The sequence below is a fragment of the Arthrobacter sp. ok909 genome, from assembly GCF_900104405.1.
In the GTDB taxonomy this organism is placed as follows: domain Bacteria; phylum Actinomycetota; class Actinomycetes; order Actinomycetales; family Micrococcaceae; genus Arthrobacter; species Arthrobacter humicola.
This window is the reverse complement of sequence record NZ_FNJS01000008.1, coordinates 111,236-168,906: the sequence shown is the minus strand read 5'-3', so window position 1 is coordinate 168,906 and position 57,671 is coordinate 111,236. Positions and strand designations below refer to the sequence as shown.

The 57,671-nt window shown below is 67.6% G+C and carries 48 protein-coding genes and 1 pseudogene; 38 read left to right on the top strand and 11 right to left on the bottom strand.

The genetic code is table 11. The features are described from left to right. The first annotated feature begins 53 nt into the window (after positions 1-53). From BLR03_RS09125 to BLR03_RS09115, 3 genes are read left to right on the top strand one after another with little or no spacing between them, the layout of a single operon-like run. A complete protein-coding gene (locus BLR03_RS09125; protein ID WP_091251859.1) occupies positions 54-1,331 on the top strand; it encodes a cytochrome P450 in 1,278 nt (425 codons plus the stop codon). Further along, a complete protein-coding gene (locus BLR03_RS09120; RefSeq protein ID WP_091251857.1) occupies positions 1,324-2,577 on the top strand; it encodes an NAD(P)/FAD-dependent oxidoreductase in 1,254 nt (417 codons plus the stop codon). Before BLR03_RS09125 ends, BLR03_RS09120 begins: the two co-directional genes overlap by 8 nt. 16 nt (positions 2,578-2,593) lie before the next feature. Beyond that, positions 2,594-2,917 carry a 2Fe-2S iron-sulfur cluster-binding protein gene (locus BLR03_RS09115; RefSeq protein WP_091251855.1) on the top strand — a complete coding sequence of 108 codons (324 nt, stop codon included), beginning with the start codon at positions 2,594-2,596 and terminating at the stop codon, positions 2,915-2,917. Between the two features lie 79 nt (positions 2,918-2,996). Here BLR03_RS09115 and BLR03_RS09110 read toward each other — a convergent pair whose 3' ends face one another. Further along, on the bottom strand, positions 2,997-3,644 hold the full coding sequence (locus tag BLR03_RS09110; RefSeq protein ID WP_091251853.1) for an acVLRF1 family peptidyl-tRNA hydrolase: 648 nt from the start codon (positions 3,642-3,644) through the stop codon (positions 2,997-2,999). 80 nt (positions 3,645-3,724) lie between these two features. On the opposite strand from BLR03_RS09110, the gene BLR03_RS09105 reads away from it, so the two are divergent. The 15 genes from BLR03_RS09105 to nusB all read left to right on the top strand — a co-directional run bounded on the left by BLR03_RS09105 (position 3,725) and on the right by nusB (position 18,193). Continuing rightward, positions 3,725-5,212: a replication-associated recombination protein A gene (locus tag BLR03_RS09105; protein ID WP_091251851.1), complete on the top strand. Its 1,488-nt coding sequence runs from the start codon at positions 3,725-3,727 to the stop codon at positions 5,210-5,212. A 247-nt stretch (positions 5,213-5,459) separates the two neighbouring features. After that, on the top strand, positions 5,460-5,858 hold the full coding sequence (locus BLR03_RS09100; RefSeq protein WP_091251849.1) for a cupin domain-containing protein: 399 nt from the start codon (positions 5,460-5,462) through the stop codon (positions 5,856-5,858). 199 nt (positions 5,859-6,057) lie between these two features. Next, positions 6,058-6,684: a 30S ribosomal protein S4 gene (gene rpsD, locus BLR03_RS09095; protein ID WP_091251848.1), complete on the top strand. Its 627-nt coding sequence runs from the start codon at positions 6,058-6,060 to the stop codon at positions 6,682-6,684. A 178-nt stretch (positions 6,685-6,862) separates the two neighbouring features. Beyond that, on the top strand, positions 6,863-7,237 hold the full coding sequence (locus BLR03_RS09090) for a DUF948 domain-containing protein (RefSeq protein ID WP_091251846.1): 375 nt from the start codon (positions 6,863-6,865) through the stop codon (positions 7,235-7,237). A gap of 20 nt (positions 7,238-7,257) precedes the next feature. Beyond that, the gene (locus BLR03_RS09085; protein WP_254788319.1) at positions 7,258-7,524 is read left to right on the top strand and encodes a hypothetical protein; all 267 of its coding nucleotides are present in this window, start codon (positions 7,258-7,260) and stop codon (positions 7,522-7,524) included. Between the two features lie 175 nt (positions 7,525-7,699). Next, complete coding sequence (alaS, locus tag BLR03_RS09080) at positions 7,700-10,378, top strand: alanine--tRNA ligase (protein ID WP_091251844.1); 2,679 nt, start codon at positions 7,700-7,702, stop codon at positions 10,376-10,378. 12 nt (positions 10,379-10,390) lie between these two features. Continuing rightward, positions 10,391-10,975: a Holliday junction resolvase RuvX gene (gene ruvX, locus BLR03_RS09075; RefSeq protein ID WP_091251842.1), complete on the top strand. Its 585-nt coding sequence runs from the start codon at positions 10,391-10,393 to the stop codon at positions 10,973-10,975. Beyond that, entirely contained in the window at positions 10,972-12,717 is a 1,746-nt protein-coding gene (mltG, locus tag BLR03_RS09070; protein ID WP_091251840.1) for an endolytic transglycosylase MltG, read from the top strand. The genes ruvX and mltG overlap by 4 nt, the downstream gene beginning before the upstream one ends. Further along, complete coding sequence (locus BLR03_RS09065; RefSeq protein ID WP_091251882.1) at positions 12,714-13,610, top strand: shikimate dehydrogenase; 897 nt, start codon at positions 12,714-12,716, stop codon at positions 13,608-13,610. The genes mltG and BLR03_RS09065 overlap by 4 nt, the downstream gene beginning before the upstream one ends. 26 nt (positions 13,611-13,636) lie before the next feature. Then, entirely contained in the window at positions 13,637-14,836 is a 1,200-nt protein-coding gene (aroC, locus tag BLR03_RS09060; protein ID WP_091251838.1) for a chorismate synthase, read from the top strand. A gap of 71 nt (positions 14,837-14,907) precedes the next feature. Beyond that, entirely contained in the window at positions 14,908-15,456 is a 549-nt protein-coding gene (locus BLR03_RS09055) for a shikimate kinase (protein WP_302846582.1), read from the top strand. Next, positions 15,456-16,547: a 3-dehydroquinate synthase gene (gene aroB / locus BLR03_RS09050; protein WP_091251835.1), complete on the top strand. Its 1,092-nt coding sequence runs from the start codon at positions 15,456-15,458 to the stop codon at positions 16,545-16,547. Before BLR03_RS09055 ends, aroB begins: the two co-directional genes overlap by 1 nt. Continuing rightward, on the top strand, positions 16,547-17,065 hold the full coding sequence (locus BLR03_RS09045) for a tetratricopeptide repeat protein (RefSeq protein ID WP_091251833.1): 519 nt from the start codon (positions 16,547-16,549) through the stop codon (positions 17,063-17,065). Before aroB ends, BLR03_RS09045 begins: the two co-directional genes overlap by 1 nt. Before the next feature lie 154 nt (positions 17,066-17,219). Beyond that, complete coding sequence (gene efp, locus BLR03_RS09040; RefSeq protein ID WP_056739180.1) at positions 17,220-17,783, top strand: elongation factor P; 564 nt, start codon at positions 17,220-17,222, stop codon at positions 17,781-17,783. Continuing rightward, positions 17,783-18,193 (top strand): transcription antitermination factor NusB, encoded by a 411-nt coding sequence (gene nusB, locus BLR03_RS09035; RefSeq protein WP_091251831.1) that lies wholly within the window; start codon positions 17,783-17,785, stop codon positions 18,191-18,193. The genes efp and nusB overlap by 1 nt, the downstream gene beginning before the upstream one ends. 70 nt (positions 18,194-18,263) lie before the next feature. Here nusB and BLR03_RS09030 read toward each other — a convergent pair whose 3' ends face one another. Further along, positions 18,264-19,499, bottom strand: a complete 1,236-nt coding sequence (locus BLR03_RS09030; protein WP_175460475.1) for a PrsW family intramembrane metalloprotease — start codon at positions 19,497-19,499, stop codon at positions 18,264-18,266. Between the two features lie 135 nt (positions 19,500-19,634). Here BLR03_RS09030 and pyrR point away from each other — a divergent pair, with 135 nt between their 5' ends. From pyrR to BLR03_RS08965, 13 genes are all read left to right on the top strand, one after another. Next, complete coding sequence (gene pyrR, locus BLR03_RS09025) at positions 19,635-20,234, top strand: bifunctional pyr operon transcriptional regulator/uracil phosphoribosyltransferase PyrR (protein WP_091251828.1); 600 nt, start codon at positions 19,635-19,637, stop codon at positions 20,232-20,234. After that, complete coding sequence (locus BLR03_RS09020) at positions 20,231-21,238, top strand: aspartate carbamoyltransferase catalytic subunit (RefSeq protein WP_091251826.1); 1,008 nt, start codon at positions 20,231-20,233, stop codon at positions 21,236-21,238. The genes pyrR and BLR03_RS09020 overlap by 4 nt, the downstream gene beginning before the upstream one ends. After that, complete coding sequence (locus BLR03_RS09015; protein WP_091251824.1) at positions 21,238-22,608, top strand: dihydroorotase; 1,371 nt, start codon at positions 21,238-21,240, stop codon at positions 22,606-22,608. The genes BLR03_RS09020 and BLR03_RS09015 overlap by 1 nt, the downstream gene beginning before the upstream one ends. Then, entirely contained in the window at positions 22,608-23,129 is a 522-nt protein-coding gene (locus BLR03_RS09010) for a PH-like domain-containing protein (protein ID WP_091251823.1), read from the top strand. Before BLR03_RS09015 ends, BLR03_RS09010 begins: the two co-directional genes overlap by 1 nt. Before the next feature lie 37 nt (positions 23,130-23,166). Further along, positions 23,167-24,405: a glutamine-hydrolyzing carbamoyl-phosphate synthase small subunit gene (gene carA / locus BLR03_RS09005; RefSeq protein ID WP_091251876.1), complete on the top strand. Its 1,239-nt coding sequence runs from the start codon at positions 23,167-23,169 to the stop codon at positions 24,403-24,405. Further along, positions 24,405-27,704, top strand: coding sequence for a carbamoyl-phosphate synthase large subunit (carB, locus tag BLR03_RS09000; RefSeq protein WP_091251821.1), 3,300 nt, complete (start codon positions 24,405-24,407; stop codon positions 27,702-27,704). The genes carA and carB overlap by 1 nt, the downstream gene beginning before the upstream one ends. Then, complete coding sequence (gene pyrF, locus BLR03_RS08995; RefSeq protein ID WP_091251819.1) at positions 27,697-28,563, top strand: orotidine-5'-phosphate decarboxylase; 867 nt, start codon at positions 27,697-27,699, stop codon at positions 28,561-28,563. The genes carB and pyrF overlap by 8 nt, the downstream gene beginning before the upstream one ends. A 225-nt stretch (positions 28,564-28,788) precedes the next feature. Then, the gene (gene mihF / locus BLR03_RS08990) at positions 28,789-29,106 is read left to right on the top strand and encodes an integration host factor, actinobacterial type (RefSeq protein ID WP_091251818.1); all 318 of its coding nucleotides are present in this window, start codon (positions 28,789-28,791) and stop codon (positions 29,104-29,106) included. A 41-nt stretch (positions 29,107-29,147) separates the two neighbouring features. Continuing rightward, positions 29,148-29,717 (top strand): guanylate kinase, encoded by a 570-nt coding sequence (gene gmk / locus BLR03_RS08985; RefSeq protein ID WP_091251817.1) that lies wholly within the window; start codon positions 29,148-29,150, stop codon positions 29,715-29,717. A 44-nt stretch (positions 29,718-29,761) separates the two neighbouring features. Then, positions 29,762-30,022 (top strand): DNA-directed RNA polymerase subunit omega, encoded by a 261-nt coding sequence (gene rpoZ, locus BLR03_RS08980; protein ID WP_091251816.1) that lies wholly within the window; start codon positions 29,762-29,764, stop codon positions 30,020-30,022. 52 nt (positions 30,023-30,074) lie between these two features. Beyond that, entirely contained in the window at positions 30,075-31,382 is a 1,308-nt protein-coding gene (locus tag BLR03_RS08975) for a bifunctional phosphopantothenoylcysteine decarboxylase/phosphopantothenate synthase (RefSeq protein WP_091251815.1), read from the top strand. A gap of 78 nt (positions 31,383-31,460) precedes the next feature. Continuing rightward, complete coding sequence (gene metK, locus BLR03_RS08970; protein ID WP_091251814.1) at positions 31,461-32,696, top strand: methionine adenosyltransferase; 1,236 nt, start codon at positions 31,461-31,463, stop codon at positions 32,694-32,696. Between the two features lie 180 nt (positions 32,697-32,876). Then, positions 32,877-35,042, top strand: a complete 2,166-nt coding sequence (locus BLR03_RS08965) for a primosomal protein N' (protein ID WP_091251874.1) — start codon at positions 32,877-32,879, stop codon at positions 35,040-35,042. 14 nt (positions 35,043-35,056) lie between these two features. Here the strand turns inward: BLR03_RS08965 and BLR03_RS08960 are convergent, their stop codons facing one another. The 4 genes from BLR03_RS08960 to BLR03_RS08945 all read right to left on the bottom strand — a co-directional run bounded on the left by BLR03_RS08960 (position 35,057) and on the right by BLR03_RS08945 (position 39,015). Next, a complete protein-coding gene (locus BLR03_RS08960; protein WP_091251813.1) occupies positions 35,057-36,142 on the bottom strand; it encodes a glycosyltransferase family 4 protein in 1,086 nt (361 codons plus the stop codon). Then, positions 36,139-37,065 carry an alpha/beta fold hydrolase gene (locus tag BLR03_RS08955; protein WP_091251812.1) on the bottom strand — a complete coding sequence of 309 codons (927 nt, stop codon included), beginning with the start codon at positions 37,063-37,065 and terminating at the stop codon, positions 36,139-36,141. The genes BLR03_RS08960 and BLR03_RS08955 overlap by 4 nt, the downstream gene beginning before the upstream one ends. A gap of 11 nt (positions 37,066-37,076) precedes the next feature. Beyond that, the gene (locus BLR03_RS08950) at positions 37,077-37,946 is read right to left on the bottom strand and encodes an aldo/keto reductase (RefSeq protein ID WP_091251811.1); all 870 of its coding nucleotides are present in this window, start codon (positions 37,944-37,946) and stop codon (positions 37,077-37,079) included. Positions 37,947-38,052: 106 nt separating this feature from the next. Next, positions 38,053-39,015 carry a sugar-binding transcriptional regulator gene (locus tag BLR03_RS08945; protein ID WP_091251872.1) on the bottom strand — a complete coding sequence of 321 codons (963 nt, stop codon included), beginning with the start codon at positions 39,013-39,015 and terminating at the stop codon, positions 38,053-38,055. Positions 39,016-39,187: 172 nt separating this feature from the next. Here BLR03_RS08945 and BLR03_RS08940 point away from each other — a divergent pair, with 172 nt between their 5' ends. From BLR03_RS08940 to glpK, 3 genes are all read left to right on the top strand, one after another. Beyond that, entirely contained in the window at positions 39,188-40,924 is a 1,737-nt protein-coding gene (locus tag BLR03_RS08940; RefSeq protein ID WP_254788324.1) for a glycerol-3-phosphate dehydrogenase/oxidase, read from the top strand. 156 nt (positions 40,925-41,080) lie between these two features. After that, positions 41,081-41,833: an MIP/aquaporin family protein gene (locus BLR03_RS08935; RefSeq protein WP_091251809.1), complete on the top strand. Its 753-nt coding sequence runs from the start codon at positions 41,081-41,083 to the stop codon at positions 41,831-41,833. Between the two features lie 42 nt (positions 41,834-41,875). Then, entirely contained in the window at positions 41,876-43,390 is a 1,515-nt protein-coding gene (gene glpK / locus BLR03_RS08930) for a glycerol kinase GlpK (RefSeq protein WP_091251808.1), read from the top strand. 97 nt (positions 43,391-43,487) lie between these two features. Here glpK and BLR03_RS08925 read toward each other — a convergent pair whose 3' ends face one another. The 4 genes from BLR03_RS08925 to BLR03_RS08910 are packed head-to-tail and all read right to left on the bottom strand — an operon-like array spanning position 43,488 to position 50,715. Next, positions 43,488-43,934: a hypothetical protein gene (locus tag BLR03_RS08925; protein ID WP_254788316.1), complete on the bottom strand. Its 447-nt coding sequence runs from the start codon at positions 43,932-43,934 to the stop codon at positions 43,488-43,490. A 31-nt stretch (positions 43,935-43,965) separates the two neighbouring features. Then, the gene (locus tag BLR03_RS08920; RefSeq protein ID WP_091251807.1) at positions 43,966-47,109 is read right to left on the bottom strand and encodes an efflux RND transporter permease subunit; all 3,144 of its coding nucleotides are present in this window, start codon (positions 47,107-47,109) and stop codon (positions 43,966-43,968) included. A 1-nt stretch (position 47,110) separates the two neighbouring features. Further along, entirely contained in the window at positions 47,111-47,569 is a 459-nt protein-coding gene (locus tag BLR03_RS08915; RefSeq protein ID WP_091251806.1) for a hypothetical protein, read from the bottom strand. Next, on the bottom strand, positions 47,566-50,715 hold the full coding sequence (locus BLR03_RS08910) for an efflux RND transporter permease subunit (RefSeq protein ID WP_254788313.1): 3,150 nt from the start codon (positions 50,713-50,715) through the stop codon (positions 47,566-47,568). The genes BLR03_RS08915 and BLR03_RS08910 overlap by 4 nt, the downstream gene beginning before the upstream one ends. An 894-nt stretch (positions 50,716-51,609) precedes the next feature. Here BLR03_RS08910 and leuS point away from each other — a divergent pair. From leuS to BLR03_RS08895, 3 genes are all read left to right on the top strand, one after another. Further along, complete coding sequence (leuS, locus tag BLR03_RS08905; protein WP_091251804.1) at positions 51,610-54,141, top strand: leucine--tRNA ligase; 2,532 nt, start codon at positions 51,610-51,612, stop codon at positions 54,139-54,141. Positions 54,142-54,304: 163 nt separating this feature from the next. Continuing rightward, positions 54,305-55,402 carry a DegV family protein gene (locus BLR03_RS08900; RefSeq protein ID WP_254788310.1) on the top strand — a complete coding sequence of 366 codons (1,098 nt, stop codon included), beginning with the start codon at positions 54,305-54,307 and terminating at the stop codon, positions 55,400-55,402. Between the two features lie 95 nt (positions 55,403-55,497). After that, positions 55,498-55,683, top strand: a complete 186-nt coding sequence (locus BLR03_RS08895; protein ID WP_090581036.1) for a hypothetical protein — start codon at positions 55,498-55,500, stop codon at positions 55,681-55,683. Here BLR03_RS08895 and BLR03_RS08890 read toward each other — a convergent pair. After that, positions 55,667-56,257 carry a hypothetical protein gene (locus BLR03_RS08890; RefSeq protein ID WP_091251803.1) on the bottom strand — a complete coding sequence of 197 codons (591 nt, stop codon included), beginning with the start codon at positions 56,255-56,257 and terminating at the stop codon, positions 55,667-55,669. The genes BLR03_RS08895 and BLR03_RS08890 overlap by 17 nt on opposite strands. Positions 56,258-56,838: 581 nt before the next feature. On the opposite strand from BLR03_RS08890, the pseudogene BLR03_RS25280 reads away from it, so the two are divergent. Further along, a pseudogene (locus BLR03_RS25280) lies at positions 56,839-57,531 on the top strand (SLBB domain-containing protein); the annotation flags it as partial. Positions 57,532-57,671 lie beyond the last annotated feature (140 nt).

The following is a 57,671-nucleotide window of genomic DNA, read 5'->3' as shown; positions in this document are numbered from 1 at the left end:
GAATTCACCCACGACCGTCACCCAGGACAGTCACGCATGAAAGAAGGACAACGATGTCTGCCGCCACCACAGAACTAACGCCCGTGGAAGAGTCACTCTCCGGGCCGGCCGAACTGCCGCCTTACTCCCATGAGCTCGCCTGGCCGGATGGCATGGCGCCGTTCAAGGTCGTCGACGACGGCACCCAGGGTGACCCGTATGCGCACTACGCATGGATGCGGGACAACGCTCCGGTTCTCCGCGCCGCCTCGCCGGTCTCGGACGTCTGGTTCATCTCCCGCTATGACGATGTCCGCAAGGCCATGCGCGCCCCGAAGGTCTTTTCCTCCCAGGTGGTGGACCCGGTGCCGCTGACCTTCCTGACCCTGTTCGATGCCCCGAACCACACACGGCTGCGCCAGGTGGTTGCGCAGGCCTTCACTCCAAAGGCGATCACCCGCTTTGAGGACCGGGTCCGCGAGAACGCCCACAAATACCTGGACCCGATGATCGCAGCCGGCGGCGGCGACGCCGTCGATGACTACGCGATCCCGCTGAGCATGTCCACCATCAGCGCCCTGCTGGATGTCCCGGCGTCGGACTTCGAGAAGATGAAATTCTGGTCGGATGAGACCTTCAGCTACTTCGGCAGGCTGGCCCGCAATGCGCAGGGCACGGGAACCGACGAACAGAGCACCTTCGAGTTCTTCGCGTACCTGAAGGACACCATGGAACGGCTCTACCGCGAGGAAAGCGAGTCCGTGGGCGGCCATATCGCCCGGATGTGGAAGGAAGGCCTGCTCAGCGAGAAGGAAGCCAAGGAACTCTGCGCTTTCGTCTTCGTTGCCGGCCATGACACCACCACCATCCTGCTGGCCAACGCCTTCCGGGTCTTCAGCGACCAGCCCGGGCTGCTGGACCGGATCCGGCGGAACCCCGCCGACGCGAACCTCTTCGTCGAGGAACTGGCCCGCTTCCGCGGAACGGTGCAGCGCGCCAGCCGGATCACCACCGAAGACGTCGAGGTTGCCGGCGTGCGCATCCCTGCCGGCGCCATCGTCCGGCTGCTGCCGGCAGCGGCGAACCGCGACAGCGCCAAGTACCCCGACGGCGAGACCTTCAATATCGACCGCAACACCGACGGCCACCTCGGCTTCGGCCACGGTGTGCACAGCTGCCTGGGCGCCCCCCTGGCCAGGCTGGAAACGGTCGTGACGGTGGAACTCCTCGCCGCGAAGCTCGGCTCCCTGACCCTCAACAAAGACAGGCCGATCGAATACGTCCGGGGCAACAACCTGACCAACTCAGGCCCGGAACACCTTGACGTCGAGCTGGTGAAGTTCAATGCCTAGTCAGCTGCCCACTGAGCCCATCCTGAATCCAATCGTCATCGTAGGCGCCGGCCACTCCGGAGTCGCCGTGGCCGCAGGGCTTCGATCCCGCGGCTGGGAGGGGGACATCCTGCTGCTCGAAGCGGAAAAGGAGACGCCCTACGAACGCCCTCCGCTGTCCAAAGAACTCCTGAAAGCCGGCGCCCCGGACGAGTCCACCGTGCTGCGCAAAGAAAAGTTCTACCAGGACAAGCGCATTGGCCGGCGCGCAGGCCTCACCGTCGACGCCATCGACCCGGCCGGCAGGACCGTCCGGCTGTCCGATGGCAGCCGCCACGGTTACCACCGCCTCGTCATCGCCACCGGTTCCCGCGCCAGGTCCCTGACGGTCCCCGGGGCAGGCCTCCCCGGGGTGCAGGCCCTGCGGACCCGGGACGACGCCCTTGAACTCAAACGCGCCCTCGTCCCCGGCGCCCGGGTTGCCATCATCGGCGCGGGATACATCGGCCTGGAAGTCGCGGCCGCCGCGGCAGCGAAAGGCTGCGACGTCACGGTGCTCGAATTCCAGGACCGCGTGATGAGCCGCGTGACCTCCGAACCCGTATCCCGCTTCTTTGAGCGGCTCCATGAACAGAACGGTGTCCGGTTCGTCTTCGGCGCCGCCGTGACCGCCGTCGAGGGGTCGGACCGGGCCGAGCGCATCGTCACCGCCGACGGCACGGCCTACCCGGCCGACGTCGTCCTCGCCGGAATCGGCGTGGTGCCCAACCAGGAACTCGCCGCCGAGGCCGGCCTCCACTGCCAGGACGGGATCCTCGTGGACGACGACGGGCGGACCTCGGTCCCCGGCATCTACGCCACGGGCGACGTCACGCGCTTCACCAGCACCATCGACGGCGCCAGCCAGCGCCTCGAATGCATCCAGAACGCCATGGCGCAGGCCGACAGGGTGGCAGCTGACATCACGGGCCAGACCCCCGCGGATCCTGAGATCCCCTGGTTCTGGACCGTCCAGCACGGCGTCCGGCTCCAGACGGCCGGGGTCCGGCACCCGGCCGACGACGTGATCGTGCGCGGCACCTTGGCGGAGGGCAAGTTCTCGGTGGTCTACCTCCGCGACGGGCGCCTCGCTGCCGTCGACACCATCGCAGGTCTCACCGACTTCCGTCCGGCCAAGAAACTGATCGCACAGAGAACGCGGATTGATCCGCTACTCGCCGCCGATCCCTGCACCCCGCTGACCGACGCCGTGTTCGCGGCGTCCTGAAACTGAAGGAACCACCATGAGCAACAACAAACTCACTGTGATCGACCGCGAGGGCTCCACCCACGATCTGGAGTGGGAGCCGGACCAGACCCTAATGGAGGCTCTCCGGGACAACGACCTCCCCGTCCTAGCATCCTGCGGCGGCACCGCCTCGTGCGCAACCTGCCACGTCTTCCTGGACAAGGAGGTCTTCGACACCCTGGCCGAGCGCAGCGAGGACGAACTTGAGTTGCTGGTCGATGCCGAGGGCTACCAGGAATCCGGCTCACGGCTCTCCTGCCAGCTTGACTTCACCGCGGAACTCAACGGAGTCACCGTCACTTTGGCGCCGGAAGAGTAGCCGCGGCGTCTGGCCGCCGGAAAGCGGCGAGGCCGTCGTTCCATCTGCTTATTTTGGGGGATGGAACGGCCGTCGGTTCTTACGACGCCGGATCCGTCACCAGGATCCGCACCGAGCACAGCTCCGCCGCAGCCTTCTTGAGGACAGCGGCGCGCGGATCCGGGACGTCAAGGAACGCCAGCCGGGCCACGCCGGCATAGCGCTTCAGCACCGGCTCGGCGAGGACCTGGTCGGCCAGCGTCCGGTCGCCGCCCGGCGCCAGGTACTCGATCCGGTGCTCCGCGAAGATCCTCGCGGCGTGCTCCGCCACGGCCTCCACGAGGGCATCGGCCTGGTTGGCGCGCCGCCGGGCGAAGCGCTGCTGGGACCAGCCGCCGGCAGCGGTCCGCGACTGGACGTGGCGGGTGCCGGTCTTGGACGCGAGCACGGCGCCCCCGCTGACCACCGCCACCGAATAGCCGCCGCGGCGGACCAGCACGGTGCCGAGGCTCCGGGGCTGCCCGGCCAGGGACGCCAGCCGCGACACCGCGTCGCCGCCGCGCCCGGGCCGGCCGTCCACGGGCCACGGCGCCTGAAGTAGCGCCACGGCGCCGTCCGCGGCGCGCAGCTGCAGACCGGCGTCGAGCTCTTCCTCCACCAGGGCGCCATGGCTCGAGGCAAAGCGCTCCACCCAGCCGGGCAGCCGGGCACCGGAAACGAAGGCCACACGGGACTCGGGGCTGGGCATTGGCGGCTCTTCCGTTGCGGGGATAAGGGGGACGGCTAAAGGGTGGCAGGGCGGACCTGAACTAGAAGTAGCCTATCTATGTGGATGATCTCTTTGGCGCAGGGCGGGACGACGCCGACGGAAGCGACGACGACGGCGGCGCCGACGATTCCGGCCGCGCCCGCTCCGGTGCCCGCACGGCCGGGGCCGGTTCGCCGCGGAGTCCGCTCGCCGTCCGGATGCGGCCCCGCACCCTGGATGACGTGGTGGGCCAGCAGCACCTGCTCGGCCAGGGCTCCCCGCTGCGCCAGCTCGCCGCCGGCTCCGACGCGACCGGCCCCGCCGGGCCGAGTTCGGTGATCCTCTGGGGTCCCCCCGGCACCGGCAAGACCACCCTGGCGCACGTGATCGCCAAGGGTCCCGGCCGGAAGTTCGTCGAACTCTCGGCCATCACCGCCGGCGTCAAGGACGTCCGCCGCGTGATGGATGAGGCCCTGACCGCGCGTGACCTGTTCAAGACCACCACCGTCTTGTTCCTCGACGAGATCCACCGCTTCAACAAGGCCCAGCAGGACGCGCTGCTACCCGGCGTCGAGAACCGCTGGGTGGTGCTGGTGGCCGCCACCACCGAAAACCCCTCATTCTCCGTGGTGTCCCCGCTGCTGTCCCGCTCGCTGCTGCTGACGCTCAAGCCGCTGACCGACGCCGACGTCGAGGGCCTCCTCCAGCGGGCTGTCACGGATGTCCGCGGCCTGAACGGCAAAGCCGAGCTCAGCGCCGAAGCGCTGGCACACCTTGTCCGGCTCTCCGGCGGGGACGCCCGCCGGGCACTGACGGCGCTCGAGGCCGCCGCCGGCGTCGCCTTCGGGGACGCGGACGACATTGACGCAACCGACAGTGACACCGCGGACGCTGACACCGCGGACGCCGCCGGTGCTGGGGCGCCGAAGCCCGTGAGCATCCAGTTGCGGCACACGGAGCGGGCGCTGGATGTTGCGTCGGTTCGCTACGACCGCGCCGGCGACCAGCACTACGACGTCGCCAGTGCGTTTATCAAGTCGATCCGGGGTTCGGACGTCGACGCCGCGCTGCACTACCTCGCCCGGATGCTTGAGGCGGGGGAGGACCCGCGCTTCGTGGCCCGGCGCATCGTGATCTCCGCCGCCGAGGACGTCGGGATGGCGGACCCGACGGCGCTCCAGACCGCCGTCGCGGCGGCCCAGGCCGTCCAGCTGATCGGCATGCCGGAAGGCCGCATCATCCTCGCCGAGGCCGTGGTGCACCTGGCCACCGCGCCGAAGTCCAACGCCGCGTATATGGGCATCAACCAGGCAATCGCCGACGTCCGCGCGGGGCTCGGGAACGGGATCCCCGCCCACCTGCGCGACGCCCACTACCCGGGCTCGAAACAGCTGGGCCACGGCAAGGGCTACAAATACTCCCACGACGCGCCGCATGGCGTGGCCACCCAGCAGTATCCGCCGGACGATCTCGTGGGCCGCAATTACTATGAACCCACCGCCAACGGGGCTGAACGGGACATCGGCACCCGGCTCGAGCGGCTCCGGAAGATCATCCGCGGCACGTAATGTGTCGCTGACCAGCGGCTGCTCTGGCGCGGCCCTTCAGCGCCGGAATCCGCCGTTGACATAGGGGCCAAGAGGTCTAACGTGGAAATACGCCAGCATTGACCTGCTGACCATCCGTGCGGCGCAGGGGACAGCGCGGCTCACACCGCCGGCAATCGATTACCCGGACCCCCGAACGACGGCCGGCTTCGCTCTATCCAAGGTCTTCCAATGCGAGCGTCCCCGCTCAGTCCCCAGGTAGTGTCCCATGAGCATTAATTTCGTTACAGCCATGGCAGTCAAATCCTTCGACGTGCCCGACCGGAAGCGGTGCCCGGACAAAGCCGAATTCGACCTCTGCACCGTGGACGACTACTCGGTGGCCAAGTTGATCCTCGGCCCGGGCTGGCGGTGGTCGGAGAGCACCAAACCCTACGAGCAGACCGACGCCTGCCAGCACCACCATCTGGGCTTCTGCATTTCCGGTGTGCTGGAGGTCGAAACAGCCGAAGGGCTGCGCTCCGCGATCCACGCCAACGACACCTACGCGATCCCGCCGGGTCATGACGAGTGGGTGGTGGGCCCGGAACCGTTCGTGGCCGTGGAATTCCTGGGTGCCGCGTCATTCGGGCGGCGGGGCAGCCGGGGCGTGCACGCCAGGGTTTGACTTCGGTACCGGCTTCGGGCCATGGGCCCCTTCATGGTAGGCTGGTTCGTTGTCTGGCAAGGCACGGACGCACAATCCATTGAAACTTCGGTTTAGTGAGGGTTGCCCTGTGCCCAGTAGCAAAAGGCAGCGGTTGGCCGATGCTCTCCATCGTGGAGGCCAGTAACACTGACACACCGCAGATATTGGAAGGACACTAGTGGCTAACAACACTCGTGCTCGCCGTACCGCACGCCTTTCGCGCGCACTCGGCATCGCTCTGACCCCCAAGGCCGCCAAGTACATGGAGCGCCGCCCGTACGGCCCCGGTGAGCATGGCCGTGCCCGCAAGAAGCAGGACTCCGACTACGCCGTACGTCTGCGCGAAAAGCAGCGTCTGCGCGCCCAGTACGGCATCCGCGAAGCCCAGATGACTCGTGCCTTCGAAGAAGCACGCCGCACCAAGGGCCTGACCGGTGAAAACCTGATCGAACTGCTCGAAATGCGTCTCGACGCCCTCGTGCTGCGTGCCGGCTTCGCCCGCACCATCGCCCAGGCCCGCCAGCTGGTTGTGCACCGCCACATCCTGGTTGACGGCATCCGCGTTGACCGCCCGTCTTTCCGCGTCGGCGAGGGCCAGCTGGTCCACGTCCACAGCCGCAGCGAGACCATGCCTCCGTTCCAGGTTGCAGCAGCCGGCGCTCACCGCGACGTCCTGCCGATGGTTCCGGCCTACCTGGACGTCAAGCTTGACGCCCTGCAGGCCCGCCTGGTTCGCCGCCCCAAGCGCTCCGAGATCCCCGTGACCTGCGAAGAGCAGCTCGTCGTGGAATTCTACGCACGCTAAGTAAACGCAACACCTCCAAAGAAGCCCGTGGCAAGCGCCGCGGGCTTCTTTGTATGTAAGGTACTTGGGGGAGTTCCCCGGGAGCCGTTTCTGCTGGCCGGACTAAACTGTCGGCTGAAACCGTCGGGGGCCGACGCAACGAGCAGGTATCCACTGCAGTTCAAGGAGATGATTGTCTATGTCTGGTGGCGATATTGCCGGCCTGATCGCGGCTGGAGTGTTTTTACTGCTGGTCCTGCTGCTCGCCGTGCCGATCCTGAAGCTCGGGGGAGTGTTTGACGAAGTCCGGACCTCCATCCGCTCGATCAGCGATGGCGCCACCCCGCTCATGGACGAAGTCACCGCCACGGTGTCCACCACCAACGAGCAGTTGAAGAAGGTGGACGGCATCGCCTCGAACGTCTCGGACGCTTCCGCCAACATTTCCGCGCTGTCCTCGCTCATGGCCGCCACTGTCGGCTCGCCGCTGATCAAGGTGGCTTCCTTCAGCTACGGCGTCCGCTCCGCGTTCACCGCCCGCAAAAAGCCCGCCACCGGCCGCCGCAGCCGCTAAGCCCACCTGGAGAACCTGATATGAACAGAATCATCTGGATGGGAATCGGCGTCGCGATCGGCGTCATCGCCTTCCGAAAGATCACCGAAGCCCGGTCCGCCGTCGGGCCCGAGGGACTCAACCGGGCCGTGGGGCGTCTGGCCGACGGTCTATACGACTTCGCCGACGCCGTCCGCGAAGGCATGGGCGAGCGGGAAGCCGAACTCCGCGCCGCGCTCGGCGTGGACACGGCCCTGGTCACGGGTACCGATGGCATCGTTGCCCGCCGGGATGCAGTCCGGCGCTAGTCGGGAGAGAATTAGTAAGTACGGTGCCCCTCTCGGGCACGCCGGCACCTCGGCACCCCCTCGAAGGGTCTTGGAAAGATCAGGGCCCGGACCGGTGCCGGACCCCAACTTGTCCCGCGCAGCACAGCCGCGGGCCACACACCGCAGTGAATATTGAAGGGTAAGAAATCAGCTCATGAAGTCGCAGGAGATCACCAAGCGCTGGATCGACTTTTTTGTCAGCAAGGGACACACCGCCGTGCCCTCCGCCTCCCTGGTCTCCAGCGACCCCTCCCTGCTGTTCACGGTGGCGGGCATGGTGCCGTTCATCCCGTACCTGACCGCCCGTGAAGAGGCACCCTACCAGCGGGCCACCAGCGTGCAGAAGTGCATCCGTACCGGCGACATCGAGGAAGTCGGCAAGACCGCCCGCCACGGCACGTTCTTCCAGATGTGCGGCAATTTCTCCTTCGGCGACTACTTCAAGGAAGACGCCATCAAGTTCGCGTGGGAACTGCTCACCACCAGCGTGGCCGACGGCGGCTACGGCCTGCCGCCGGAGCGGCTCTGGGTCACCGTCTACGAAGAAGACGACGAGGCCAAGGAGCTGTGGCTGAAGAACACCGGCGTGCCCGCCGAACGGATCCAGCGGATGGGCAAGGCCGACAACTACTGGTCCACCGGCCAGCCCGGCCCGGCCGGTCCCTGCTCGGAGATCTACTACGACCGGGGCCCCGCGTACGGTGTCGACGGCGGCCCGATCGCTGACGAGACCCGGTACATCGAGATCTGGAACCTCGTCTTCATGCAGTACCAGATCGACAACGTCCGCTCGAAGGTGGACTTCGACATCACCGGCGAGCTGCCCAAGAAGAACATCGACACCGGCCTCGGCATGGAGCGCCTCGCGATGATCCTGCAGGGCGTCGAGAACATGTACGAGACCGACCAGGTCCGTCCCGTGATCGACAAGGCTGCAGCGCTCTCCGGCAAGGAATACACCTCGGCCGAGACGCCCGAGGACCCGCACCACACCGATGACGTGCGCATGCGCGTCGTTGCCGACCACATCCGCTCGGCCCTCATGCTGATCGCCGACGGCGTCACCCCCTCCAACGAGGGCCGCGGCTACGTCCTGCGCCGCCTGATCCGCCGCGCCGTGCGTTCCATGCGCCTGCTCGGCGTCGAAAAGGCATGCCTGCCGGAACTGCTCCCGGCCTCCCGGGATGCCATGAAGGGCGTCTACCCGATCGTGGAGACCGACTTCGATCGCATCAGCCGGATCGCCTACGCCGAAGAGAAGGCGTTCCTGCGCACCATCGCCTCCGGCACCGCCCGGCTCGAGGACGCCGTCAAGGAATCCAAGTCCGCCGGCCGGCCGCTCTCCGGCGCCGACGCCTTCGCCCTGCACGACACCTACGGCTTCCCGATCGACCTCACCCTCGAGATGGCCGAGGAAGCCGGGCTCAAGGTCGACGAGCCCGAGTTCCGCAAACTCATGCTCGAACAGCGCCAGCGCGCCCAGGCCGACGCGAAGGGCAAGAAGGGCGCCCACGCCGACCTCAGCGCGTTCCAGGAGCTCCTCGCCCAGGGTGAGACCGTCTTCACCGGCTACACCGAACTCCAGGGCGAATCCAAGGTCCGCGGCATCCTGGCCGGCGGGCAGAAGGTCTCGCAGGCCTCCACGGGCGATGAAATCGAACTGGTCCTGGCCGAGACGCCGTTCTACGCCGAGGCCGGCGGCCAGGCCGCCGACACCGGACTCATCACCGGCGACGGCTTCGTCGTCGAGGTCCTGGACGTCCAGCGCCCCATCAAGGGCCTGAGCGTGCACAAAGCCATTGTCCGCGAAGGCGAAATCGGCTCGGACGCCCTCGTCCAGGCCGCCGTCGACCGGGAACGCCGCCACGCCGCCGAACAGGCCCACACGGGCACGCACATTGTCCACGCGGCCCTGCACCAGATCCTTGGCCCGGAGGCCCTGCAGCGCGGCTCCTTCAACAAGGCCGGCTACCTGCGCTTCGACTTCGCCTGGGGCGAGGGCCTCAGCGCCGCCACCCGGTCCGAGATCGAAGAAGTCTCCAACATCGCCATCCGCAACAACTTCCGGGTGGAAACCAAAGTCATGGGGCTCGCCGAAGCCAAGGCCCTCGGTGCCATGGCGCTGTTCGGCGAGAACTACGGCAACGAGGTCCGGGTCGTGGAGATCGACGGCGCCTGGTCCCGCGAGCTCTGCGGCGGAACCCACGTTGAGAACACATCGCTGATCGGCAGCCTGTCCCTGCTCGGCGAACAGTCCGTCGGCTCGGGAAACCGCCGTGTGGAAGCCTTCGTGGGCATGGACGCCTTCCGGCACCTCGCCGCCGAGCGCGCCCTTGTCACCGAGCTCACGGAAATGCTGAAGGTCCCCTCCGGGCTCCTCGCGGACCGGATCGCCACCACCCTGACCAAGCTCAAGACCGCCGAAAAGGAACTCGAGCGGCTGCGCAAGGAGCAGCTCACGGCTGCCGCGGCCCAGCTGGTGGGCACTGCCAAAGACGCCGCCGGCGTCAAGGTCATTGCGCACGACGCCGGCCAGGTCAGCGGCGCGGATGACCTGCGCGGCCTGGCCCTGGACCTGCGGACCCGCCTCGGCTCCGAGGCCGCGGCCGTCGCCGTCGCGGGCGTCAGCAACGACCGCCCGGTGATCCTGATCGCCACCAACGAAGCGGCCCGGACCGCCGGGGTGAAGGCCGGTGTCCTCGTGCGCCTGGCCGCCGGAGTCCTTGGCGGCGGCGGTGGCGGCAAGGACGACGTCGCCCAGGGCGGCGGCACGGACGCCGCCAAGGTCGGTGCTGCCCTCAGCGCCGTCGTGGATGCCATTACCCGGCGATAAGCGGATCCCTACATGACTGAAGGTGCTGTGGCCGGCGTCTATCCCCGGGGCGTGAAGCTCGGAGTGGACGTCGGCACCGTCCGCGTGGGCGTCGCGGTCTGTGACCGCGACGGAATCCTGGCGACTCCGCTGCGCACGCTGCAGCGGAACGTGAAAAAGAACACTGACGTGCGCATCCTGGCCGGCCTGGCAGAGGAGCTGGCCGCGGTGGAGATTTTCGTAGGACTCCCGCGGACCATGAAGGGCGAAGAGCACGCCTCTGCCCGCATGGCCACAGAGTATGCGCGGCTGCTGGCCGGTGCCCTGCAGGACGCCGGGTCCGTTATTCCGGTGCGCCTGATCGACGAGCGGCTCAGCACCGTGTCCGCCCACCGCGCCCTGCACGAAGCTGGCATGAGCAGCCGCGATCACCGTACAGTAGTTGATCAGGTTGCGGCGGCAGGTATTCTGCAACATGCGATTGATATGCAAAAGGCCAGGGGAACGGAGGTCGGAAACCGCGTGTACGCGGAGTCTGCGCCGGGGCCGACCGGAGGCGGCGCACAGACCGGCCCGGCAGTACAGACGCACTCTTCAGAACATGGAAGGCTACAGTGAGCCCGGTCAACAGTGATGACTCCTCCGGTGACGCCCTGAGTGGTGCCGGCCGACCGCTGACGCGCAAAGAGATCAGGGCCCGGGAAAAGCTCCTGGCGACGCAGGGACACAGCCTGATCCCGCCGCAGGCTTTTGAGACGGGACAGGATGGTCCGACGCCGGATCCCGCGCCGTCGGCCCGGATCCGGCCCCAAGACCCAGAGGCCCCGACGCCGACGAGCGTCCCGCCGCAGGCCGGCCCCGAACTTCCTGAAACGGCCCAGGAACTCCCCGAATCCGCCCCGACAGTGCACGAGGAAACCGTGCCTGACATCGCTGCCGACGACGTGCCGGCCCGCGGGCACCTCAGCCGCGAAGAGCCCGCCCGCGAAGAGCCGGCCCGCGAAGATTTCACGCAGATCATCCCCATCCGCGATCTTCCCGCCCGCGAGGACGTGAGCCATGACGAGCCCGCCCGCGAAGACGCCGTCTATGCGTCGGCAGGCCAGCACGGCTACGCAGGCCACCACGACGCGGTTGCCCACGATGCCGGCCCCCATGACGGCTACGCGCTGCACCCCCACGATGAGGCCCACCATGTTTACGACGACGCCCATGCCCAGGTGCACCCGGAAGCCGAAGACCACGGCGACGCCGGCCACGACCTGATGGCCGGAGCCATCCGCTATGACAAGGTTCCGTCCAAGAAGATCCGCCGCCGGCGCCGCTTCCTGGCCCTGGTGCTGACGCTGACCGTGTTCGTTATTGCCATCGCCGTCGGCGCCCAGTTCCTCAAACCGCTGCTGGGCGCCGACACCGCGGCAGACTACCCCGGACCGGGAACCGGCGACGTCACCGTCACGGTCGAACCCGGCGCCGGGCCGAAGTCCGTGGCCACCGATCTGCAATCGAAAAAGGTCGTGGCCAACGCGGACACGTTCCTCAAGGAGTTCAACGCCGCCGGCGGGTCCCTGAGCCCGGGCACCTTCACGATGCGCCAGGAAATGAAGAACTCCGATGCCGTGGCCATCCTGCTCAACAAGGGCCAGGGCAAGGTGATGTACTTTGCGCTCAATGCCGGCTTGCGGATCAGCGAATCCCTCCAGGCAATATCGGAGGGCACCGGGATTTCGGTCCCCGATCTGAAGGCGCTCAGTGACGCGCCCGCGCAGTTCGGCGTCCCGGCCAAGGCCAAAAACCTTGAGGGCTTCCTGGCCCCGGGGGAGTACCGCTTCCCCTTGGGGACCCCCGCCAAGGACATCCTGCAGAAGCTCGTCGGCACCACCCTGGATGAGCTCAAGGCCCAAGGCATCACAGATCCCGCCAAACAGTACGACGTCGTGACGGTGGCCAGTATCGTCCAGGCTGAAGGCGGCCAGGCCGAATACGGCGACGTCGCCGGCGCCATCTATAACCGTCTCAAGCCCAACAACACCGAGACCAACGGACTCATCCAGTCCGATGCCACGGTCACGTACGGTCTGGGCATCCGGAGCTTCCACATCGATGAAGCCCAGAAGGCGGACAAATCGAACCCGTACAACACCTATGCCAACCCGGGCCTGCCCGCCGGGCCCATCGGCTCTCCCGGCAAGACGGCGATCGACGCCGCCGCCAAGCCCAAGACCAATGACTACCTCTACTGGGTCACCATCAACCTGGACACCAAGGAGACCAAGTTCTCCAAGACCCTGGCCGAGCACCTCGGCTACGTGGATCAGTACAACGCGTGGTGCGCGGCCAACCCGGGACGCTGCGTATGATGCTGCGGGCGGCCGTGCTCGGGCATCCCATCAGCCATTCGAAGTCGCCTGCGCTGCACCGGGCCGCCTACGCCCACCTGGGCGTGGACTTCGCGTACTCCGCCATCGACGTGACGGAGGCCGCGCTGCCGGAATTCATGCGGCAGGTCAGGGATGAAGCGCGCACTGACGGCGGCTGGCGGGGGCTCTCGGTCACCATGCCGCTGAAAACCGCGATGGTGGCCGAAGTGGACGAGGTCCGGGGCGTGGCACGCGCTCTCGGCGTCGTCAACACCGTCGCCTTCGAATCCGGCGGCGGCAGTGCTGACCACACCCGGCTGGTCGCGTACAACACCGACGTTGCCGGCATCGTCAACGCGCTCCGGCACGCGGGCGCGGCCACGGCGCCCACCGCAGCCGTCCTCGGCGGCGGCGGCACCTCGGCAGCGGCCATCGCCGCGCTCAAAGAACTCGGGGCTGCATCGGCCGATGTCTTCGTGCGGGACGTCAGCCGTGCCGCCGAGGCACGGGCCGCCTCCGCGGCAGTGGAACTCCCCGTCCGGGTGCTTCCGCTCGCCGGCGCGGCCGCCGCGGTGGCCGCGGCCGACGTCGTCATCTCCACGCTGCCGCCCCGCGCGGCGGACGCGCTGGCCGGCGAACTGGCGGCCCAGCCGCCCCGGCACGACGAGGCGGAACGCCGCGGCGTGCTCCTGGACGTCGCCTACGATCCCTGGCCCAGCAGGATTGCCGCCGTCTGGCAGGACACGGGCGGGGCCGTGGTCCCCGGCCTTGAAATGCTCATCTACCAGGCAGTGGAGCAGGTGCGGCTCTTCACCGGGCTGGGCGAGGCCATGCCGGCCGGAGTCATAGATGTGATGTGTGACGCAGTCGGGGCGCCCCGACGGGTGTTCTAAGCTCCCGACATGGCAGGATGGAATTTATGTTGCGTTGGTTGACTGCCGGAGAATCCCATGGCCCGGCACTGGTCGGAATAATTGAAGGCGTGCCCGCCGGTGTGGAACTCACCAGCGCCCAGATCAGCGAGGCGCTGGCCCGCCGCCGGCTCGGCTACGGCCGCGGCGCCCGGATGAAATTCGAACAGGACGTCGTCACGATCCTCGGCGGCGTCCGGCACGGCCTGACCCAGGGCGGTCCCGTCGCCATCCAGGTCGGCAACACGGAGTGGCCCAAGTGGGAACAGATCATGTCCTCCGATCCCGTGGCCCCGGAGGTCCTGGCCGACCAGGCCCGGAACGCCCCGCTCACCCGGCCCCGGCCCGGCCACGCTGACTTCACCGGCATGCAGAAATACGGCTTCGACGAGGCCCGTCCGGTCCTGGAGCGTGCCAGCGCCCGCGAGACGGCCACGAGGGTCGCGCTCGGCACGGTCGCCTCCGCCTTCCTTAGGCAGCTCGGGATCGAACTCGTCTCCCACACTGTGTCGATCGCCAGCGTTGCGGTGCCGGAAGGCCGGCCCCTGCCGGTCCCGGCCAACGTGCTGGCCCTCGACGCCGATCCTCTGCGCTGCTTCGACCGCGAAACCTCCGACGCCATGGTGGCCGAAGTGGACGTCGCGCACAAGGAAGGCGAAACCTTGGGCGGTGTCGTCGAGGTGCTCGCCTACGGCCTCCCGCCCGGACTCGGCAGCTACGTCCACTGGGACCGGCGCCTCGACTCGCGCCTGGCCGCGGCCCTCATGGGCATCCAGGCCATCAAGGGCGTCGAGGTCGGCGACGGCTTCCTCACGGCGGCCCGCCGCGGTTCGGCCGCCCACGACGAGATCGTCAAGGACGCGAACGGCAAGATCATCCGCACGTCCAACCGCGCCGGCGGGATCGAGGGCGGCATGAGCATCGGCGACGTCCTGCGCGTCCGCGCCGCCATGAAGCCGATCGCCACCGTGCCCCGCGCGCTCAAGACCGTGGACGTCAGCACGGGAGAAGCCGCCAAGGCACACCACCAGCGCTCCGACGTGTGTGCCGTTCCGGCCGCCGGCGTGGTGGCCGAGGCCATGGTGGCCCTCGTGCTCGCCGAGGCGGTCGCAGAAAAATTCGGCGGCGACTCCGTTCAGGAGACCGCCCGCAACATCAAGGGTTACCTGGACAACATCCCGGCGTCCCTGGACTCGATCGGCCACTAGTGCCGGCCTGGAACACCGACGGGCCCTCCGCCGCGGCGAAGCCCGCGGCACAACACGTCGGCCCGGTCGTCCTGATCGGTCCGATGGCCGTGGGCAAATCGGCGATCGGACAGCAGCTCGCGCAGCACCTGGGATCCGCCTTCGTGGACACCGACGCCGTGGTGGTGGCCCAGCACGGGACCATCGCCGAGATCTTCGCCAGCCGGGGGGAGCATGCCTTCCGTGAGCTGGAAGCCCGGGCCGTGGCCCACGCTATCGAAGAGGCACAGGGCAGCGACGCCGTCATTTCGCTGGGCGGCGGTGCTGTCCTTGACTCCGGCACGCAGCAGCTCCTGGCCCGCTGTACCGTGGTGTACCTCGAATGCGACGCCGAGACCGTGGCGGAACGCATCGCCAGGAATTCGGGCCGCCCGCTCCTGGCTGGCGACGCCATGGGCCGGTGGCGGACCCTCTTCGCCACCCGGCAGCCGGTCTACGAGCGGCTAGCGGACCTGGTCCTGGATGTCCGGAGCGGCAGCGTTCCGGAACTGGCTCACCGGCTGGAAGATGCGCTGGGGGAGTATGCCGCGGCGAAAACCGCTGCCGTGCCCGCCCCAGCGGCGACAAAGGAAGTTGAATAGTGAGTACCGAATCAACCGTCATCAAAGTCACCGGACCGACGCCCGGTGAGAACTACGACGTCGTGGTGGGCCGCGGCCTCCTGGCAAGCCTTCCGGGGCTCCTGGGCGAGCGCGTCAAGCGTGTCCTCGTCATCCACCCGCGCGCGCTCCGACTCACCGGCGACGCCGTCCGGGAAGAGCTGGCCGCCGCCGGCTTCACCGCGCTGACCGCCGAAATCCCGGACGCCGAAGAAGGCAAGCACATCGAAGTGGCGTCCTTCTGCTGGCAGGTGCTGGGGCAGAACGACTTCACCCGGTCCGACGCCGTCGTCGCAGTCGGCGGCGGCGCCGTGACCGACCTCGCCGGCTTCGTCGCCGCAACCTGGCTCCGCGGCGTCAAGGTCGTCCACATGCCCACGAGCCTGCTGGGCATGGTGGACGCCTCCGTCGGCGGCAAGACCGGCATCAACACCGCCGAGGGCAAGAACCTCGTGGGCGCGTTCCACCCGCCCGCCGGTGTCCTCGCGGACCTCGACACGCTCGAGACCCTGCCCAAGAACGAGATCATTTCCGGCATGGCCGAGGTCATCAAGTGCGGATTCATCGCCGATCCCGCCATCCTTGAACTGATCGAAAAGGACCCGTCCGCGGTCTCCGATCCCCGCTCGGACATCCTGCGGGAACTGATCGAACGCGCCATCAGCGTCAAGGCCCGGGTGGTCTCCGCCGATCTGAAGGAAACCGGCCAGCGAGAGATCCTGAACTACGGCCACACCCTGGGCCACGCGATCGAACTCGCCGAACGCTACTCCTGGCGCCACGGCGCCGCCGTCTCCGTGGGCATGATGTTCGCCGCCGAACTCGCCCGCAGCGTCGGCCGGCTCAGCGATGCCGACGCCGACAGGCACCGCAGCATCCTGGAAAGCCTTGGGCTTCCCATCACGTACCGCCGCGACCGCTGGCAGGCCCTCCTCGACGGCATGCGGCGGGACAAGAAGTCCCGCGGCGACCTGCTGCGGTTCGTCGTGCTCGACGGCATCGGCCGCCCCGGCATCCTCGACGTCCCGGACACGTCGCTGCTGTTCGCCGCCTACCAGGAGATCGCCTCCTGATGATGATGGTCAAGGGCGGCACGAGCGAGTGGCCGGACGCGGGATTTCCCGGGATCCGGATCAATCCGGAAAGCCTGATGCCCCAGATCGTCAACGAAGACGCCATGGCCGAGGCGTTGGCGGCCTCGACCGACCCCGGGGACCTGGTCTTCGTCCGGATCGTTGAAGGGCATGCCGCCGAGGCGGCCGAACTCCTCGCCGAAGCCCGGTACAAGGACCCGGCGTCGCTCCGGCTGCGGATCTTCGAGGCGGATGTGCTCCGGGTTTCCAACCGGTTCGACCGGGCCGTGGAGGTGTTCCGCCAGCTCCTCGCCGAGACCCAGGGCACCCTGGAAGAGGCCGCCGTTCGCCAGCATATGGGCCGGTCCTACTTCGCCGGCGGCAACGTCGGCGCCGCCGTCGAATCCTTCGCCAAGGCCCTCGATTTGCGGGTAGCCGGCTCTGCCGACGCGGCCCTCATCTACGCCTCCACGGTCGCGCTGCAGCGTGCCCGGGAAGTGCTGGAACAGCAGTCCTGAGCCTCCGTCGGGCAGCGGTCCACGGGAACCGGTAGAATAGAACTTGGATTTTTGACAAACACGCGCTGGCGGCCGCTTGGTATGCCGGCACGGCATACGACGTCCGGCCGATCGCACCGGCCGACAAGAACCAGATAGAAACTAAGAGGATACAGTGGCAACCACTAACGACATCAAGAACGGAACCGTCCTTAAGCTTGAGGGCCAGCTTTGGAACATCATCGAGTTCCAGCACGTCAAGCCCGGCAAGGGTGGCGCGTTTGTACGCACCAAGATGCGCAACGTGATGTCCGGCAAGGTCGTCGACAAGACCTTCAACGCCGGGCTCAAGATCGAGACGGCCACGGTTGACCGCCGCGACTACCAGTACCTGTACCAGGACGGCGCGGACTTCGTCTTCATGGACACCTCTGATTTCGATCAGCTCACCGTCCCGGCCGCCACCGTCGGGGACGCCACCAACTTCATGCTCGAAAACCAGATGGTCAACATCGCCATCCACGAGGGCAACCCGCTCTACATCGAGCTGCCCCCGAGCGTCGTTCTTGAGATCACCTACACGGAGCCGGGCCTGCAGGGCGACCGCTCCTCGGCCGGCACCAAGCCCGCCACGCTCGAAACCGGCTACGAGATCCAGGTGCCGCTGTTCGTCGAGAACAACACCAAGGTCAAGGTCGATACCCGCGACGGCAGCTACCTCGGCCGGGTCAACGACTAGTGAGTGCCCGAGGTAAGGCCCGGAACCGGGCCCTCGATGTCCTCTTTGAGGCCGAGCAGCGCTCCGCCTCTGCGTTCGACGTACTGAAGTCGCGCCGCGAGCAGACAGACCAGATCGTCAACCCGTACACCCTTGAAATCGTCGAAGGCGTGGTCTCGCACCAGGCCGCCATCGACGAGTTCCTGGAAACCTACTCGCAGGGCTGGACCCTGGAGCGGATGCCCTCGGTGGACCGCATCATCCTGCGGATCGGCACCTGGGAACTGCTCTACAACGACGACGTCCCGGACGGCGTGGCCGTCAGCGAGGCCGTGGCCCTGGCCAAGACGCTCTCGACCGACGAATCGCCGTCGTTCATCAACGGCCTGCTCGGCCGGCTCCAGCAGCTAAAGCCTTCCCTGCTGGCCTAAGCGCCCGTCGCAGCCAAGAACCCCCGTCCAGGACCGCCTGGACGGGGGTTCTTTCGTTCTTCGGACAGACTTAGCCGATGACGGCGGCCCGGAGGGCGGCGATTTCGGCGAGCTGGTGCTGCTCGTCGCGCTGGCGGGCCGGCACGTCCCGGCCACTGAGGATCCTTTGCCGGGTGAAAGCCAGCCGGGAGGCGGCATCGAACAGCGCCTTCATTTGCGCGCCCCGGCCCACGGACTTGGCCCAGCGCAGCGCAGCACGGCGGCCGCTGCTGGTGGCCAGCATGTCCACCTCGGCCGCGGTGAACCAGCCCGCGGCCGCGTATTCCCTGAGCCGCTGCCGGGTGAGCCTGCGCTCCGCCACTCGCAGCAGCACGATAACCAGTGCCGCCAGGAGGAAGATCGGCACCTGCACGAACACGTACTGGGCCAGGAAATCCTGGCCCATGCTGTTCCAGCCGCTGTGCAGCAGCATCGCAGGGACAAGGCCGGCGACAAACGCCAGGGCGGCGATCCCGTTGCTCCCGCGCCGCGCGGCGAATCCCATGATGATGCCGGTGGTACCCGTAAAGACGGCGTGGGCGAACGGCGACATCACCCCGCGGAGGAAGAACACCACCGCCAGGTCCGTGCCGGGAGCGCTGGATTCGGCGATGGCGCGGCCGAAGTAGAGGATGTTCTCCGTGAACGCGAAGCCTGCCGCGATCGTGAAGGCGAACACCACGCCGTCGACCGGCCCGTCGATGTCCTTCCGGGCGAACAACAGGAGCAACAACAGCCCGAGGGACTTCGCGAATTCCTCCACCACCGGGGCCTGGACGGTCACGGCGAACGTCGTATAGTCCAGCCCCGAGGCGGGCCCGGCCACCAAGGAAAAATAGGGTTGGATCAGCATCGTCACCGCTATGGAGACAACCGCTCCCCAGGCAAACGCGAAAAGCAGCAGCGGTTTCGGCTCCGGCTCCCAGCGGTCGATGAAACGCACCGTCAGCAGCACGGTGCCCAGGGGAACCAGCGAGGCCATGAAACCGACAACGAAGCCGGAGACTCCGGTCCTGGCCAGAAGGAAGGGCAGCACCAGGAAGAGACTGGCAAACGCCAGGAGTCCGCCGGCCAGCACGAGCCCCAGCGCGCCGGCGGTACCCCGGCCGTCCCGGACCGGCGCAGGGCCGGGCGGGAGCGCCGGCTGGAACCGGCCGCCACCGTTGGCCGGGGCCTGCCGGTAATGCTCCGGCCGGATCTGCCCCAACCACGTCGGGTTGGCCGGCTGGTCCGGCCCCGGCCCCGGCTTCGGCTCGTTCGTCGTCATGGCATCGAGCCTATGGCCGTGTGAGGTTAAACGCATTCCGGCGGCGGCAGGGGCACGTCCGGCTGTGGTAATTTGAAAGAGCAAATAATCCTTTTTTAATTCCGTCCCGTGAGGCGGGGAAAGGGGAGACGAGCTTTGACTTCCGTGCCATCAGCACCGGTTCCCGCGAACGTTGTGCTCACCCGGGTTGTCCTCAACCAGGCTGACATTGACCGCGCGCTTACTCGTATCGCCCATGAAATTCTTGAGGCCAACAAGGGCTCCCAGGACCTCGTCCTGCTGGGCATCCCGCGCCGGGGCTACCCCCTCGCCGTGCGCCTCGCCGCCAAGATCGCCGCCGCTGATCCCGCCGTGGACGCGGCCGCGATTGTCGGCCAGCTCGACGTCACGATGTTCCGCGACGACCTCTCGCACCAGCCGACGCGGCCCCCGTACCCCACCCAGCTCCCGCGCACCGGGATCGACAACAAAGTCGTAGTCCTCGTTGACGACGTCCTCTACTCGGGGCGGACCATCCGCGCCGCCCTGGACGCCATGATCGACCTCGGCCGGCCCAGGATCGTCCGGCTCGCCGTCCTCATCGACCGCGGCCACCGGGAACTGCCGATCCGCGCCGACCACGTGGGCAAGAACCTCCCCACCTCATCCGCCGAGAAGGTCCGTGTCCGGCTCGAGGAAACCGACTCCGTCGACGGCGCCCCCGTCAACGAAGTGGTCATCGAGGCCACCGCATGAGGCACCTGCTCTCCACTGAAGACCTCAGCCTGGCCAACGCCGTCCGCATCCTCGACACCGCCGAGGAAATGGCGGCAGTGGGGGAGCGCGAGGTCAAGAAACTGCCCGCCCTGCGCGGCCGCACCGTGGTCAACCTCTTCTTCGAAGACTCCACCCGGACCCGCATTTCCTTCGAGGCCGCCGCCAAGCGGCTCTCCGCGGACGTCATCAACTTCGCCGCCAAGGGCTCCTCCGTTTCCAAGGGCGAGTCGCTGAAGGACACGGCCCAGACGCTCGCCGCGATGGGTGCCGACGCCGTCGTCATCCGGCATTGGGCCTCCGGGGCCCCGCACCGGCTCGCCGCGACCGACTGGATCGACGCCGCCGTCATCAACGCCGGTGACGGCACCCACGAACACCCCACCCAGGCCCTGCTGGACGCCTTCACGATGCGCCGGCACTGGTCCAAACTGGCCGGCACGCCGTCCGCCGGGGCGGACCTGAAAGGCATGCGCGTCGCCATCGCCGGCGACGTCCTGCATTCACGGGTGGCCCGCTCCAACGTCTGGCTGCTGCGTACCCTGGGCGCCGAGGTCACGCTCGTCGCGCCGCCCACCTTGCTGCCCATCGGCGTCGACAAATGGCCCTGCGCGGTCAGCTTCGACCTCGACGAAACCCTGGCCCAGGGCGTGGACGCCATGATGATGCTCCGCGTCCAGGGCGAGCGGATGAACGCGTCCTTCTTCCCGACCACCCGCGAGTACTCGCGCCGCTGGGGGTTCGATGACAACCGGCTGCGCGCCCTCGACACCCTCGGGCTCAAGGACACCATCATCATGCACCCCGGTCCCATGAACCGGGGCCTGGAAATTTCCTCGGCCGCGGCGGACTCGCCCCGCTCCACCGTGCTGGCGCAGGTCCGCAACGGCGTCTCCATCCGGATGGCGGCACTGTACCTGCTGCTTTCCGGGGAGACCCGCGAACCAGCAACCTCTACCGCCGCCTACTCCAAGGAGAGCCACTGATGGCCGAACAGCAACAGCATGCAAGCACCAGCGGCGCCTACCTCATCCGCGGCGCCGCGATCCTGGGCGGAGCAGCCGAGGACCTCCTGATCCGCGACGGCGTCATCGCCGAACGCGGTCAGAACCTCTCAGCCGACGGCGCCACCGTCATCGAGGCCGCCGGCCTCGTGGCGCTGCCCGGCATGGTCGACATCCACACCCACCTGCGCGAACCCGGCCGCGAAGACGCCGAAACCGTGGAAACCGGCACCCGCGCCGCCGCACTGGGCGGCTACACTGCCGTGCACGCGATGGCCAACAGCACCCCGGTGGCGGACACCGCCGGCGTCGTCGAACAGGTCCTGACCCTTGGCCGGACCGCCGGCTGGGTGGACGTCCGCCCCGTGGGCGCCGTCACCGTGGGCCTGGCCGGTGAGCAACTGGCCGAACTCGGCGCCATGGCCGACTCCCGTGCCCGGGTGCGGGTGTTCTCCGACGACGGCATCTGCGTGCACGACCCCGTGCTGATGCGCCGCGCCCTGGAATACGTCAAGGCGTTCGACGGCGTCGTCGCCCAGCACGCGCAGGAACCCCGCCTCACTGCCGGCGCCCAGATGAACGAGGGCGAGGTCTCCGCCGTCCTCGGCCTGACCGGCTGGCCCGCCGTTGCGGAGGAAAGCATCATCGCCCGCGACGTGCTGCTCGCCCAGCACGTCGGGTCCCGCCTGCACGTCTGCCACGTCTCCACGGCCGGTTCCGTGGAGATCATCCGCTGGGCCAAATCCCGCGGCGTCAACGTCACCGCCGAGGTCACCCCGCACCACCTCTGGCTCACCGACGAGCTCGCCCGCAGCTACGACCCCGTCTACAAGGTCAACCCGCCGCTGCGCACCGACGCCGACGTCCAGGCGCTCCGCGCCGCGCTGGCCGACGGCACGATCGACGTCGTCGGCACCGACCACGCCCCGCACCCGAGCGAGCACAAGGAATGCGAGTGGGCCCAGGCGGCCATGGGCATGACCGGCCTCGAAACGGCGCTCTCGGTCGTGCAGCACACCATGATCGAAACCGGGCTCATGGGCTGGGAAGATTTCGCCCGCGTCACGTCCACGGCCCCGGCCGCCATCGGCCGGCTCCAGGACCAGGGCCGACCGCTCGAAGCCGGCGAACCCGCCAACGTCATACTCGTAGACCCGGCTGCGCGCTGGACCGTGGACCCTTCTAAGATGGCAACCATGGGCCGTAACTCTCCGTTCGCGGGCCGGGAACTTCCCGGCCGGGTGGTGGCGACGTTCTTCAAGGGCCACCCCACCGTCCTGGACGGCAAACTCAACACCCCGTACCGGTGGCCGGCCGACGCTGTCGACGCCGCACCGGCGGGCCGACCCTGATGGACCGGTTGCTCGTCCTCGGCATTGCCACCGCGGTGCTCCTCGTTGCAGCGTTTGTGCTGCTGGCGCTCGGCTGGCGGAACCGCCTGCGCCGCCAGGCCGACGTCGAGCCCCTTCCCGAGGTCCCCGCCGACCTCGGCGCCCCGCTGGCCGCCGCCGACGGCCAGTACGTCGCCTCCACCACCGCCGGGGACTGGCTGGACCGGATCGCGGTCCACCACCTGGGCATCCGCACCAACGCCGGCCTCAGCGTGCACCCCGAAGGCGCGCTGTTCGAGCGCGCCGGTGCCGGCCCGGTGTTCATCCCGGCCGGACGACTCACGGGCGTGCGCCTGGAAAGCGGCATGGCCGGAAAATTCGTGGAAAAGGATGGCCTGCTGGTGCTCAGCTGGATGCTGGGCTCCCGCGAACTGGACACCGGCTTCCGGACCCGGCATGCCGACGACAAAACGACCCTGCTCAACGCGCTGCAAGAATTGATCTCCGCAGCCCCCCAGGCCAACGCCGATAGTGGAAAGTAACGACGTGACGGACCCCAACGAAGTGATTGAAAAAACAGTGACAGAAGCTGCAGAGCCAGCAACCGCTGCCGCGGCAGCATCCACCCCCGCAGTCCTCGTGCTCGAAGACGGCCGGATTTTCCGCGGCACCAGCTACGGCGCCAACGGAACCGCCCTTGGCGAGGCGGTCTTCGCAACCGGCATGACCGGCTACCAGGAGACCATCACGGACCCCTCCTACGCACGCCAGCTCGTGGTCCAGACCGCGCCGCACATCGGCAACACCGGCGTCAACTCCGACGACGCCGAATCCCGCCGCATCTGGGTGGCCGGCTACATCGTCCGCGACGCCGCCCGCCGGCCCTCCAACTGGCGCTCCGAGCGTTCCCTGGACGACGAGCTCGTCGAGCAGGGCATCGTCGGCATCCAGGGCGTGGACACCCGCGCCATCACCCGCCACCTGCGCGAACACAAGACCATGCGCGCCGGCATCTTCTCCGGCGACGCCGCCCGCGCCACGGACAAGGAACTCGTCGACGCCGTCCTGGCCAGCGCCCCGATGGAAGGCTCACGGCTCGCCGAGGAAGTCAGCGTTGACGCCGCCTACACGGTGGAACCCAAGGACTTCGGCTGGGACGGCGAACCCCGCTTCAGCATCGCCGCGATCGACCTAGGCATCAAGCGGATGACCCCCGTCCGGTTCGCCGAACGCGGCGTCCGCGTGCACGTGCTCCCCGCGACCGCAACCCTCGCCGACGTCAAGGCCGTCAACCCCGACGGCTTCTTCATGTCCAACGGCCCCGGCGACCCCGCCACCGCGGACAACCAGGTCAAACTGCTGCGCTCGGTGCTCGATGAGAAGATCCCGTACTTCGGCATCTGCTTCGGCAACCAAATCCTGGGCCGCGCGCTCGGCTTCGGCACCTACAAGCTGCGCTACGGCCACCGCGGCCTGAACCAGCCCGTGATGGACCGCCGCACCGGCAAGGTGGAAATCACCTCGCAGAACCACGGCTTCGCCGTCGACGCCCCGCTCGACGGTGCCACGCAGGCGCCCGAGGAGCGTTACGGCCGCGTCGAGGTCAGCCACGTCAGCCTCAACGACGACGTCGTCGAGGGGCTCTCCTGCCTCGACATCCCCGCGTTCTCGGTGCAGTACCACCCCGAAGCGGCCGCCGGCCCGCACGACGCCGCCTACCTCTTCGACCGCTTCATCGATCTGATGGCGGACGCTTCTGCAAAGACAGAGACAGACACAAAGACTGCCACCGAACCCAAGACTGAGGACAACAAGTAATGCCCAAGAGAACTGACCTCAAGAGCGTCATGGTCATCGGGTCCGGCCCGATCGTGATCGGCCAGGCGGCCGAATTCGACTACTCCGGCACCCAGGCACTGCGCGTCCTCAAAGAGGAAGGCCTGCGGGTCATCCTCGTCAACTCCAACCCGGCCACCATCATGACGGACCCCGAGTTCGCCGACGCCACCTACGTGGAGCCGATCACCCCCGAGGTGGTCGAGAAGATCATCGCCAAAGAGCGCCCCGACGCGCTCCTGCCCACCCTCGGCGGGCAAACGGCCCTCAACACGGCCATCGCGCTGGACAAGAACGGCGTCCTGGAGAAGTACAACGTCGAGCTGATCGGCGCCAACATCGCCGCGATCGAGCTGGGCGAGGACCGTGAGAAGTTCAAGGGCGTCGTGGAGCGCTGCGGCGCCGAGTCGGCGCGCAGCCACATCATCCACACCATGGACGAGGCACTCGCCGCGGCCGAGGACCTGGGCTACCCGATGGTCGTCCGGCCCTCCTTCACCATGGGCGGCCTCGGCTCCGGCCTGGCGTACGACGAGAACGATCTCCGCCGGATCGTCGGCCAGGGCCTGCAGTACAGCCCGACCAGCGAGGTGCTGCTCGAAGAGAGCATCCTCGGCTGGAAGGAATACGAGCTCGAGATGATGCGGGACAAGAACGACAACGTCGTGGTGGTCTGCTCCATCGAGAATTTCGACCCCGTCGGCGTCCACACCGGTGACTCCATCACGGTCGCTCCCGCCCTGACCCTCACCGACCGCGAATACCAGCGGCTGCGCGATATCTCCATCGCCGTTATCCGCGAAGTCGGCGTCGACACCGGCGGCTGCAACATCCAGTTCGCCGTCGAACCGCACACCGGACGCGTCGTCGTCATTGAAATGAACCCGCGCGTCTCGCGCTCCTCGGCCCTTGCCTCGAAGGCCACCGGTTTCGCGATCGCCAAGATCGCCACCAAGCTCTCCCTCGGCTACACCCTGGACGAAATCCCCAACGACATCACCCAGAAGACGCCGGCGTCCTTTGAACCGACCCTGGACTACGTCGTCGTGAAGGTTCCGCGCTTCGCGTTCGAGAAGTTCCCGGCAGCCGACCCCACCCTGACCACCACCATGAAGTCGGTGGGCGAGGCCATGGCCATGGGCCGGAACTTCACCGAGGCCCTGCAGAAGGCCCTGCGCTCCCTGGAGCAGAAGGGCTCCCAGCTGGACTTCAGCCACGTCCCGGAATGGGAAGTCGCGGAGCTGATCGAGAAGTCCAAGCGGCCCACTACCGAACGCCTGCACCAGGTCCAGCGCGCCCTGCTCGGCGGCGCCACCGTGGAACAGCTCTTCGAGGCCACCAAGATCGATCCCTGGTACCTGGACCAGCTCCAGCTGCTCAACGAGATCTCCCGGGAGATCCGCACGTCCAGTGCCCTGACCCACGAGATGCTGCAGCGCGCCAAGCGCCACGGCTTCTCCGACGAGCAGATCGGTGCCCTGACGCACAACTCCGAGGCCGTCGTCCGCGGCGTCCGGCAGGCCCTGGGCATCCGCCCGGTCTACAAGACCGTGGACACCTGCGCCGCCGAGTTCGCCGCGTACACCCCGTACCACTATTCGTCCTATGACGAGGAGGACGAGGTGGCGCTGCACGCCAAACCGTCGATCATCATCCTCGGCTCCGGGCCGAACCGGATCGGCCAGGGCATCGAGTTCGACTACTCCTGCGTCCACGCCTCCATGGCGCTGCGCAAGGCCGGCTACGAGACCGTCATGGTCAACTGCAACCCCGAAACCGTCTCCACCGACTACGACGTCTCCACCCGCCTGTACTTCGAACCGCTTACCCTCGAGGACGTCCTCGAGGTCATCGCGGCCGAAGAACGCACCGGCGGCGTCATGGGCGTCTTCGTCCAGCTCGGCGGCCAGACGCCGCTCAAGCTCGCCCAGCAGCTGGCCGACGCCGGCGTGCCGATCCTCGGCACGTCCCCGGAGGCGATCGACCTCGCCGAGCACCGCGGCGCCTTCTCCCAGGTCCTCGACAAGGCCGGGCTCATCTCGCCCAAGAACGGCACCGCCGTGTCCTTCGAGGACGCCAAGAAGATCGCCGACGAGATCGGCTACCCCGTGCTGGTGCGCCCGTCCTACGTCCTGGGCGGCCGCGGCATGGAGATCGTCTACGACGAGCCCAATCTCTCCCGGTACATCGCGAACGCCACCGAGATCACCCCGGAGCACCCGGTGCTGATCGACCGGTTCCTGGAGGACGCCGTCGAGATTGACGTCGACGCCCTGTACGACGGTACGGAGATGTACCTCGGCGGCATCATGGAACACATCGAGGAAGCCGGCATCCACTCCGGTGACTCCGCGTGTGTGCTGCCGCCGATCACGCTCGGGAACAACGTCCTGGAGCGGGTCCGCACCGCCACGCTCGCCATCGCCGAAGGCGTGGGGGTCCGCGGCCTGATCAACATCCAGTTCGCCCTGGCCTCCGACGTCCTGTACGTCCTGGAAGCCAACCCGCGCGCCTCACGCACCGTGCCATTCGTCTCCAAGGCCACCGGCGTCCAGATGGCGAAGGCCGCAGCACTGATCGGCACCGGCGTCACCATCAACCAGCTCCGGAGCGCATACAAGATGCTGCCGGAGACCGGCGACGGCTCCACCCTGCCGCTGGAAGCGCCCGTCTCGGTCAAGGAAGCCGTGCTGCCCTTCAGCCGCTTCCGCACCCCCGAGGGCAAGGTGGTGGACTCCCTGCTCGGCCCGGAAATGCGGTCCACCGGCGAGGTCATGGGCATTGACAAGCACTTCGACACGGCCTTCGCCAAGAGCCAGGCCGCCGCGAACAACGCCCTGCCCACCGAGGGCAAGATCTTCGTCTCCGTGGCGAACCGGGACAAGCGCTCGGTGATCATGGGCGTCAAGAGGCTCTCCGACCTCGGCTTCGAGATCGTCTCCACCGGCGGCACGGCGGACGTCCTGCGCCGCAACGGCATCCAGGCCACCCCGGTCCGGAAGGTCGCGGAGGGCTCCAGCGCCGAGGGCGAAGGCACCATCGCGGACCTGATCGTCGCCGGCGAAATCGACATGGTCTTCAACACGCCCTCCGGCGGCGAAGCCCGCAGCGACGGCTACGAACTGCGTGCGGCGGCAACGTCGATCGGCATCCCGTGCATCACCACCGTGGCCGAATTCAACGCCGCGGTCCAGGCCATCGAGGCGCTGCGCACCTACGAATGGTCCGTCACGAGCCTGCAGGAGCACGCCGCCTACCTCAAGGCCCTCCAGGATGCCTGAGGCAGGCACCGCAGCACTGGCCGGCCGGGAGTCCTTCGGCTCCCGGCTGGGCCGGGCCATGGCGGCCCGCGGCCCGCTGTGCGTCGGCATCGACCCGCACCCAGCCCTCCTGCAGCAGTGGGGCCTGACGGACGACGCCGCGGGGCTGGAACGCTTCTCGCTGACCGTTCTGGAGGCCGTGGGCTCCCTCGCTGCCGCGGTCAAGCCGCAGGTGGCCTTGTACGAACGGCACGGTTCGGCCGGGATCGCCGTGCTCGAACGCACCCTGGCCGCGGCGACGGACGCCTCCGTGCTGACCATCGCGGACGCCAAACGCGGCGACATCGGCTCCACGATGGCCGCCTACGCCGACGCCTGGCTGCGGGACGGCTCCGCGCTGGCCGCGGACTCGGTCACGCTGAGCCCGTACCTGGGCTTTGAGTCGCTCAGGCCCGCCCTGGACCTGGCGGCCGAGACCGGGCGGGGCGTGTTCGTGCTCGCTCTGACCTCCAACCCGGAAGGTGCGTCCGTGCAGCATGTCGGCGGCGCGGACTCCGTTGCGCGGCGGATCACGGAGGCTGCCGCGGCGGAAAACCGGCGCTACGACGGATCCCTCGGTTCTGTGGGACTCGTTGTCGGCGCCACGGTGGGCTCGGCCCTTTCCGAACTCGGCCTCGACCTCGCGGCGGTCCGCGGGCCCATCCTTGCCCCCGGATTGGGCGCGCAGGGGGCCACGGCCGCGGACCTGCGCCGCACCTTCGGTGCGGCGTATCCCCAGGTCCTGGGCACTTCCAGCCGGGACATCCTCGGCGCCGGGCCGTCGCTGTCGGCCCTTCAGGACGCCGCGCGGCGTACCCTCGAGGAGCTCACCGCGGCCTGACACCGGCCGCCCGGACCGTCCCGGCCGGTCCCGGGACGGTCCGGGCTTTCCGGCTCCTCGACCTTCCGGGACATGGGCTTCCCCTTCGGGAGCTGTCCCGCCCCGCGGCGGCCACAGTTTTCCATTGATTTCTGAGGTCACCAGACGGTAGGTTCAGGACAGGACTGCGGCATGGGCAACGGTGCCCGTCCGGCTAGGCAGTCCGGCCATGCAGGGAGGACTTCAATGAGTTTGAAACCCCTCACTCCGCAGGAGCGTTCCGACGCTCTTCGCAAGGCCGCTGCCGCCAGGGCCACCAGGGCCGCGGCCAAGGAGCGGCTCAAGACGGGGGAGCTGAGCATCGCCGACGTCATCAGTTCCGCCGAAACCGACGACGCCATTGCCCGCATGAGGATCGTCGAGCTGCTGGAGGCCCTCCCCGGGATCGGCCGGGTCCGCGCGGCGGCCATCATGGAGCAGCTCGGCATCGCACAGTCCAGGCGGGTCCGCGGCCTGGGAATCCACCAGCGCCGGGCGCTGGTAGATTTTATTGACGACAAATAGTTCGCTCCGCCGAGCTGCCCCACCACCGCCCAAAGGAATATGTGAGCAAGAATCCGGGACTGACAGTCCTCGCCGGACCGACGGCTGTTGGCAAAGGCACCGTGTCCACCTACATCCGGGACAACTATCCCGGCGTCTGGCTCTCAGTATCGGCCACGACGCGCCCTCCGCGGCCGGGGGAACAGGACGGCATCCACTACTTCTTCAAGTCGGCCGAGGAATTCGATTCCCTGATCGAAAACGGCGAGCTGCTCGAATGGGCCGTGGTCCACGGCCGCAACCGCTACGGTACGCTGCGCAGCACGGTGGAGGCCGCCATCGCGGAGGGCCGCTCCGTGCTGCTGGAGATCGACCTGCAGGGCGCGCGGCAGGTCAAGGAGGCCGTCCCGGACGCCCAGTTTGTCTTCCTGGCGCCCCCGAACTGGGACGAAATGGTCCGCCGGCTGGTCGGCCGCGGCACCGAAAGCGCCGAAGAACAGCGGCAGAGGCTGGAAACCGCTAAACTAGAACTTGCCGCTGAACCGGAGTTCGACCACACCGTCATCAATGATGACGTTCGTCGGGCAGCGGACGAGCTTGTTTCACTCATGGGGCTGACCCCGAACCCGTAGCTCAGGCGCCGGGACGTACCGGCCCGTTAGAATTTGGAGAATTCGTGTCCACGAACCTTGAAGGCATCATCAACCCGCCGATCGACGAGCTGCTGAAGGCCGCCGACTCGAAGTACGGACTGGTGATTTTCGGTGCCAAGCGCGCGCGCCAGATCAACGCGTACTACGCCCAGCTGCACGAGGGCCTGTTTGAGTACGTCGGTCCGCTGGTCGACACCAAGCTCAACGAGAAGTCACTCTCGATCGCCCTGCGCGAAATCAACGAAGGCAAGCTCGTTTCCACGCCGATCCAACCCGCAGAGTAATTCCCCCTGCGGGAAGAGCTAAGTAAACAGACTGCCTGTTGACGGAGATCACGTGCGCATAGTCCTCGGAGTCGGGGGAGGGATTGCCGCCTACAAGGTGGCGTCGCTCCTCCGGCTTTTTACTGAAGCCGGCCATGACGTCACCGTCATCCCCACGGAGGCGGCCACCCGCTTCGTCGGCGTTGCCACCTGGGAGGCCCTTTCCGGGCACCCGGTGAGCAACAGCGTGTTCGACGCCGTCCACACCGTCAACCATGTCCGGCTCGGCCACGAGGCCGAGCTGATCGTGGTGGCTCCTGCCACGGCCGATCTCCTGGCCCGTGCGGCCACCGGCCAGGCCGATGACCTCCTCACCAACACCCTGCTCATGGCCGGCGACTGCCCCGTGCTCATGGCCCCGGCCATGCACACCGAAATGTGGCAGCACCCGGCCACGCAGGCCAACGTCGAAACCTTGCGCAGCCGCGGCGTCACCGTCCTGGAACCCGCGAGCGGCCGGCTGACCGGCGCCGACTCCGGCCCGGGCCGGCTGCCCGAGCCCGGGGCGATCTTCACCGCGGCCATGGCCCTCGCCGGTGCGCCCGCCGCTCCGGCAGCACCTCCGGCCGCCGCGGACATGGAGCCGCGCACTTCTTCGGATCCGGCCGACGCCGTGCCGCCGGCCATCCGGCCCCTGGCCGGGCTCACCGTGACCATCAGTGCCGGCGGCACCCGGGAACCGCTGGACCCCGTGCGGTTCCTCGGCAACCGTTCCTCCGGCAAACAGGGCGTGGCCCTGGCCGCCGCCGCCCTCGACGCCGGCGCCCGGGTCCGCCTGCTGGCCGCCCACATGGAGGTCCCGGCGCCCGCCGGCGTCGAACTCGTCCAGGTGGAGACGGCCTTGGAACTGCGGAAGGCGGCGCTGCACGCGGCCGCGGACTCCGACGTCGTCATCATGGCCGCCGCCGTCGCGGACTTCCGCCCCGCGGACGTCTCCGGCACGAAGATCAAGAAGCGCGACGACGTCGCGGATCCCGTGATCAACCTGGTGCGCAACCCCGATATCCTGCGGGAGCTCGTCGAGGTCCGCGACGCCGCCTCCCGGAACCAGCTGATCGTCGGCTTCGCCGCCGAGACCGGCGACGCCGGCGGCGACGTGCTCGAGTACGCCCTGGCCAAGCTGCGCCGGAAGGCCTGTGACCTGCTGGTTGTCAACCAGGTGGGACGGGACAAGGTCTTTGGCGAAGACACGAACTCCGTAGTCATCCTTTCCCGCGCCGGCTCCGAACCCCAAGAGGCGTCGGGTTCCAAATCCGACGTTGCGGCTGCCGTGATCGACAGGGTCAGCGCCGAGCTGAGCCGGGTTGTACCGCCGGCCTAGGCCCGGCGTAACCAAGGTCTCCTTAGCATGGAGACACACGCCGCCGGACGTCCGTTTTCCAACCAGTAAGGTAGTTGAGTGACTTTACCGCTGCACATCCCTGACTTCCACGGGTCTACGCCCGCCGCGCTCCGGCTCTTCACGTCCGAGTCCGTGACAGAAGGCCACCCCGACAAGATCTGTGACCAGATCAGCGATGCGATCCTCGACGCGCTCCTCGCCAAGGACCCGGAGTCCCGGGTGGCCGTGGAGACGCTGGCCACCACCGGGCTGGTCCACGTGGCCGGCGAGGTCACCACCGACGCCTACGTCGAGATCCCGCAGATCGTCCGGGAGACCATCCTGGGCATCGGGTACGACTCCTCGGCCAACGGCTTCGACGGCGCCCGCTGCGGCGTCTCCGTCTCCATCGGCCAGCAGTCCAACGACATCGCCGGCGGCGTGTTCAACTCGCTCGAAGCCCGCGAGGGACGCCAGGAGGACGACTACGACCTCCAGGGCGCCGGGGACCAGGGACTCATGTTCGGTTACGCCAGCGACGAGACCCCGTCCTACATGCCCGTGCCGATCTGGCTCGCGCACCGGCTCTCCGAGCGGCTGACCGAGGTCCGCAAGAACGGCGAGCTCGCGTACCTGCGCCCCGACGGCAAGACCCAGGTCACTGTGGGCTACGACGGCGACCGCCCGGTCTCGGTCGAGACCGTCGTCATCTCCAGCCAGCACGCCGAGGGCGCCAGCCTGGACCAGCTCCGTGCCGACCTCGCCGAGCACGTGGTGGATCCGGTCATGGCACTGTCCAACCTGGACACGTCGCGGACGCGCAACATCCTCAACCCCGCCGGCGCCTTCGTCATTGGCGGCCCGGTGGGCGATGCCGGCCTGACCGGCCGCAAGATCATCGTCGACACCTACGGCGGCATGGCCCGTCACGGCGGCGGCGCGTTCTCCGGCAAGGATCCGTCGAAGGTGGACCGCTCCGCCGCGTACGCCATGCGCTGGGTTGCCAAGAACGTGGTAGCGGCCGGTCTCGCCAAGCGCGCCGAAATCCAGATCGCGTACGCGATCGGCCAGGCCCGCCCGGTGGGAACCTACGTTGAGACGTTCGGCACCGAAACCGTCGACCCGGCCCGGATCAGCGCCGCGATCGCGGAGATCTTCGACCTCCGTCCGCGCGCCATCATCGACGCCCTGGACCTCAAGCGCCCGATCTACGCCAAGACCGCCGCCCACGGGCACTTCGGCCGCGAGGACCCCGACTTCACGTGGGAGCGGCTGGACCGGGTGGACGAGCTGAAGGCCTTCTTCAACGCCTAAGGCCCAAGACCGCACTGATGTTGGAAACGTTATTGCTGCTCCCAAGAATGTCAGTGCCATGTGATCTGCTGTAGCCAGGCCGCCGTCAGGTGGCCTGGCTACAGCTGATTTGGGTACCGGGCAGTTAGTCGTTGTCTCAGTTAGCCGTTGTCGAAACGATCCGGAGGGGAGGTGCGGGCGGTGAGTCCTCAGCCTGCCGGCAGCGCGCCCGGTGAACCCCAGCAGCTGTCCCTGCTCCACGGCTTTCCCGCCTCGGCCGCGCAAGCATCCGGACCCGCGCTGGCCGCCGACCTGCCGGTGGCACGGGTACTGATCGAATCCTCCCTGCCGCACCTGGACCGGCCCTTTGATTACAGCGTGCCCGCCGCCCTCGACGCCGAAGCCCGCCCGGGCGTCCGGGTCAAGGTCAAGTTCAACGGCCAGGAACTGGCGGGATACTTGCTGGACCGCACGGCGACGTCCGACGCCGGGCACCCTCTCGTTCCGTTGTACAAGGTCATCTCACCGGTCCCGGTCCTGACACCCGCCATCGCCGGGCTCGCCGGCCGGATCGCCGCGCGGTACGCCGGAACCGTCAGCGATGTCCTGCGTGTCGCCGTGCCCCCGCGCATGGCCAAACTCGAAAAGGAATACGTCCCGGAGGGCCGGCTCGATCCTGAGCTATTCGGTCCTGACCTGTCAGGTCCTGAGCTTTCCGGGTCTGGGACCGGCGTGTCGCTGCCGTCACCCGGTGCGGGCAGCGTCTGGGCCTCCTACCGGAACGGTCCGGCGTTCCTTGCCCACCTCGGGGCGGGGGAGTCGCCCCGGGCCGTGCTGACCGCCCTGCAGGGGTATGGACCCCGCGGCTGGCCGCGGCTGGTTGCCGAAGCCGTGGCCGCGGTGCGGCTCTCCGGCCGCGGCGCCGTCGTGGTGGTTCCCGACTACCGGGACCTGGACCGGGTTGAGTCCGCCCTCCTGGAACTCCTCCCGGCCGGCGACGTCGCCCGGCTCACCGCGGATGACGGCCAGACACCGCGCTACCGCAGCTTCCTGCGCGTGCTCAGCGGCGCCGCCGGGGTAGCCGTGGGAACCCGCTCCGCGGCCTACGCCCCGGTGCACAACCTCGGGCTCGTGGTCTGCTGGGACGACGGCGACGACCTCCACATCGAGCAACGCTCCCCGTACGCGCACTCCCGCGAAGTCCTCCTGCTCCGCGCAGGCCAGGAAGGCGCCGCGTGCCTGCTCGCGGCCCATTCACGCAGCACCGAAACGGAGCGGCTGGTCGAATCCGGCTGGGCGCGGCCCGTGGAGGCGGAGCGGACGGTCATCCGGCGGACCGTGCCGCGCGTGCTGAACACGGCCGACAGCTATGAACTCGAGCACGATCCGCTGGCCCGCATCGCCCGCCTGCCGGGCGCGGCCTGGCGCACCGCCAAAGAGGGACTGGAACGCGGACCGGTCCTGGTCCAGGTGGCCCGTGCCGGCTACGCGCCGTCGCTGGTGTGCGAAACCTGCCGCGAACCGGCGCGCTGCACCGCCTGCAGCGGGCCCCTGGCGATCGCCGGTCCGGGGGGAAGCACCGCAGTGCCGCAGTGCCGCTGGTGCTCGTCGCCGGCCCCAGCCTGGCGGTGCGGCACGTGCAATGGGGTCCGGCTCCGGCGCGGCGCCACGGGCGCCCTCCGCACGGCCGAGGAACTGGGCCGGGCATTTCCGGGCAAACCGGTCATCACCTCATCCGGGGACCAGGTCAAGGCCACGGTCCCGGACACGAAGGCCCTCGTGGTGGCCACCGTCGGTGCCGAGCCGGTGGCCCCGGGCGGCTACGCCGCGGCGCTGCTGCTGGACGGCGACTCGCTGCTCCGCCGGGAAAACCTGAGGGCGGGAGAGGACGCTGTCCGCCGCTGGTTCAACGCCGCGGCCCTGGTCCGTCCGGCACCGGACGGCGGCCTCGTGGTCATTACCGCCGACGACGCCGCCGGGGTCGGTGCCCTGCTGCGCTGGGATCCTGCCGGGTACGCCGGCCGGGAACTGGCGCTGCGGCAGGAACTGCAGCTGCCGCCCGCCGTGCGGGTCGCTTCGATCACCGGGGGCCGGACCGCCGTCGGACATTTCACCGAGGCCGTGCAGGAGCGCCTTGCGGTGCACGGAACCGTCCTCCGCACGGCCGGACCCGCGCCGCTCATGCTGCCGCCCGCCGGCCGCCCGACGCCACGGGATTCCGGCGAAGAGGTCCGGACGCTACTGTTCATCCCCTACGCCCAGGCAGCCGACGTCACGGCCGTGCTGCGGGCCGTCAAGGCCGCCGCCGCGGCAAAGCGCAGCGATGATCCCGTGCAGCTGCGCCTCGACGGAGTCGACGTCCTTTAGTTGCAGTTCCCGGGCTAGCCCTTGTGCCCGTTCCGGAGTGCGACGGCCTCGGCCGCGACGGCTACAAGCCGCCGCGCGGACTCGTCCCAGCTGAAGTCCGCGGCACGCTCCACGGACCGGCGTGACCGGGCCTTCCAGAGGTCAGCGTCCTCGAGCTTGCGGACCGCCTCGGCAAACTCGGCCGGCGAGTCCGGATGCACGTAGCTGACGGCGTCATCGCCGACTTCCCGGAAGATCGGGATGTCGCTGGCGATCACCGGGGTGCCGTGCGACATCGCCTCGACCAGGGGCAGTCCGTAGCCCTCGGCCCGGGAGAGGCTGATCAGGGCCGTGGTGCGCGCCAGGAGCGCCTCATATTCGGCATCGGTCACGCCGTTGTGGAAGACGATGTTTGCACCCGCGGGTGCGAGCGCCTCGAGTTCGGCGCGCCGCTCCGGGGTGATGCGGCTGAGCAGGTGGAGGGTCATCTCCGGCAGTTCCGCCATGCCGCGGATCATGGTTTCCACGTTCTTGTAGGGCATGAACGAACCCATGTAGAGCAGCGTCTTGTCGGCCCCGGCCCCGGGGTCCCGCGGCGTGTGACCGTGCTGGGGGGCATTGCCCACAATCCTGACCGGTCGCCGGGTGAGCCGGTACTTCGCCATCAGGGCCGCGGTGGTGGAGCTGATGGTCGCCACGATATCCGCCCGGTTCAACAGGAGCCGCTGGGGCCAGAACGCCTTGTGGTACAGGCGCCACAAGACCCGGACCGGGGCCGGCAGGAACCCCGGGGGCGTGGGGTGCTCGTAGTAAATGAGGTCGTGCAGGGTCAGCACCAGGGCATACTTGCGGCCCCAGCTGCCCATGGTCTGCATGGGGCACACCACCACGTCAGCGCCCAGCTTGTTGACCCGTGCCGCCACGAAGAGCTCTGCCGGGGACAGCGGGCTGTTGATGACCGTGTACGGCACGTCCGGCAGGAGCGCGAGTTGGCGATGGTCGCTGATCAGCATCGAGACGTCAGCGATCTTGGCGGCCGCAGCGATCAGGCTGGCGCCGTAGCGGCTGATGCCGTCATGGTGGTCCAGCCGGGTGAAGCGGGCATCAATGAGAATCTTCACGCGGCGTGGTCCTTCAGGAAGCGTCGGATGTAGCGGGCGGCGGGTTCGGGGGTCTCGTAATGGATCAGGTGCCCGACGCCGGGAATGACTTCCAGCGTCACGTCCGGAAGCCGTGCGGCGAGTTTGTGCTGGTCCGGCAACATGGCGATCTCGTCTTTTTCTCCCGCGATCAGCAGCACAGGCAGCGTCAAGTGGCCGGCCACCTCCGAGACATTGCTGCCGACGGAGGCTTTGAAGGCCTGCAGCAGGCTGTCGCGGTCCGCGAAGGAGGAGAAGTAGGCGCTGTGCTGGGCGTGCACGAACCGGCGGACATCCTTGTCCCCGGTCTTGGCCATGGTCACGCTCATCACCCGCACGATCGCCTGGCTGCGCAGGAGCGCCAGCCCGAGCCGCCGGGGAAGCCGCGCCGCGGCCTCGTAGTAGAAGACCGCAAGCTTGGTCATGACGCCCTTGGGTCCTTCAAGGGCGGGCGCCGCGATGGGGTTGATCAGGATCAGTTCGGATACCGCACCGGGGTTGGCCGCCACGAAGTGGCTGGCGATGATCGACCCGAACGAATGGCCGAGCAGGACCGTGTCCGGGCCCAGGCCCAGCGCCGCCATGAATCCGCTGAGGAACCGGCCGTAGGCGTCGACGCTGTGTTCGGTGTCCTCGAAGGCCGCCGAGCCGCCGAAGCCCGGCAGGTCGGGCATGATCAGGCGCATGTCCGTCAGCTGGTCGGCGACCCGGAGCAGGCCGTGGTGGTCGCCGCGGAACCCGTGCACCACCAGGATCGTGCGGGTCCCCGGCGTGACCTGGGCGGGTTCGTAGACCCAGTAGGCAATGGAGGCGCCGTCTACCTCGACGGTCGCGGCACGGGTGCGCGCGGCGAGTCCGTTGCTGAGAAGGGGCGTGCGTGAGGACCCGGTGTCCACTTGTTCCATGGGTTCGAATCCTAGGTGACGTTGTCGGGGTGGGAGCCGGTCCGGAAGCCGCGATCGAGCGCGGCGATCTCCGTCATGTCCAGCGGGGAGAGCTCAAAGTCGAAGACCTCGTGGTTTTCACGGATCCGCCCCGACGAGCTCGCCTTGGGGATGGCAATGTTGCCCAGCTGCAGGTGCCAGCGGAGGATGACCTGCGCCGGCGTGCGGTCGTGTTCGGCGGCGAGGGCCAGGATTACCGGGTCCTTCAGGACCTGGCCGCGGCCCAGGGGGCTCCACGCCTCGGTGCGGATACCCAGGAGCTCGTGCTTTTCGCGCAGTTCTTTTTGCTGCAGCCAGGGATGCAGCTCAATCTGGTTGACGGCCGGGACCACCTCCGCGGTGTCCAGGAGCCGGTCCAGATGCTGCGGCTGGAAGTTGGAGACGCCGATTGCCCGGACTTTGCCCTCCCGGTACAGCGTTTCCAGGGCCCGGTACGTTTCCGGGAACAGGCCCCGCCGGGCGCACGGCCAATGGATCAGGTACAGGTCGATGTATTCCAGGCCGAGGTTGGAAATCGAGGTGTCGAACGCCCGCATCGTGGCGTCGTAGCCGTGGTCGTCATTCCAGACCTTGGTGGTGACGAACAGGTCCTCGCGTGACACGTACGGCGCGGTTTCCCCGGGGCTGCCGCCGGTGCCCTCAAATCCGGACAGGGCACCGATGCCGCGGCCCACACCGGTTTCGTTGCCGTACATCGCGGCTGTGTCGAAGTGGCGGTAACCGGCCTCGATGGCCATGGTCACCAGATTGGCGGCGTCGGCCGGAGGGACCTTATAGAGCCCGAATCCCAGCCGGTCGATCATCACGCCGTTATTCAGGGTCAGCCGGGGGGAGATTCTCATGACACTGACTTTACCCACTGGCGCTCCCTAGTGTCGGACCGAAGGTGCAGGCCGCCGCATCGGGTCGCCGTGCCCCGCACCCGTGCCGTGCCTGCTCCGAACCCGCTCAGGCGGGCCCGTCGAACCGGACCAGCCTGCGGGCGCTGGCCTCGTCCAGGATCAGGTCGGTGGCCAGTCCTGCCGCGAGGGCGCCCCGCAGCCCGTTGATCTTGGAGGCGCCGGACACCACGCAGATGCGCCGCCTCACCTGCCGCAGCTGGGCGAGGTCCGGGCCGGTGGAACGCTCGTTGAGCGTGATGCCGTCCGAGGACCCGTCGGCGCGGAAGAACACCGTCGCGACGTCGCCCACCACATCGGAGTTCGCGAGGACGTCCAGGTCGTCCTCATCGAGGTAGCCGCCGGCATAGACGTGGCTGGGGTAGTCGGCGTCGACCGATCCCACACCAAAGATCGCGATGCTCATCCGGGACTGCAGCTCCAGGATGCGTTGAACACTGCGCTCATTCCACATGGCCGTTTTGGTCGCCGCGTGGTCGAAGAAAGCCGGGACCGGGAACTGTTCAACCCGTGCACCGTAGGCGCTGCCGAACCGGCGCATGATGTCCGAGGCATAGGTGATGCCGGTGGTCTGCATGTTTCCGGCGCCGTTGAGCTGGACGATCACGCTGTCGTGGGTGATCTTGCGGGTCAGGTGCCGGCTCACGGCGCTGAGCGTCGACCCCCAGGCGACGCCGATGATGGCGTTCGAGTCCACCAGGGGCCCGATCGTCCGGGCGGCCTGCATGGCCACGCGGTCCAGCGTTTCCGCCTCATTGAGCGTGTCCACCACGGGAACAACGTGCACATCCACCTTGTATTCGGCGCGGATCATGCTCTCAAGTTCGGGTCCGGTGTCCAGCGGGCTGCGGATCTGGATCTGCACGAGACCCGAATCGCGGGCCGCCGAGAGCAGCCGCGACACCGTGGACCGGGACGTCCGGAGCTCCCGGGCAATCGCGTCCATGGTCAGGTCCTGCAGGTAATACAGCTGGGCCGCGCGGAGGGCGTCGGACTGGCGTGGAGGTGTCATGAAATTTCCCGTCTGCACGTTTGTGCATAGTGCTTGACTCCATTTTCCATTACTCCAAAGAATAGTGTTGAACGGCGCCGCGCCATGGGGCGCGCCGCACAGAACCAAACCCAAGGGAGCAGTTTTGGGACAGAAGGACTCAGCCCGCACACCGGCCAACGATCGCGCCTCGGTGCAGAAGCTGCGGACGCGGCGGCACGCGCAGGTTCTGATCATCGGAGGCGGCATCAACGGCGTGGGCACGTTCCGGGACCTGGCCCTCCAGGGCGTCGACGTCGCGCTCGTGGAGCGCGGCGACTACTGCCAGGGCGCCAGCGGCGCTTCCTCCCACATGATCCACGGCGGCATCCGCTACCTCGAAAACGGCGAGTTCCGCCTCGTCCAGGAGTCCGTCGTCGAACGCAACAGACTCCTGCGAATCGCACCGCACTACGTCAAGCCGCTGCAGACCACGATCCCCATCTTCAGCACCTTCTCCGGTGTCCTGGCCGCTCCGATGCGCTTCCTGACCCACAAGCAGGGCAAGCACACGGAACGTGGAGCATTCCTGATCAAGCTCGGCCTGAGCATGTATGACTTCTTCTCCCGCGACGGCGGCACGGTGCCGCGCCACCAGTTCCGCGGCCGCAAGCGCGCGCTGGCCGAGTTGCCCCGCCTGCACCCGGGGATCAAGTACGCCGCCACCTACTTCGACGCCTCGGTCCACAACCCCGAGCGCCTCACCCTCGACGTGCTCCAGGACGGCGAGAAGGCCGGCGGCGCGGACAGCCACCTGGCCCGGGCGAGCAACTACGTCTCGCTCGTCTCCATGGGCGGAAGCACCGGAAACGCCAGCGCCGGAACCGGTACCGGAACCACCGTCCAGCTGCGCGACGAGCTTAGCGGCGAGGTGTTCGACTTCACCGCCGACGTCATCGTGAACACCACGGGCGCCTGGGTCGACCTGACCAATGAGGTCATGGGGGCGGCGTCGTCCTTCATGGGCGGAACGAAGGGTTCGCACATCGTGCTGGACCACCCGGAGCTGCTGGCGGCGTGCAACGGCCGCGAAATCTTCTTCGAACACACGGACGGCCGGATCGTGCTGATCTATCCGATGGGGGACCGCGTCCTGGTCGGCACCACGGACGTCGACGCCGACATGGCCGAGGACGCCGTCTGCACCGAAGCGGAAATCGACTACTTCTTTGACCTGATCGGCCACGTCTTCCCGGACATCACGGTGGACCGGGGACAAATCGTCTACACGTTCTCCGGTGTGCGCCCGCTTCCCAAGCACGACGCCACCCAGCCGGGCTTCGTTAGCCGGGACTACCGGATCGAACGCCGTGCGGGGGCAGGCGGGGCCGTGCTGAGCCTGGTGGGCGGCAAGTGGACCACGTTCCGTGCCCTCGCCGAGCACCTGAGCAACGACGTCCTGGCCGAACTCGGTATGGAACGCAAGCTCTCGACGGCGAAGCTCGCCATCGGCGGCGGCGCCGGCTTCCCGGACAGCGAGGACGGCGTCCAACGCTGGATCAAGGCCCACATGTCCGCCGGCCGCGACGCCGCCCGCGTCACCGGACTTCTCACCCGCTACGGGACCCGCGCCGAAGAGGTCATCCGGTTCCTTGATGATGCCAACGCCGGCGAGGCGGACAGGCTGCTGCACTCCACGCGCGAGCTCAGCACCCGCGAACTGGAGTTCATGGCGGCACACGAGCAGATCGGGCACCTCGTGGACGTCCTCATCCGCCGCACGTCCCTGGCCTTCCGGGGTCTCGTGACCGGGGAACTGCTGAACGAAATTGCCGACATCCTCTCCGGCCCGCTCGGCTGGGATGCGGCACGCCGGGCCACGGAAATCAGCCACGCACAGGAGGTGCTTCAGCGGTTCCACGGCGTCCGGGTCCACAGCCTGGTCGCCTGATTCGACTTGCGTGCCCGGGCAGGGAAGCCCGGGTGCAAGCACTGCGCGGTCCGCCCCGGCGGCCGGCGCAGTGGCTGGCCGGCAGCACCAACATGCTGCCGGCCCCACGGCCTCCAAACTCGCGGAGGCCGACAACAGAAAATAGAGGAGTCAAAGATGTCTCTTGGAATAGTTTTCCTGTCCGAAGTATTCGGCACCGCAATGCTGACCCTGCTGGGTTGCGGCGTGGTGGCCAACGTTGCGCTCAAAGGCACCAAGGGCAACAACGGCGGGTTCCTGATGGTCACCTGGGGATGGGGCATTGCCGTCTTCTCCGGTGTCTACGTTGCCGCCCAGTCGGGGGCGCACCTGAACCCTGCGGTGACCTTCGGTCTGCTGCTCAACGGCAAGAAGTTGTACGCTCCCGGCGTTCCAGTCGACTTCGCCTCGACACTGACCTACTTCGGCGGTGAACTGCTCGGCGCCTTCCTGGGTGCCATCGTGATGTGGCTGGCCCACAAGCAGCACTTCGACGTCGAGCCCGAGCCCGCCAGCAAGCTGGCCGTCTTCTCCACCGGCCCGGCGATCCGCTCCAATCAGTGGAACCTCATTACCGAGATCATCGGCACCTTTGTCCTCGTGTTCGTCATCCTGACCTTCGGCGGAACGCCTTCCGGACTCGGCCCGCTGTCGGTGGCCCTTCTCGTTGTCGGCATCGGTGTCTCGCTCGGCGGGCCCACGGGCTACGCCATCAACCCCGCGCGTGACCTCGGCCCCCGCATCGCCCACGCCCTGCTCCCGATCAAGGGCAAGGGTTCCAGTGACTGGAGCTACTCCTGGATCCCCGTCGTCGGACCCCTCATCGGCGGCGGACTGGCCGGCATCGTAGCCGCAGTCGTGCCGATCATCGCCCCGGTAATCCCTCACTAATCGCCAATTCAACTGCCACGCCAAACAGACAAGGACGTCAATATGAACCAGTACGTAGTCGCCATTGACCAGGGCACCACGAGCACCCGCGCCATCGTGTTCGACCACAGCGGCAGCATTGTCTCCTCGGGCCAGATGGAGCACGAGCAGATCTTCCCGCAGGCCGGCTGGGTGGAGCACAACCCCGCAGAAATCTGGAACAACACCCGCGAGGTGATTGCCTCGGCACTGTCCAAGGCGAACCTGACCCGCCACGACATCGCCGCCGTCGGCATCACCAACCAGCGCGAAACGGCCGTTGTGTGGGACAAGACCACCGGCGAGCCGGTCTATAACGCGATCGTCTGGCAGGACACCCGCACGCAGCCGATCGTCGACGAGCTCGCCAAGGACGGCGGACCCGAACGCTTCAAGCAGAAGGTCGGCCTGCCGCTGGCGACCTACTTCTCCGGCACCAAGATCAAGTGGATCCTGGACAATGTCGAAGGCGCCCGGGCCAAGGCCGAGGCCGGCGACCTCGTCTTCGGCAACACGGACTGCTGGGTGCTGTGGAACCTCACCGGCGGGACCGACGGCGGCGTCCACGTCACCGACGTGACCAACGCCTCGCGGACCATGTTCATGGATCTGGAGACGCTGTCCTGGGACCAGGAAATCCTGGACGCGTTCGGCGTCCCGGCCTCCATGATGCCGACCATCAAGTCCTCTTCCGAGGTCTACGGCACGGTGCACACGTCCCAGCTGCTGCGTGAGGTTCCCGTGGCCGGGATCCTGGGCGACCAGCAGGCGGCCACGTTCGGCCAGGCCGCCTTCGATGCCGGTGAAGCCAAGAACACGTACGGCACGGGCTGCTTCCTGATCTTCAACACCGGCGAGGAAATCGTCCACTCGAAGAACGGGCTTCTGACCACTGTTGGTTACAAGCTGGGCGACGCCGCACCGCACTACGCGCTGGAGGGCTCCATTGCCGTCACCGGTTCGCTGATCCAGTGGCTGCGGGACAACCTCGGCATGATCAGCAGCGCCCCGGAGGTCGAGACCCTGGCCGCCTCGGTGGAAGACAACGGCGGCGTCTACATCGTGCCGGCGTTCTCGGGCCTCTTCGCGCCGTACTGGCGTTCGGACGCCCGCGGCGCCATTGTGGGCCTCACCCGTTATGTGAACCGGGCCCATATTGCCCGCGCGGCACTGGAGGCCACGGCGTTCCAGACCCGTGAGGTGTTGGACGCGGTCAACGCTGACTCCGGCGTTCCGCTGACGGAGCTGAAGGTCGACGGCGGCATGGTCGCCAACGATGCCCTCATGCAGTTCCAGGCGGACATCCTCGGGGTGCCGGTCATCCGGCCCAAGGTGGTCGAGACGACGGCGCTGGGCGCAGCCTACGCGGCCGGCCTGGCCGTCGGATTCTGGAAGGACCTGGGCGAGTGCTCGGCCAACTGGGCCGAGGACAAGCGCTGGGAGCCGCAAATGGAGCAGTCCGAGCGCGAACGCCAGATGCGCCTCTGGAAGAAGGCCGTCACCAAGTCCATGGACTGGGTTGACGCGGACGTCAAGTAGCACCACGTCCCAACCCGCCAGCCGGTCGTTCCGGCGGACACGGAAGAGCTCCGGCCAGGATTCCCCGGCCGGAGCTCTTTTGTGTCCGGACAGGGCGTTAGGGCGTCGAGACGACTGCGCGCGGTGTCGTGGCATAGACGTCCTTGCTGACCGAGTAGCCCCGGCGGTCGATCGCCAGCGCACGCGCGTAGACGCTGGCAAGCTCGGCGCTGGAGAGTTTCTTGATGGTGACCAGATCCAGGAACTCCTTATCTTCCCCGGGGGCATAGGCCTGGACGTACGCAGGCGTGTTCCGATGCGGCTCGGCCTGCATCGCGATGCCGGCCCGGGCTTTGTCGATGCCGCTGATGAATGTGCTGGGCGCGCCGGCAAGCTTGCCGTTCTCATACTCCTCCGGATACTCGACGAAGAGCCATACCGCGCCCTTCGTCGTCTGAGCGAAGAAGGCGAGCTCGGACTCCACGAGCTCACCGTTGGAGTAGTCGCGGTCCCAAATCGCGATCGTCGTGACGCCGTCGATGAATCTCTTACCTCGTGGAGTCATCCGTCTGGCCTCTCAGTGTGGGTGGTTGCTGCTATGCGGCGGGGACGGGCTCCGGCCGGCGGGGCTCGCGGTCACGTGCCGGACCCTTCTTGGCGAACCGCAAGTAGAGCGATGGAACGATGAACAGGTTGACCAGTGTCGAGGTCACCAGTCCGCCGAGGATCACCACGGCCATCGGGTGCTCGATCTCATGGCCCGGCCTGGTGCCCATCACCACGAGCGGCACGAGGGCGAGCGCGGTGGCCAGGGTGGTCATCAGGATCGGTGACAAGCGCTCGGCTGCACCCCTCAGGACCAGGTCCCGGCCGAACGGCATGCCCTCGAATTGCTCCAGGTGCTGGCAATGGTTGATGAGCAGGATGCCGTTGCGCGCGGCGATGCCCATCACGGTCAGGAACCCGACCAGCGAGCCAAGCGACAGGATTCCGCCGCCCATGTGCGCGGCGATTACCCCGCCCACCAGTGCGACCGGCAAAGTCAGGATGGCAAGCGTGGCCAGCCGCCAGCTGCGGAATGCTGCCTGGAGCAGGAGGAACACCACAATGACGGCACCGATCGCGAAGAGGAGCAGCCGTTGTGAGGCTGCCTGCCGCTCTGCGTATTCGCCCAGGATGTCCGCGCTGTAGCCGGTGGGGAACTCCACCGATTTGAGTTCGGATTCCAGTTTTTCGACGACCCTCGCGAGGTCGCCTTCCTTGACATTGGCGCTGACGTCCAGCCGCCGTGACCCTTCCGAACGCTCAATGACGTTGGGGGTGGGCTTCACCGAGATCCTGGCGACGTCGGCCACCCGGATCCGCTGTCCGCTCGGGGTGTCCAGTGGGAGGTTTTCGATGCTGGTGACGCTGGTCCGGATTTCGGGAGGACTCCAGACCTGGACGTCGTAGGCTTTGCCGTCGCGGTAGACGTCGCCGACCTCCTCCCCGGAAACCAGGGTGGCCGCGGCACGCCGGACGTCACCGGGCTTGAGCCCGTAGCGGTTGGCAGCGTCCAGGTCCACCTCGACATTCACCTGCGGCACGTTGACCTGCAGGGCAACCTTGGCCCCGAGTGCCCCGTCGATGCCGGCGAGGACCGTCTTGACCTTGTCCGCCTGCTTCTTCAGCGTGTCCAGGTCATCGCCGTAGACGCGGACGACGATCGAGTAGCCCGTGCCGGTCAGCACCTCGCGGACACGTTCCTTGAGGTAGGTCTGGACGTCCCGGTGGATGCCCGGATAGCCGTCCACGATCTGCTGGATGGAGGCCAGGGTTTTGTCGTAGTCGACCGAGGGGTCAACGCTGATCCAGTTCTCACCGAAGTTGACGCCCACCACCTCGTCGGCCGCGAACGCCTGACCGATATGGGACCCGCAGTTGTTGACGCCCGGAACGGTCATCAGCTCCTTGCAGGCCAGTTGGCTCACGCGCACTTCTTCGGCATTGGAGGTGCCGGGCTGCGTGACCCAGTGCATGAGGAAGTCGCGCTCCTTGAATGACGGCAGCAGCGACTGGCCCAACAGCGGGGCCGCGATGATGCCCACGACGCCGAACGCTGCCACGGCGAGGTAGCCGGGGAGCGGCCGCCGCACAATGGGCCGGAGTGCGGCACCGTACCAGCGTTTGAGGACCCGGACCACCGGCGGATCCCGGTCTTCCAGCTTGGCATTGCGCAGGAAGATGTACGCCATGGCGGGCGTGACCGTGAGGGCCACCAGCATGGACGCCATCACGGCCAGGGTGTAGGAGATGGCCAGGGGCCGGAAGAACGCGCCTGTCAGTCCGTCCAGGAAGAAGATCGGCACGGTGGCTGCGACGATGATCAATGTGGCGTAGACGATGGGGCCACGAACCTCCAGGGAGGCATTGACCACCACGCGGGCGGTGCTTTCGGTTCCGCCGCTGGCTCGGTGGTGCCGCAAGCGCCGGACGATGTTTTCGACGTCGATGATGGCGTCGTCCACCACCACCCCGACGGCGATCACCAGCCCGGCCAGCACCATGGTGTTGATCGTTCCTCCGGTCCAGTAGAGCACCAGGGCGGCGGCTGTTAGGGACAACGGGATGGCCATGACGCTGATCAGCGCGGTCCGCCATTGGAACAGGAATACGCTCAGCACCAGGACCACCAGGAAGCAGCCCAGCAGGAGAGCGAGGCCCAGGTTGCCGAGAGACTCCTCGATGAATGAGGCGGGCCGGAACAAGGTGGTGTCGACTGCGATCCCGGTCAGGCCGGGCTGCAGTTCCTTGAGGGCCTCCTCAACCCCGCGCGTGACTTCGAGCGTGTTGCCCCACGGCAGCTTTTCGACAATCAGCATGAGGCCGGGGCCGCCATTGATCACCGCGTCACCGATCAGCTGCTGGTGGTCCTCCACGACGTTCGCCACGTCGGCGAGCCGCAACGGCGGCAGCCCTTCACGCTCCTCCAGCGCCACCTGGGCAAGGTCCGCCGGAGACGTGATGGGCTGGACGTGCCTGATGCCCATGCTTTGGTTCGGCGTTTCTAGCGCCCCTCCGGTGCCGATCAGGGCGCCGGGGGAATACTTGAGCAGGCCGGCGTCCAGGGCATCGGACGTGGAGTTCATGACGTTCTCCAGCGTGACGTCGTTGGCAGCCAGTTTGGCCGGATCTACCTGGACCTGCAGCATCTGAAGGCGTTCGCCCCAGATCGCCACGTTCGCGACTCCCGGCACCCGGAGCAGGTGCGCCCTGATGTTCCAGTAGGAAATCATGGACATCTCGATCAACGATCGGGTATCGGAGGAGAGCCCGATCTTCATGACGCGGCTGGTGGAGGACAACGGCTGGAGCATCAGCGGCGGTGCCGCCCAGGTGGGCAGGGTCGGAATGACGGTTGCCATCCGCTCGGACACCAGCTGCCGGGCAGTGAGCAGATCGGTTCCGGGCTTGAACTCCAGCACAATAGCGGACAGCTGTGACACCGACTTCGACCGCATCTGGTCCAAACCGTCAATGCCATTGAAGGCCTCCTCCATCGGAACCGTTACCAGTTCCTCAACTTCGGAGGCGGTGAGCCCCAGACACGCCGTCTGGACCTCGACACGGGGCGGCGCAAACTCCGGGAAGACATCCACCGAAGCACTGCTGAGCTGCGCGCCGCCCACGATCATGAGGGCGGCGGCCATCGCAATGATGATCGACCGGAACCTCAGGCTCGCAGCGACAATCCGGCGCATGTCAATGGGCCGTATCGAACTCGGCGCCGAACAGTTCAGCCGCGCCGACGGTCACGACGGCGGTGCCGACCGCGGGGCCCGCCGAGGCGGTAACCACTCCGGACGCCACCTTGGCCACCGTGACCGGTTCGCGCTGGTAGACCCGCGGAGCCGGGTTGGTGTACACCCAGGTCTTGCCGCTGGCGTCGTAGAGCAGGGCCGCGTAGGGCAGCAGGAAGGCCGTCCCCGTGCCGGCTTTGACGGTATCGGTCTTCAGATCCAGGCGCTCGATTCCCTTTTCGGTCAAGGTCAGTTTCGCGATGCCGGTGGCGGCATTCTTCTCCACCTTGGCGGGTTCGTTGGCAGCGACGGCGGGGGGCGTTGCCGCCGTCGGCTGGGCGCACGAGGGTAACGCGAACAGAAGGGCTGCGCAGAGAGCGGCCGCCAGGGGCAGGCGCCGCAGGGGCTGTTGGCTGGTCATTTTGCTTCCACCTTTTCCTGCATAACGGGCTGGACGGGAACTTCGGCTTCGTAGACTTCCGCCCATTCTTCGGGGGCGGACCTGGGCCCGAACCAGAGTTCGAGCAGGGGGAGCACGAAGATCCCGATGAGGGTTGTAGTGATGAGTCCGCCGACAATGATCAGGGTCATCGGCCCGAGGAGGGCCCCGCCCACGGCGCCGCCGAAGAGTCCCGGCGGGATGAGGATCGCCACCGTGATCAGGGCGGATTTCAGGATGGGGGATACCCGGTCCCGCGCTGCCATCAAGACGGCTTCTTCACGGGATTCCTGCGGGGCAGCCCGCCACAGCTCATCTGTACGGGCCGAGAGCAATGCCGCGTTGCGGCCGGCGACGGCCAGCAGCACCGCAAAAGCGGTGAGCGACAGCTGGGTGATTGCGTCGCCCGCGATCCACGCCGCTATGGCGGCTCCGGCCAGCGCGGCCGGCAGGGACAGGAAGACGGCGAGGGCCAGCCTCCAGCTCCGCACGGCTGTTTGGAGCAGGAGCAGGATGGCAATGAGGGCTGCCGCGCCGATCCACAGCACCAGGGAGTCTCCGGCCAGTTGTTCACTGTATCTAGTGGGGATTTCGGCGTGGTATTCCAGCGGGAACTGGATCTGCGAGATCGCCGTGTTGATGTCGCGCTGGATATCCGCCAGCGGCCGCCCGCTGACGTCGGCAACGACGTCGATCCTCCGCGAGGTGTCATCGTGCATGATCACGACTTCGTTGGGTACGAGCCGGACTTCGGCGATCTGGCCCAGCTGGACCTGGCCGCCGCTTGGCGTGTCGAGCATCAGTTCGCGGATGCTGGTCAGGTCGTCCCTGACGTCCACCGCGCCGCGCACTACCACTTCAAATACCTTTTGCTGTTCGAAGAGGTTGCCGACCACAATGCCCTGCATCAGGGCCGCGGCGGCGCGCCGCGCATCGCCGGGTTTGATGCCGACTTTCTGCGCCTCGGCGAGGTTGACCTCGACTTCGACGATGGGCGTCATGGCGCCGGCGTTGATGGTCGGGTTCTGCACTCCGTCAACCGTCTCAAGGGCCTTGCGGACCTCTTCGGCCTTTTCGCGCAGGACCGACATGTCGGTGCCGTAGACGCGGACGGCGAATCCCGGATCCATGCTGCTCCGCTGTTCACCGATCTTCTGCTGGGAGTAGTTCACGACGTTGTGGGCGATGCCCGGGTAGCCTTGGACGACGTCGCGGACAGTTTTTTCCGTCTCGGTGAAGTTGGCGTCCGGCGTGAGGGACACCCAGAGTTCCGCGGAGCTGTTACCCACCACTTGGTCGGAGGAAATGGCGCGGCCGATATGTCCGCCGACTCCCGAAACGCCGGGCAGTGCCCGCAGCTCTTCGGACGCCTTCGACGCCACCCTGCGGACTTCGTCGTTCGACGTGCCCGCCATGGAGTCCCACTGCACCAGGAGCGTCCGGTCCGGAATGGTCGGAACGACCGCACGGGTTCCGACCAGCTGGGATGCGGCGGCGAGTCCGAGCAGGCCAACGACGGAGACAGCAACGATGCCGAGCGCGGTACGGGAACGCGCGCCCTCGAGCGCCCGGTCATAGTAGGACTTAGCCCGTGCAACGGTGGGCGAAACAGGCCGCGGGGCCGTCTCGCTGGGCAGCAGGAGATACGCCAGGACAGGTGTCACGGACAAGCCCACCAGCATTGAGACGGCAAGCGTCAGCGCCATGGACCAGAACAGCGGCTGGAAGAACGCGCCGCCGACTCCCGTAACGAACAGCGTCGGCACGAGCGCCATGGCCATGATGAGGGACCCGTGGAACGACGGGGTGCGGACGCTGCGGACCAGCTGCACCATGCGGAACCTGAGGGTGGCTTCTGTCTCGGGACCCGTGGCCCGCAGGGGCCGGCGCCGCTGCGCCTGAACATCCTCCACAATGTCTCCCACGATCACGGACACCCCCAGCAGGATGCCGGCGAGTATCGAGATGTTCAGTGTGGCGTCAAGCAGGTACAGGACCGCCCCGGCCGCCATGACGGTAGTCGTGATCGCCACAAGGGCGATCACCGCGACGCGCCAGGAGCGGAAGAGCAGCCAGAAGAGCAGGACGGCGATCAGGAGGCTCACGAGCAGTGCCATGCCAAGACCGTCCACTGCATCCTGCAGGAACGAGGCAGGTCGGAAGACGGACGTATCCATCTGGATTCCGGAAAGGCCCGGCTGCATGTCGTTTAGGGCAGCCTCGATATCCCTGGTGACCTGCAGCGCACTGGTTCCGGGGAACTTCTCCACCACCAGCAGCAGTCCTGCATCCTGTCCGACGACGGCATCGCCGATCAGCGGCTGGTGGTCCTCCTTGACCTGGGAAATCTCACCCAGGAGCATGGGAGAGCCGGCGTCTTCGACGCTGACTTTGGCGAGGTCTGCGGGCGTCCGGATGGGCAGGACGTGCTGAATGCCCAGACGTTGGCTTGGCGACTCCACGAACCCGCCCGTGCCGGGGGTTGAAGCCTCAAGGAAGCTCAGCGGAGACACCCAGACGGCGTTGCCCGTGGTTTTGATGACCTGCTCGAGCGTGATGCCATTGTCACGGAGCTGCGTGGGGGTGACTTCGACCTGGAGCTGCTGTTCGCGCTGACCCCAGATGGACACGTTGGCGACACCGGGGATGCCGATCAGCCGCGGCTTGATCTTCCACCGGGCCAGGACGGACATTTCGATGCCTGAGAGCTGCTGGGAGGTCATCCGGACCATGAGCACGCGGCTGGTTGACGACATCGGCTGCATAATCAGCGGCGGCGCCGAGACGTTTGGCAGCGCGTGGGCCTGGGTCATGCGCTCGGCCACGAGTTGGCGCGCGCGCAGAAGGTCGGTGCCCGGCTCGAACACGAGCTCGATCGAGGACAGGCCGGGGACTGACTTGGACCGGATTTCATCAAGCCAGGCCACCCCGTTGAGAAGGTCGGCTTCCATGGGAGAGGTGATGAGCTGCTCGACCTCGGCGGCGGACAGGCCCAGGGCCTCGGTCTGGATCTCGACGTGCGCGGGCGCGAACTCGGGCATGCTGTCGACGGCGATATGCGGGATGTTCACCACCCCGAAGGCAATGAGTCCCGCCGCCACGGCGAGGACCAGGATGCGGAACTGCATACTGAAACGGGTAATCCAGCTGAACATGGCTAGGCCTGTTCCAGGGGGCCGCCGCGGTACCGGCGGCCACTGTGGGTTTTTGCTGGTGGCATGGATGTAGTGCGCAAGTGACTCATGACAGGCTCCTCAACCCGAGACCATGTGCGAATCCCCCCGATGAGATCCCAAGTGCTGATCTATCTCGAATGGTGTTCCCCTTTGAAGTGTTTGGCAAGGAGAAATTGTGGGGCTGCATAGTGCGTATTCACGGGCCATTCCCAGCTAGGAGGCATATAATACGGTTTTTTGTTGAAGACCACTCGGAAAGAGCCGAAAACCGCCGCCTGCCACCCGGGTGATGCCGACATTTCTGCTTGTTTTTCCTTTGGTCGCTGCCAAGTTTTCCGTTTCCACTACTCGCCAGCGACCACTTTGGGCTCACCGTAAGTACCGCGGGTCCGCGGGGAAGGCATTTATAACAATTTCGGGCACATTCGCCCGCACGGCGGGCTGCCGGTCCGTGCGCCTGCGACTCCCGGGCCGCCTCGGGCTGTCGTTTCAGCGCGAACCAGCCCGAGGGGCTAAAGTGGTCCTATGCGCGCTGTGCTCCTGCTTAGTTAGCCGCCCGGCATCCCGACGAGACCTCGATCCCGAAGAGACCTCGGATTGCCGAGCGGCGGCCCCTCCATGTCGAGGGGCTTTTGTGTGTCCGGGCTTCGTTCCGGACCGCAGGGCAACGCGGAAACGGCAGGAAGTGCCGCGCACGGGCAGCAAGGAGCCAGGGCCGGGCAACCGGCTTTGACAGCGCCGACTTGAAGACAGTGCAGACTTGAAAGTAAACAGGCCTGGCGGCAGGCAGGCCTGACGGTACACAGGCTTGAGTTAACAGGCCGCATAGAACAGAAGAGGCCAGCAGTGAGCGTTCAGCCGGAAACACAGACCGGATCACCAGCAGCCGCGGCGGAGGGGCCCGAGGAAGGTGCCTACAGTTTCGCGGCGATGGAAGCCAAATGGCCGCAGGTCTGGGAAGACCTGAAGGTCTTCACGCCGCTCGACGACGGTTCAAAGGAACGCCGCTACGTGCTGGACATGTTCCCGTACCCGTCCGGCGACCTTCACATGGGCCACGCCGAGGCATTCGCGATGGGCGACGTGGTCGCCCGGTACCTCCGCCAGCAAGGCTACGACGTGCTGCACCCGATCGGCTGGGACTCCTTCGGCCTGCCGGCGGAGAACGCCGCCATCAAGCGCAACGCGCACCCCAGCGAGTGGACCTACACCAACATCGACACCCAGGCGGCGTCCTTCAAGCGTTATGCCATCTCCGCGGACTGGTCCCGCCGGCTGCACACCTCCGACCCGGAGTACTACCGCTGGACCCAGTGGCTGTTCAAGCGCTTCTACGAGCGCGGTCTGGCATACCGCAAGGATTCGCCCGTCAACTGGTGCCCCAAGGACCAGACAGTGCTGGCCAACGAGCAGGTGGTCAACGGGGCCTGCGAACGGTGCGGCACCGCCGTGACGAAGAAGTCCCTGAACCAGTGGTACTTCAAGATCACAGACTACGCGGACCGGCTGCTCGATGACATGGACGAACTGCGCGGGCACTGGCCCGAGCGGGTCCTCGCCATGCAGAAGAACTGGATCGGCCGCTCCGAGGGCGCCCACGTCAACTTTGTGATCGAAGCCGATGGCGGCAAGGCCGCCAAGGATGTCACCGTCTTCACCACGCGCCCGGACACCCTCTACGGCGCCACGTTCTTCGTCGTCGCCGCCGACGCGCCGCTCGCCGTCGAGCTGGTGACCGACGAGCACGCCGCGGCCCTGGACGCATACCGGGAACAGGTCAAGGCACTGTCCGAGATCGAGCGCCAGTCCACCGAACGCGAGAAGACCGGAGTGTTTACCGGCCGCTATGCGGTCAACCCGCTCAATGGCGAGAAGCTGCCCGTCTGGGCCGCGGACTACGTCCTGGCCGACTACGGCACGGGCGCGATCATGGCCGTCCCGGCCCATGACCAGCGCGACCTCGACTTCGCCAAAACCTTTGACCTGCCCGTCCGGGCCGTGCTGGACACCGGCGAGGAAGACCCGGCAGTCTCCGGCACGGCAACCGCCGGCGAAGGCACCCTCATCAACTCCGGCGCGCTGGACGGGCTGGCGAAGGCCGAGGCCATCCCGGCCGCCATCGCGATCCTGGAGCAGCAGGGCACCGGCGAGAAGTTCGTGAACTTCCGTCTGCGTGACTGGCTGCTCAGCCGGCAGCGGTTCTGGGGCACCCCGATCCCCATCATCCACTGCCCGGCCTGCGGCGAGGTCCCCGTCCCGGACGACCAGCTCCCCGTGACCCTGCCGGCGGACCTGCGCGGCGAGGACTTGTCCCCGAAGGGCACGTCCCCGCTGGCCGCCGCCGAGGCCTGGGTCAATGTCGAGTGCCCCGCGTGTCACGGCCCGGCCAAGCGCGACACAGACACCATGGACACCTTTGTGGATTCGTCCTGGTACTTCCTGCGCTTCGTCTCCCCGCAATTCACCGAGGGCCCGTTCGATCCCGCCAAGATCAACGACTGGATGCCGGTGGGACAGTATGTCGGCGGTGTTGAGCACGCCATCCTGCACCTGCTCTACGCACGGTTCTTCACCAAAGTCATCCACGACCTCGGCATGATCGACGCCGACGAGCCTTTCCGTGCGCTGCTGAACCAGGGGCAGGTGCTCAACGGCGGCAAGGCCATGAGCAAGTCGCTGGGCAACGGCGTCGACCTCGGCGAACAGCTGGACAAGTATGGCGTGGACGCCGTCCGCCTGACCATGATCTTCGCCTCCCCGCCGGAGGACGACGTCGACTGGGCGGATGTCTCGCCGTCCGGGTCCGCGAAATTCCTGGCCCGCGCCTGGCGGCTCGGCCAGGACGTGACGAGCGAACCCGGCGTCGACTTCGCCACCGGTGACCGTGCCCTGCGCACCATCACCCACCGCACCATCGCCGACGCGCAGGCCCTGCTGGATCACAACAAGTTCAACGTGGTCGTCGCCAAGCTCATGGAACTGGTCAATGCGACCCGCAAAACCATAGATTCAGCCACCGGTGCTGGCGGGGCGGACCCTGCGGTCCGCGAAGCCGTCGAAGCCGTCGCCGTCATCCTGAGCCTGTTTGCGCCGTACACCGCCGAGGACCTGTGGAACGTCCTGGGGCACCCGGCGTCGGTCGCCAACGCGGGATGGCCCACGCACGATGACGCATTGCTCGTGGAGGACACGGTCACCGCCGTCGTCCAGGTGCAAGGCAAGGTGCGGGACCGCCTTGAGGTTTCCCCGGACATCTCGGAGGGCGACCTGCGCGAACTGGCGCTGGCCTCGGAAAACGTTCAGCGGGCCCTCGACGGCCGGGCCCTCCGCACGGTGATCGTGCGGGCGCCTAAACTGGTCAACGTCGTCCCGGCCTAGCCGGACGTAGCAGCCAGACGCACGAGCCTGACACTGGCCGCCGGCAGATGCCGGCGGCCAGTGGCGCCAAGGCCCGTGGTGCCAACGCGGCGGCACGGACCCCGTGGCCGCAGGTCCACTCCGAACGATCCAGTCCAGGCGTCCCGACAGCAGGAGGTCCCCGGTGCCAGAGCGCGAATCAGGCTGGCCATGGTTGCGCGAGCGGCTCGTCCGGCGCCGGCCGGGCCACCGGGCCGGCGTCGCCCCCGAAGCCGTACCGGACGCCGCCGTGCAGGTTGCCGTGGTCACGGACTCTGCCGCCGCGCTGCCCGCCGACTGGGTCCGGGAGTTCAGCGCCGACGGCCGGCTCACGGTGGTGCCGATGCCCGTCATGGTGGGCGCCGAAATCTACGGCGAAGGCGAGGACGACATCGCCGAGACGATCGCCGTGGCCCTGGCCAGCGGAAAGCCCGTCAAGACCTCGCGTCCTTCGCCCGGCCAGTTTGAACACGCCTATCGGGCGGCCGGCGGGCGTGGCTTCCAGTCCGTGGTTTCGATCCATATTTCCGGTGACCTGTCCGGGACCGCCGACGCAGCACGGCTGGCAGCCGAACGGGTCGGCATCCCGGTGGAGGTCATCGACTCGCGGACCGTCGGCATGGCGCAGGGGATGGGCGTTCAGGGCGCCGTTGTCGCGGCGGCCGAGGGCAGGAACGCGGCCGAGGTGAAGGCCTTCGCGCAGGACCGGCTGGACCGCACCAAAGTGTACTTCTACGTTCCGAGCCTGGAACAGCTGCGCCGCGGCGGCCGGATCGGGGCGGCCGCCTCGCTCTGGGGGACCATGCTCTCCATCAAACCCATCCTTGCCGTTGACAACGGCCGGATCATTCCGCTGGAAAAGGTCCGGTCCGCGGCGAAGGCCATTGCGCGGCTGGAAGAAATTGTTGCCGCGGATGCCTCCGCCCGCCCGGCCGGGCAGGCGCGGCTGGCCGTGCATCACTTCGGCAATCAGGCCCAGGCCGAGGAGCTTGCCAGGCGCCTGGCGGCAGCGTTGCCGGCCTGCCCGCCGGCCCAGATCAGCGCCCTCCCCGCCGTCCTGGCTGCCCACGCAGGGCTCGGCGTGCTGGCAGTGATCGTGGGAGAGGGCAGTACCCCCGGCACCTGGGAAGCGGGCGCGGACGGCGGCAGCGAGTCCGCGGGTGAGGGTGCGAACACGGGCGGCGTCCGTCAGGACGCCAGGGAACCGGGCACCGGCAGGGCCGCCGCTGAAACTGGCGACTAACGCCTGCTCCTCTGCTAAGGACAGAGGACACTGGCCGGGAAAGTGCGCTGGCGGTAAAGTCACTGCACCGAACCCCAGCGCAACCGGAGGCCGTCATGGCAATGCAGGTGCACCACGTAGCCCAGTTCGATCGCGACGTCGCCGAGGAGGTGACGAAGTGGCTGAAATACCTCAAGGGCCAAGTCACCAGTGTCCAGTTCCTCACCACCACCGTTCCGGACCCCAAGGCCGCCGACAAGTGGCGGGTGCAGTACGAGGCTTACATCACCTACCAGCAGTGACTTCCGGCTGGTAGCTGCCCCTCACGGGGTTGGCCGGGGCGTGTGCAGGGAGGTCGCCAGGGACGTCGGCCGCGGCGTCGCTCGTGAGGTTGGTTCCGGCGTCGGATCCGGTGTCGGCTCCGACGTCGGTTGTGATGTCGGTTGTGTCGTCGGCGCCTGCGTCGGTTGTGGCGTCGGCGGTGTGGTCGGCTGGGACGTTGGTTCCGCAGTCGGTTCCGGTGCCGGTGGTGTGGTCGGCACGGTTGGAGGCTGTGTGCTTGGCCGGGACGTCGGCGGGGGTGCCGGTTCCGGAGCCAGCGGCTGTGCGGGCTGTGCGGGCTGCGCGGGTGTCAGCGACGCCGGCAGCGACGCCTGTTGTGAGGCAGAGTGTGCCGGTGGCTGAGGGGCCGGTTGCGAGGCCGGCGGCGGGGTGGGCTGCGACGTCGGTTGAGGGGCCGGCTGCGAGGTTGGCCCCGGCGTCGGCTGGGGGGCCGGCTGCGCGGTTGGCTGTGGGGTCGGTGGTGAGGCCCTCGGAGGCGTCGGCTGATTCGGCCCGATGGTGTAGTTGGGCTGCGGGCCCGAGCCGTTGACCCACAGGGCCGCGGTCACCCTTCGGGCGTCGCCCGGCTCCAGCCACCAGAGCACCTGGACATTGCAGTGATAGACAACCGTGACGTTCGCGACGGCGCCCTGCGGCGGAACCGAGCGGATGGACGTGGCCGCTGTTTGCGTGGTCCAGATGAAATTCTGGTCGGCAGACATTCCCGCGGTGCCGTCAACCGTCACGTGTGCTATGCCGTACAGGCCGTGCTGCGGGCAGTAACTGCCGTCAACCGCGAAGTTGACCACCTGGGTCGAGGTAGCTTGCGTTGTATCTGCCGTCGCAGGAGGTGCCAGCACTGCTGCGACGCCAAGAGCCGCGACCGACGCAGGCCCGGACAACCACTTCATTGCACACCAGCTTTCGACGTCTGGCGGACACAGCCAGACGATCACGATTGCCCCCAGCCGGCAAGGTTTCTCGATGAGGATCCAGACGTTACCACCGGGTTCGGGCGGGCACCAGCGTAGGGAATACTTGCCTGCGGGCGCTCTAATACGTGTTTTACGCAGGTATTTCCACATACGCCCGGTCCGGGATGTCGGTGGCGTTGCGGGTTTCCTAGAGTCGTTCCCATGTCACGCCGGGACCCGGGAGCCGAATCCGCCGCAGGCGCCAGCGTTGCCCGGGAGCGCCTGGCAGCGACGCTGGGACGTTCCGGGGATGCTGGGAACCACCGTCATGCCCACGACGCCGAATACCCGGAATCAGCGTCGGATGCTGGCAGGGCGGTGGCGCCCTCGCTGGGCTTGCTGGAGGTGCAGGCGCCCCCGCATGGTTTCCCCGTACCCGTACCCGTGCTGGCCGCCGACGCCGTCGGCGCTGACGGCCGGCGCGGTGCCGGGGGCCCCGCAGACCACGTGGGTGGACTCGCCGGGCACCGGCGGGACGGACGGTCCCCGCTTTCCGCGCGGTTGCGGGCCAGGACAGGTGTGAGGGCAGCGGCTCTGCTGGGTGTCCTGGCCGCGGTGCTGGGCGGCTGCTTCTGGTGGCAGGTGGGTACCGGAGGCCCCCGGATGGCGCCGCTCAGCGAGTCCGCCCCCGCGACGGAGGCGCCGCCCGCCCAGTCGGCTGCGGTGGCCAGCGCGCCGCCGCGAGACGATGCCAGCGCAGGGGAGGGAACGATCACGGTGCATGTCGCCGGTGCCGTGGCCAGACCTGGGGTGGTTCAGCTGCCGGCCGGAAGTCGGCTTCACGAAGCGATCGCGGCCGCGGGCGGGGCGACGGATACCGCGGAGCCGGACCGGCTCAATCTTGCAGCCGAGCTGGAGGACGGGCAAAAGGTCCTCGTGCCGACACGCGGCGAACCCGATCAGGCCGGTGCGTCCGACGGCGGGGGCGCTGCGCTGCCGGGTTCCGGCTCCGCCGGCACGAGCCAAAGCGGCGGCGGAAAGATCAACCTCAACAC

Bases quoted from the DNA above. Each gene is read 5' to 3' on its own strand.
- BLR03_RS09125 (WP_091251859.1), top strand. From the start codon at position 54: ATGTCTGCCGCCACCACAGAACTAACGCCCGTGGAAGAGTCACTCTCC.
- BLR03_RS09120 (WP_091251857.1), top strand. From the start codon at position 1,324: ATGCCTAGTCAGCTGCCCACTGAGCCCATCCTGAATCCAATCGTCATC.
- BLR03_RS09115 (WP_091251855.1), top strand. From the start codon at position 2,594: ATGAGCAACAACAAACTCACTGTGATCGACCGCGAGGGCTCCACCCAC.
- BLR03_RS09110 (WP_091251853.1), bottom strand. From the start codon at position 3,644: ATGCCCAGCCCCGAGTCCCGTGTGGCCTTCGTTTCCGGTGCCCGGCTG.
- BLR03_RS09100 (WP_091251849.1), top strand. From the start codon at position 5,460: ATGAGCATTAATTTCGTTACAGCCATGGCAGTCAAATCCTTCGACGTG.
- BLR03_RS09090 (WP_091251846.1), top strand. From the start codon at position 6,863: ATGTCTGGTGGCGATATTGCCGGCCTGATCGCGGCTGGAGTGTTTTTA.
- BLR03_RS09085 (WP_254788319.1), top strand. From the start codon at position 7,258: ATGAACAGAATCATCTGGATGGGAATCGGCGTCGCGATCGGCGTCATC.
- alaS (WP_091251844.1), top strand. From the start codon at position 7,700: ATGAAGTCGCAGGAGATCACCAAGCGCTGGATCGACTTTTTTGTCAGC.
- ruvX (WP_091251842.1), top strand. From the start codon at position 10,391: ATGACTGAAGGTGCTGTGGCCGGCGTCTATCCCCGGGGCGTGAAGCTC.
- BLR03_RS09065 (WP_091251882.1), top strand. From the start codon at position 12,714: ATGATGCTGCGGGCGGCCGTGCTCGGGCATCCCATCAGCCATTCGAAG.
- aroC (WP_091251838.1), top strand. From the start codon at position 13,637: ATGTTGCGTTGGTTGACTGCCGGAGAATCCCATGGCCCGGCACTGGTC.
- BLR03_RS09045 (WP_091251833.1), top strand. From the start codon at position 16,547: ATGATGATGGTCAAGGGCGGCACGAGCGAGTGGCCGGACGCGGGATTT.
- BLR03_RS09030 (WP_175460475.1), bottom strand. From the start codon at position 19,499: ATGACGACGAACGAGCCGAAGCCGGGGCCGGGGCCGGACCAGCCGGCC.
- BLR03_RS09020 (WP_091251826.1), top strand. From the start codon at position 20,231: ATGAGGCACCTGCTCTCCACTGAAGACCTCAGCCTGGCCAACGCCGTC.
- BLR03_RS09015 (WP_091251824.1), top strand. From the start codon at position 21,238: ATGGCCGAACAGCAACAGCATGCAAGCACCAGCGGCGCCTACCTCATC.
- BLR03_RS09010 (WP_091251823.1), top strand. From the start codon at position 22,608: ATGGACCGGTTGCTCGTCCTCGGCATTGCCACCGCGGTGCTCCTCGTT.
- carB (WP_091251821.1), top strand. From the start codon at position 24,405: ATGCCCAAGAGAACTGACCTCAAGAGCGTCATGGTCATCGGGTCCGGC.
- pyrF (WP_091251819.1), top strand. From the start codon at position 27,697: ATGCCTGAGGCAGGCACCGCAGCACTGGCCGGCCGGGAGTCCTTCGGC.
- mihF (WP_091251818.1), top strand. From the start codon at position 28,789: ATGAGTTTGAAACCCCTCACTCCGCAGGAGCGTTCCGACGCTCTTCGC.
- BLR03_RS08955 (WP_091251812.1), bottom strand. From the start codon at position 37,065: ATGGAACAAGTGGACACCGGGTCCTCACGCACGCCCCTTCTCAGCAAC.
- BLR03_RS08950 (WP_091251811.1), bottom strand. From the start codon at position 37,946: ATGAGAATCTCCCCCCGGCTGACCCTGAATAACGGCGTGATGATCGAC.
- BLR03_RS08945 (WP_091251872.1), bottom strand. From the start codon at position 39,015: ATGACACCTCCACGCCAGTCCGACGCCCTCCGCGCGGCCCAGCTGTAT.
- BLR03_RS08935 (WP_091251809.1), top strand. From the start codon at position 41,081: ATGTCTCTTGGAATAGTTTTCCTGTCCGAAGTATTCGGCACCGCAATG.
- glpK (WP_091251808.1), top strand. From the start codon at position 41,876: ATGAACCAGTACGTAGTCGCCATTGACCAGGGCACCACGAGCACCCGC.
- BLR03_RS08925 (WP_254788316.1), bottom strand. From the start codon at position 43,934: ATGACTCCACGAGGTAAGAGATTCATCGACGGCGTCACGACGATCGCG.
- BLR03_RS08920 (WP_091251807.1), bottom strand. From the start codon at position 47,109: ATGCGCCGGATTGTCGCTGCGAGCCTGAGGTTCCGGTCGATCATCATT.
- BLR03_RS08915 (WP_091251806.1), bottom strand. From the start codon at position 47,569: ATGACCAGCCAACAGCCCCTGCGGCGCCTGCCCCTGGCGGCCGCTCTC.
- BLR03_RS08910 (WP_254788313.1), bottom strand. From the start codon at position 50,715: ATGCAGTTCCGCATCCTGGTCCTCGCCGTGGCGGCGGGACTCATTGCC.
- BLR03_RS08895 (WP_090581036.1), top strand. From the start codon at position 55,498: ATGGCAATGCAGGTGCACCACGTAGCCCAGTTCGATCGCGACGTCGCC.